This window comes from Serratia sp. JUb9 (assembly GCF_014298095.1).
GTDB lineage: Bacteria > Pseudomonadota > Gammaproteobacteria > Enterobacterales > Enterobacteriaceae > Serratia_B > Serratia_B rhizosphaerae.
Genome location: NZ_CP060416.1, coordinates 4,074,013 through 4,131,683, shown reverse-complemented (window position 1 = coordinate 4,131,683; position 57,671 = coordinate 4,074,013). Strand labels below are relative to the sequence as shown.

Here is a 57,671-nt window from a genome sequence, read left to right as displayed (position 1 = left end):
CGCCATCTTGTCGCGGAACGGGATCGGTACGCCCACCAGCATAAAGTCATAATCGCCGACGGGCAGCTGGCCGAGGGTTGGCGAATGGGTGACGACCAGCGGCGTGGCGTTGAGCATATTCAGCGTCGCCTGCGCCGCCGTCGGATTGGATTCGATATAGGCCAGCGTCTTACCGCTCAGCTCCGGCAGGCACGGCTGGCGCGTCATCAGATCTTCATTCAGGTCCAGCGTAATATGGAACCAGAAGGTGGAGCCGCGGTTAAGCTGGCTGTGGAAACAGATATCGCCGTTCATCTCTTTCACCAGCTTCTGGGTGATCACCAGCCCGAGGCCGGTGCCGCCGTGGCGGCGCGAGATGCTGGCGTCCGCCTGACGGAACGCCTGGAACAGCTGCGACTGCTGGCGTTCGGAGATGCCGATGCCGGTGTCGTGGATTTGCACCTCCAGCTCGACCTGATGTTCCAGCTGGTTGCGCAACTCCACCCGGATATCGATATTGCCGGTTTCGGTAAATTTGACCGCGTTGCCCAGCAGGTTGGTGATCACCTGCTGCAGGCGCAGCGAGTCACCGACCACCTGCTCCGGCACGTCGTTGTGGACGTCGAGCGTCAGCTCCAGCCCTTTTTCATGGGCGGAAGGCGCCAGCAGCACGATCACTTCGTCCAGCGTTTCGCGCAGCGCGAACGGAATATGCTCCAGCACCAGCTTGCCGGCTTCCAGCTTGGAGAAGTCCAGCACGTCGTTGATGATGGTCAGCAGGTTGTTCGCCGAACGCTCGATGGTTTGCAGGTAGTCGTTCTGGGTGGCGCTCAGTTCGGTTTTCAGCATCTGGCGGGTAAAGCCGATCACGCCATTCAGCGGGGTGCGCAGCTCGTGCGACATATTAGCCAGGAATTCGGATTTGATGCGCGCGGCTTCCTGCGCGCGCTTTTTGGCCAGATCCAGCTCGACGTTCTGGATCTCCATCTGCTCCAGCGTTTCACGCAGGTCGAAGGTTGCCTGATCGATATTCTGCTGCATCTCTTCGTGATAGGCGGTCAGCGACATCGCCATGGAGTTGATGCCGTTTTTCAGCATGTGCAGTTCGCCGAGCATAAAGCCTTCCACCCGGCTGTCGAGCTGGCCGCGGCGGATGCGGTCGACGGTGTTGACCATATTGCGGATCGGCCCGGTGACGTCGCGCATCAGCCGGTAGGCGAACAGGATGGCGATACACATACACAGCAGCAACAGCAGCGTGGAGACAAACACCTCTTTGTACTGCTGCAGGCGCACCGACTGCAGATCCAGCTCGATGGCCACATAGCCGAGGTTATTGTCGCCGTGCGCGCCGCTTTCGGCAGCCTCGTCGGGGTATTGGTTCTCCGACATGATCGGCGTGCGCAGAATCAGCGAGTCGCCGCGGCGCGTCAGCATCAGATCGGTGGGCAATGGCACACCTTTCGGGATCTGCAACTGGGCGAAATTATGGTGATAATTGGAAGTGACAAACAGGTTGTTCTGCGCGTCGAACACGGTGATGGAGCGCACGATATCGGAGTGGCGGCGGTGCAGCAGGCTGACCAATTGGCGCACCGACTCACGGCTGCGGAAGGTCATGCCGTATTCGCTGGCGACGGCGAGCGGTTCGATAATGCTGGCGCCGGCGTCCACCAGCTGCTCCTGCAGCTCATTATAACGGTGCACGACGAAGAAGGTACTGAGCAACAGGCCGATCAATAATGTAGGGGCCAGAATCAATATCATCATGCGCGCGCGCAGGCTGTATTTGGTCATGAGATTCCAATGTGGGAGAATTGCGCTAATCCTAGCTTAATGAACCAGCAACCGACAATTTTATGGCGCAATTCTACTCTCCCAAACGCCGCGTGACGACCCGGCAGCACACACAAATCTTCACCGTGACGGTGAGCGACCTCGATCCCTTCGGTCAGGGTGTGGCGCGCCACAACGGTAAAGCGGTGTTTATCCCGGACGTACTGCCGGGCGAACAGGCGGAAATTCAGCTGACGGAAGACAAGCGTCAGTTCGCCAAAGGCAAGCTGAAACGCCTGCTGAGCCGCAGCCCGCAGCGGGTGGAGCCGCGCTGTCCGCACTTTGGCGTCTGCGGCGGCTGTCAGCAGCAGCATGCGGATGAAAGCCTGCAGCAGCAGAGCAAGGCAGCGGCGCTGGAACGGATGATCGCCCGCGAAACCGGCGTCAGCGTGCCGCAGGAGGCGGTGATCGCCGGGCCGCAATACGGCTATCGCCGGCGCGCGCGTCTGGGGCTGATGTGGCAGCCGAAGCGGCAAACCCTGCTGATGGGCTTTCGTCAGGCTGGCTCCAGCGAGCTGGTGTCGGTGACTCAGTGCCCGGTGCTGGCGCCGGAGCTGGAGCGACTGCTGACGCCGCTGCGCGCCTGCCTGAGCGGGCTGCAGGCGGTGAAGCGCCTGGGGCATGCCGAACTGGTGCTGGCGGACAACGGGCCGCTGCTGGTGTTGCGGCACCTGGACGCGCTCAGGCCGGCCGACCGTGAGGCGCTGCTGACCTTCGCCCGGCAAAATGCCGTAACGATTTATTTGGCGTCGGACAGCGAACAACTGGAGAAACTGTGCGGTGATACGCCGTATTATCAGGTTGACGGGCTACGCTTAGACTTCAGTCCGCGCGACTTTATTCAGGTGAACGATGCGGTCAACCAGCAGATGGTGGCGCAGGCGCTGGAGTGGCTGGAGATTCAGCCCGACGATCGGGTGCTGGATCTGTTCTGCGGTATGGGCAATTTCACCCTGCCGCTGGCTCGGCGGGCGAAAGCGGTGGTCGGCATCGAAGGTGTTGCCACGCTGGTAGCGAATGGGCAATATAATGCACATAAGAATTTACTGAGTAATGCGTCGTTTTTTCATCAGAACCTGGAAGAAGACGTGGAGCGGCAGCCTTGGGCGCAACAGGGATTTGATAAGGTTATGTTGGATCCTGCCCGGGCGGGCGCGGCTGGAGTGATGTCACATATTGTAAAACTGGCGCCGGAGCGGGTGGTGTACGTTTCTTGTAACCCCACCACGCTGGCGCGCGACAGCAAAACGTTGCTGTCCGCCGGTTATCGTCTTGCGCGTGTGCGTATGCTGGATATGTTCCCGCACACGGGGCATCTTGAATCAATGGCGCTGTTTATCCGTCAGGAATAGCGGTTGCCTGTGGTCGCTGCAAAGTAGGGAGAAGGTATGGTTGCGGTAAGAAGTGCACATTTGAACACGGCGGGTGAATTCGCTCTCGACGAGTGGCTTGCCGGTCTTGGGCTACCCAACCCACAGTCCGTTGAACGGCTGGCCGATACCTGGCGCTATTGCGAGCAACAGACCAAAGACCATCCGGACGCGCCGAAACTGCTGGGGCGCGGTCTGGAGATGGTGGAAATTCTCTCGACCCTCAGCATGGACAACGACAGCATGCGCGCCGCGCTGCTGTTCCCGCTGGCCGACGCCGGTCTGGTGCAGGAAGAGACCCTGAACGAGGCGTTCGGCAACAATATCGTCGCGCTGGTACACGGCGTGCGCGATATGGATGCGATTCGCCAGCTGAAGGCGACCCACAACGACTCGATGGGCTCCGAGCAGGTCGATAACGTGCGCCGCATGCTGTTGGCGATGGTGGAAGATTTCCGCTGCGTGGTGATCAAACTGGCGGAACGTATTGCCCACCTGCGTGAAGTGAAAGACGCGCCGGAAGATGAACGGGTGCTGGCGGCCAAGGAGTGCTCCAATATCTATGCGCCGCTGGCCAACCGCCTGGGTATCGGCCAGCTGAAGTGGGAGCTGGAGGATTTCTGCTTCCGCTACCTGCATCCGGAAGAATACAAGCGCATCGCCAAGCTGCTGCATGAACGCCGTATCGACCGCGAACAGTTTATTGATGATTTTGTTGCTTCGCTGCGCAAGGCGATGGCGGACGAAGATATTCGGGTGGAAATCTACGGCCGTCCCAAGCATATCTACAGCATCTGGCGCAAAATGCAGAAAAAGGCGCTGGCGTTCGACGAGCTGTTCGACGTGCGTGCGGTGCGCATCGTGGCCGAACGGCTGCAGGACTGCTATGCGGCGCTTGGCATTGTGCATACCCATTTCCGTCATCTGCCGGACGAGTTCGACGACTATGTCGCCAACCCGAAACCCAACGGCTATCAGTCGATCCACACCGTGGTGCTCGGCCCGCGCGGCAAAACGGTCGAGATCCAGATCCGTACCCGGCAGATGCACGAGGACGCCGAGCTGGGCGTCGCCGCGCACTGGAAATACAAAGAGGGCGCCGGTGTTACGGTGCGTTCCGGTTACGAAGAGCGCATCGCCTGGCTGCGTAAGCTGATCGCCTGGCAGGAAGAGATGGCCGACTCCGGCGAAATGCTCGACGAAGTGCGCAGCCAGGTGTTCGACGACCGGGTGTATGTGTTTACGCCGAAGGGCGACGTGGTCGACCTGCCGGCCGGCTCAACGCCGCTGGACTTTGCCTACCACATCCACAGCGACGTCGGCCACCGCTGCATCGGCGCCAAGATCGGCGGGCGCATCGTGCCGTTCACCTATCAGCTGCAGATGGGCGACCAGATTGAAATTATCACTCAGAAGCAGCCGAACCCGAGCCGCGACTGGCTGAACCCGAACCTTGGCTACGTCACCACCAGCCGCGGACGTTCGAAGATTCATAACTGGTTCCGTAAGCAGGATCGCGATAAAAACATCCTGGCCGGCCGCCAGATGCTGGACAACGAACTGGAACACCTCGGCATCAGCCTGAAAGAGGCGGAAAAACTGCTGATCCCGCGCTACAACATGAACTCGCTGGACGAAGTGCTGGCGGCGATTGGCGGCGGGGATATTCGCCTCAATCAGATGGTGAACTTCCTGCAGAGCAAGTTCAATAAGCCGAGCGCCGAAGAGCAGGATCGCGAAGCGCTGCGCCAACTAGTGCAGCACAAGGCGCCGCCGGCGACCCGCAAGAAAGACGATGGCCGGGTGGTGGTGGAGGGCGTCGGCAATCTGATGCACCACATCGCCCGCTGCTGCCAGCCGATTCCGGGCGACGATATCGTCGGCTTTATCACTCAGGGGCGCGGTATCTCCATCCACCGCGCCGATTGCGACCAGCTGACCGAACTGCAATCCCACGCGCCGGAGCGCATCGTCGACGCCGTGTGGGGGGAAAGCTATTCCAGCGGTTATTCGCTGGTGGTGAGGGTGATGGCCAACGATCGCAGCGGCCTGCTGCGTGATATCACCACCATCCTCGCCAACGAAAAGGTGAACGTGCTGGGCGTCGCCAGCCGGAGCGATACCAAAAAGCAGATGGCCACCATCGATATGGATATCGAAATCTACAACCAGCAGGTGCTGGGCCGGGTGCTGGCGAAGCTGAACCAACTGCCGGATGTGATAGATGCCAAGCGTCTGCACGGCAGCTGAATCTCCGGCGTCTTTCACACCGCCTCGTTGTTGCCGCCTAGATGTGGCGCGAAATCCATTGGGGATTCAGGTGCCTGACGTTTGGATGCGGCGCAGCTGTTGAAATACAACGCAAAACTTATTGAGCCATCAAGGAGACGGACGCCATAATGAGCGTCCGTTCTTTTTCAGAGATTTTGCCATGACCCCATCTACTCCGCTGCAGCGTCTGCTCAATATCATGAAAACGCTGCGCGACCCGCAGGCGGGCTGCCCGTGGGACCGCAAGCAAACCTTCGCCACCATCGCGCCGTATACGCTGGAAGAAACCTATGAGGTGCTGGATGCCATTGAGCGCCAGGACTACGCCGACCTGCGCGATGAGCTGGGCGATCTGCTGTTTCAGGTGGTGTTCTACGCCCAGATGGGGCAGGAGCAGGGGCTGTTTGATTTTGACGAGGTGTGCACCGCCATCAGCGACAAGCTGGAGCGCCGCCACCCGCACATCTTCGGCGACGCTGACGCTGCGGACAACGCGACGATTGCGGCGCGCTGGGAGCAGCTGAAGGCCGGTGAGCGGGCGGAAAAGGCGCTGCACTCGGCGCTGGACGATATCCCCAACGCGCTGCCGGCGCTGATGAAGGCGCACAAAATCCAGAAGCGCTGCGCTGCGGTAGGCTTTGACTGGCATACGCTCGGCCCGGTGCTCGACAAGGTGCATGAAGAGATTGACGAAGTGATGCACGAAGCGCAGCAGGCGGTGGTGGACCAACAGAAGCTGGAAGAGGAAATCGGCGACCTGCTGTTCGCCACGGTGAATCTGTCGCGCCATCTGGGCCACAAGGCGGAAAACGCACTGCAGGCCGCCAACCGCAAGTTCGAGCGGCGCTTCCGTCAGGTGGAAAGCATCATCGCGCAGCAGGGGCTGACGATGGCGGAGGCGACGCTGGAGCAGATGGAAGAGGCCTGGCAGCAGGTTAAGCAGCAGGAAAACTAAATGCGTTTTGCGCTGTCTGATTTAGCGTAACGGCATCCGGCAGCTTGTTTGATCGATCACAATGTTCGCTCAGGCTGAAACGGTTAAGCTTATCGTCAGTTGCGGATACGGCGCAGCGGCGCCTGCTAAAAAAGCCAACAAACTGAAATGTAAGGCGTTTTAGTGGCCCTGACATGCGTTAATCGACGGTTTTTATCGCTAACTCTTTGTTTTAAAAGCCTACCCGGATGGCGGTAAACGGCAAAAACCTGAGGAACTCGCGGGGATGACAGAGATGATGGAGAGTAAAACGATCGTTTGTAGGTCAAGACAGGTTCGGGTATACTACTTTCCCGTCTTGGTTCTTCCATCGTCTTTAAACCTAAACTCTCAGGTTCAGCATGACAACTAATTATATTTTTGTGACCGGCGGGGTCGTATCCTCTCTGGGTAAAGGCATTGCCGCAGCCTCTCTGGCGGCTATTCTTGAAGCCCGTGGCCTCAACGTTACCATCATGAAACTGGACCCGTACATCAACGTGGATCCGGGCACCATGAGCCCGATTCAGCATGGGGAAGTTTTCGTCACCGAAGACGGCGCAGAAACCGATCTGGACTTGGGTCACTACGAGCGCTTCATCCGTACCAAAATGACGCGCCGCAACAACTTCACCACCGGCCGCATCTATTCCGACGTGCTGCGTAAAGAACGCCGCGGCGACTATCTGGGCGCGACCGTACAGGTTATTCCGCACATCACCAACGCGATCAAAGAGCGCATCATCGAAGGCGGCGAAGGCCACGACGTGGTGCTGGTGGAAATCGGCGGCACCGTCGGCGATATCGAATCACTGCCGTTCCTCGAAGCTATCCGCCAGATGGCGGTGGAAGTGGGTCGTGAGCACACGCTGTACATGCACCTGACGCTGGTGCCGTACATGGCCGCAGCCGGTGAAGTGAAAACCAAACCTACCCAGCATTCCGTTAAAGAACTGCTTTCCATCGGTATTCAGCCGGACGTGCTGATTTGCCGTTCCGATCGCGCCGTTCCGGCCAATGAGCGGGCAAAAATTGCGCTGTTCTGCAACGTGCCGGAAAAAGCGGTTATCTCCCTGAAAGACGTTGATTCTATTTATAAAATCCCAGGCCTATTGAAATCTCAGGGGCTTGATGATTATATTTGTAAACGATTCAGCCTCAACGCGCCGGAAGCCAACCTGGCCGAGTGGGAGCAGGTGATTTACGAAGAAGCCAATCCGGGCGGCGAAGTGACCATCGGTATGGTCGGCAAATATATCGAACTGCCGGATGCCTATAAATCCGTGATTGAGGCGCTCAAGCACGGCGGCCTGAAAAACCGCGTTACCGTGAACATCAAGCTGATTGATTCGCAGGACGTGGAGACGCGCGGCGTGGAAGTGCTGAAAGGGCTGGATGCTATCCTTATCCCTGGCGGCTTCGGCTACCGCGGCGTGGAAGGCAAAGTGATGACCGCACGCTATGCGCGCGAGAACAATATTCCTTATCTGGGCATTTGTCTGGGTATGCAGGTGGCGCTGATGGAGTTTGCCCGTCACGTTGCGGGTATGGAAAACGCCAACTCCACCGAATTTGAGCCAGACTGTAAGTACCCGGTCGTGGCGTTGATCACCGAGTGGCGCGACGAAGACGGCAACGTCGAAATGCGCAGCGAAGAGAGCGACCTGGGCGGCACCATGCGCGTCGGCGGCCAGCAGTGTCATCTGAGCGACGACAGCCTGGTGCGTCAGCTGTACGGCGAGCCGACCATCGTCGAGCGTCACCGTCACCGTTATGAAGTTAACAATATGCTGTTGAAGCAGATTGAAGCCGCCGGGCTGCGCGTAGCCGGCCGCTCTGCGGACAACAAGTTGGTTGAAATTATCGAGCTGCCGGACCATCCATGGTTCGTCGCTTGTCAGTTCCACCCGGAATTCACTTCGACGCCGCGTGATGGGCATCCGCTGTTCGCCGGTTTTGTGAAGGCGGCGGCTGACCAGCAGAAGCGTCAGGAGAAGTAACGTTTTAGCGACAACGCGCGGTGAGAACCGCGCGTTGTTTGTCTGGAGTTTTAGTTAACTTGTGACTTGAGGAAAACCTACTATGTCCAAAATCGTTAAAGTCATCGGCCGTGAAATCATCGACTCACGCGGTAACCCAACTGTAGAAGCCGAAGTTCACCTGGAAGGCGGTTTCGTTGGTCTGGCTGCTGCGCCGTCAGGTGCTTCTACCGGTTCCCGTGAAGCGCTGGAACTGCGTGACGGTGACAAGTCTCGTTTCCTGGGTAAAGGCGTACTGAAAGCCGTTGCCGCTGTAAACGGTCCAATCGCTGAAGCCGTGGTGGGCAAAGATGCCAAAGACCAGGCTAACATCGATAAGATCATGATCGAACTGGACGGCACCGAGAACAAATCCAAGTTCGGCGCCAACGCCATTCTGGCGGTTTCCCTGGCTGCTGCTAAAGCTGCCGCTGCCTCCAAAGGCATGCCGCTGTTCGAGCACATTGCTGAACTGAACGGTACCCCAGGCAAATTCTCCATGCCTCTGCCAATGATGAACATCATCAACGGCGGTGAGCACGCTGACAACAACGTCGACATTCAGGAATTCATGATTCAGCCGGTTGGCGCGAAGACCCTGAAAGAAGCGGTGCGCATGGGCTCTGAAGTGTTCCACCACCTGGCGAAAGTGCTGAAATCCAAAGGCATGAACACCGCTGTCGGCGACGAAGGCGGCTACGCGCCAAACCTGGGTTCCAACGCTGAAGCGCTGGCGGTTATCGCGGAAGCGGTAAAAGCAGCGGGCTACGAACTGGGCAAAGACATCACCCTGGCGATGGACTGCGCAGCGTCCGAATTCTACAAAGACGGCAAGTACGTGCTGGCCGGCGAAGGCAACAAAGCCTTCACCTCTGAAGAGTTCACCCACTTCCTGGAAGAGCTGACCAAACAGTACCCGATCGTTTCCATCGAAGATGGTCTGGACGAGTCTGACTGGGACGGCTTCGCTTACCAGACCAAAGTACTGGGCGACAAAATCCAGCTGGTTGGCGACGACCTGTTCGTCACCAACACCAAGATCCTGAAAGAAGGTATCGAAAAAGGCATCGCCAACTCTATCCTGATCAAGTTCAACCAGATCGGTTCTCTGACCGAAACCCTGGCGGCGATCAAGATGGCGAAAGATGCCGGCTACACCGCGGTTATCTCTCACCGTTCCGGTGAAACCGAAGACGCGACCATCGCTGACCTGGCGGTAGGTACTGCAGCAGGCCAGATCAAAACCGGTTCTATGAGCCGTTCTGACCGCGTTGCTAAGTACAACCAGCTGATTCGTATCGAAGAAGCGCTGGGCGAGCGTGCGCCGTTCAATGGTCTGAAAGAAGTTAAAGGCCAGTAATAATCGCGAATTGTCGCGAATAATAAAAACCCGCTGCGGCGGGTTTTTTTACGCCAGTCCGCAGAGAAATTATATGCCGGTTATTTATTAATATCTCATCATTTATTTTTTCTTTTCCGGTGATATTTATTGTTAATAACCATAGCGTTAATTATTTATTCTTTTTTTGCTGGCATTATAACCTTTCATCACTAGACTTATATTCCGTAAGGATATTCTTTATCACTTTCGCCGGCCTGGCGCCGGGTTGAATGGAGATATCATGCGGAAAAGAATCGTGATTGTCGGTGGCGGCACCGGCGGCACCATGCTGGCCAACATTCTGGCGCGCAAACTACATCGTGAAATTATTAATAATAAAGTTGAGTTATTAATGATTTCTCAAACGGCGGCGCATTATTTCAAACCGGCTTTTATGTATGTCGCGTTTAACGCATTTTTTAAACATGAATTAATGCGTGCGCAGCAAAGTCTGTTACGTCCGGAAATTAAATTTATTGTCGATAAAGCGGAGGGCGTTGATTTTCAGCAGCGCCGGTTATTTACCGCCAGCGGCAATAATTATGACTATGACTTTCTGGTCTTTGCCACCGGATGCCTGCCCTGGACGGAAAAAATTCCCGGGCTGGCCGAAGCCGGCGACCACTTTTATCAGTATCAGGCGGCACGCCGGCTGGCGGATAAGCTGGCGACGATTGAAAAAGGGCGCATCTTTATCACCGTCTCTTTCCCGCAGACGCCCAACGTTCCGCATCAGTGCGGCATCGCGCCGATTGAAACCACTCTGATGCTGGATGAGTACCTGCGCCAGCGCGGCGTGCGTAATCAGATAGAGATAATTTATACCTACCCGACCATTTCCCAACTGCTGCGTAACTGCCTGTTTTTACAGCGTCCTACCGGCGAAGCGCTGCCGGAAATTTTTGCCGCGCGCGGCATTAAGCACCAGCGCGGCTTTACCCTGAATCAGGTGGATGCCGGGCGGCGCATCGCCTATTCCGCCGAGGGAGATGAACAACCGTTCGACATCCTGATGGCGACACCGCCGATTCGCGCGGTGGAAATGGTGCGCAATACCGGCCTGAGCGATATCGATAACGGCGAAGGATGGCTGCCGACCGACCCGCAGACGCTTCAGGTTTACGACCAGCAGGGGGTGTATGTGATCGGCGATACGGTCGACCTGCCGATCAGCAAGGCGGGCGGCTCCTGCCACAATCAGGCGCCGGTGATCGCCGACAATATCGTGGCGGAGATGCAGCTGGGCCATCCGGTGCGCCATTACGACGGCAAGGTGCAGGCGGTGGCGCAGTTCGGCCTGAGCAGCGGTATGCCGCTGGTGTATGACTATCGTCATGACGTCGTGCCAACCCCGGCCACCAAACTGGGCGGTATGTTACGCAACGGCGTGAACCGCGGTCTGTACTGGGCTGCGGTGCGCGGTCTGATATAACGGAGTGGAGCATGGAAAACACGCAGACTGAGGCGCTGGCGGCGCTGATGGAAAAACTGTCCCCGCTGCTGGCGAGCGGCCGGCTGAATAACGTGGTCGACGCGCTCTCGCTTACCTCGGATTTGATCGACATGGCGGATAGCGCGCTGGTCGAGAAGCTGGCTGCAGTATTTGAAGACCTGACCAGCGCCGGCTGGGAAGGGGGGACGGCGCTGAAAATGGCCTATAGCGAACTGCAGCAGAATGAGCAGCCGGCGACCTTGCGCGGGCTGTATGTGCTGTTGCGTCAGCCGGAAACGCTGCTCGGGCTGATGTTGGTATTGCGCACTCTGAATATTATCGGCGGACGCATGCGCGCCGCGAGCCTACCGGCGGATGTCACACCGGAATAATCGTCACCATCCATATCAAGGAGTCACTATGTCGTCAGCAAGCAAGCAGGCTTTCGCCACGCGGGCCATCCACCATGGCTATGACCCGCAGCAGTATCATGGCGCACTGTGCCCGCCGGTGTTTATGAGCTCCACCTTTACTTTCCCGTCGGCGGAATACGGCGGCGCCTGTTTTGCCGGCACCGAACCCGGCTATTTCTACTCGCGCATCGCCAATCCGACGCTTAACCTGCTGGAACAGCGTATCGCCAATCTGGAGGGCGGCGAAGCGGCGGTGGCGTTTTCATCCGGCATGGGGGCGGTGACGGCCTGCTGCTGGACTCTGCTCGGGCCGGGCGATGAGCTGATTGTGGATGAAACGCTGTACGGCTGCACCTTCAGCTACTTCCATCACGGGCTGGAGCGTTTCGGCGTCAAGGTGACCCACGTCGATATGACGCAGCCAGAGGCGCTGGCGGCGGCGATCGGGCCGCGCACCCGGCTGGTGTATTGTGAAACGCCGGCCAACCCCAATATGCGGTTGGTGGACATTGCGGCGGTGGCGGCGATTACCCACCGGCATGCGGCGCTGCTGCTGGTGGATAATACCTACTGTACGCCTTATCTGCAGCGGCCGCTGGCGCTGGGGGCGGATATCGTCCTGCACTCGGCGACCAAGTACCTTGGCGGGCACGGCGATTTGCTGGCCGGGGTGGTGGTGACCCGCGCCGAGCTGGCGCAGGATATCCGCCTGATCGGCCTGAAGGATATGAACGGCGCGGTGCTGTCGGCGCAGGATGCGGCGCTGCTGCTGCGCGGGCTGAAAACCCTGCCGCTGCGGATGGAGCGCCACTGCGACACCGCGCAACGCCTCGCAGAAATGCTGGCGCGGCATCCGGCGGTCGAGCGGGTTTATTATCCGGGGCTGCCGGCCTTCCGGCAGTACCAACTGGCGCAGCGGCAGATGGCGCGCCCGGGCGGCATGATTGCCTTTGAGCTGAAGGGCGGCATGGCGGCGGGCATCCGTTTCCTCAATGCGCTGCAGCTGATTCTGCGGGCGGTCAGCCTGGGAGATTGTGAATCATTGGCGGAGCATCCGGCCAGTATGACGCATTCGGCCTATAGCGAAGAGGAGCGCCACCGTCACCATATCAGCGACGGGCTGATTCGGCTTTCCGCCGGGCTGGAAGACGCCGACGATCTGCTGGCGGATATTGAGCAGGCGCTGGCACAGGCGTAAATAACAAGGGGCGCCAGGCGCCCCGTAAGGTTATACATCGTGTGCCGACTGGCCGATGTTGAGACCGTTGCCTTTTTTGCGCACCCACAGCCAGTAGGCCAGCGTGAGCAGTGCCACCCAGGCCAGCCCGACATACAGCGCGATGCGGCTCTCCTCAAAGTAACCGAGCAGGCCGATGACAAACACCATAAACGCCGTCGCCAGCGCCGGTGCGACCGGCCACCACGGCACCGGGAAGCTCAGCGCGGCGGCTTCCTCTTTGCTTAAGGTGCGGCGCATGACGATCTGCGACAGCAGGATCATCAGCCACACCCAGACGGTGGCGAAGGTGGCGATGGAGGCGATGATCATAAAGATCTGTTTCGGGATCAGGTAGTTGAGCACCACGCCGACCAGCAGGGCGATCGCCATCACCAGCACCGTCATCCAGGGCACGCCGTTGCCGGTCAGTTTGGTGAAGCTCCTCGGCGCCTGGCCTTCCTGCGCCATGCCGTACATCATCCGTCCGGCGCCGAAGATATCGCTGTTGATGGCGGAAATAGCGGCGGTGATCACTACTACGTTCAGCAGGTTGGCGGCCGATTCAATGCCCAGGCTGCTGAAGATCTCGACAAACGGGCTGCCGTTCTGGCCGATGCTGTTCCACGGATAGATCGCCATCAGCACCATCAGCGTCAGCACGTAAAACAGCAGGATGCGCAGCGGGACGGCGTTAATCGCCTTCGGCAGCACCTTGGCGGGATCCTTCGCTTCACTGGCGGTGATGCCGATAATTTCAATGCCGCCGAAGGCGAACATCACCACCGCCAGCGAGGCCACCACGCCGCCGAAGCCGTTAGGCATAAAGCCTCCGTGCTGCCATAAATTGCTGAGGCCGGTGGCCTGCTGGGCCTGGCCGAAGCCAAACATCATCACCGCCGCGCCGCCGATAATCATGGCGACGATCGCCGCTACTTTGATCAGCGACAGCCAGAATTCCATTTCGCCGAATACTTTTACGCTGCACATATTCAGTGCGCCGATAAAGAGGATGATACTCAGCACCCAGACCCACTGGGCGACGTCCGGGAACCACAGCCCCATATAGATGCCGAAGGCGGTGACGTCGGCCAGCGCGACGATCACCATTTCAAAGGTATAGGTCCAGCCGGTGAGAAAACCGGCCAGCGGGCCGAGGTAACGGCTGGCGTAATGGCCGAACGAGCCGGAAACCGGCTGATGCACCGCCATCTCTCCCAGCGCGCGCATCACCATAAACACCGCCGCGCCGCCCACCAGATAGGCCAGCAGGACCGCCGGGCCGGCCAGCTGGATGGCGCCAGCGGAGCCATAAAACAGGCCGGTGCCGATCGCCGAACCCAATGCCATAAACCGAATATGTCGCGCGTTAAGTCCGCGTCTGAGTTGTGTTGTGTCGCTACGCATGTTGCTTCCCGTTGTTGTTGTTTTGCGAAACAGGTACATGCTGCCCGCGCCGGGTGAAACGTACCCGGCGGGGCAGAACAAACTGCGTGGTCAGTATGTGGTTATGCCAGACTTGGCAGCAGCGCCGCAGGCAGCAGCGCTGTCAGGTGACGGGCCGCCAACAGCTGGCTGGCCGCTTCAATATCAGGGGCGAAGAAACGATCCTGATCGTAATGGCTGACCTGCTCGCGCAGCAGACGGCGCGCCTGCTCCAGCCCTTCGCTGGTGTGCAGCCCTTCGCGCAGATCCAGACCCTGGCAGGCGGCCAACCATTCGACCGCCAGAATGCCGCGCACGTTGTCGGCCATTTCCCACAGGCGACGCCCGGCGGCCGGCGCCATGGAGACGTGGTCTTCCTGGTTGGCGGAGGTTGGGATACTGTCGACGCTGGCCGGGTGCGCCAGCGCTTTGTTCTCACTGGCCAGCGCCGCGGCGGTCACCTGCGCGATCATAAAGCCGGAGTTAACGCCGCCATTTTTCACCAGGAACGGCGGCAACTGCGACATATGCTTATCCATCAGCAGTGAGATGCGGCGTTCGGACAGCGAGCCGATTTCGGCGAACGCCAGCGCCAGATTATCCGCGGCCATCGCCACCGGTTCGGCGTGGAAGTTGCCGCCGGACAGCACGTCGCCCTGTTCGGCGAACACCAACGGGTTATCGGACACCGCGTTGGCTTCGACAGCCAGAATCTCGCTGGCCTGACGAATTTGCGTCAGGCAGGCGCCCATCACCTGCGGCTGACAGCGTAGCGAGTAGGGATCCTGCACTTTTTCACAGTTGCGGTGCGAGTCGGACACTTCGCTGCGTTCGCCCAGCAGGTGGCGATAGGCCGCCGCCGCGTCGATCTGGCCGCGCTGGCCGCGAACCTCGTGAATGCGCGGATCGAACGGGCTGCGCGAACCCAGCGCCGCCTCTACGCTCAGGCTGCCGCAGACCGTGGCGGCGGCGTAGAGATCTTCCGCCTCAAACAGGCCGCGCAGTGCGAAAGCGGTGGACACCTGGGTGCCGTTCAGCAGGGCCAGCCCCTCTTTGGCCGCCAACTGCAGCGGCTTCAGACCGGCTTTCGCCAGCGCGTCGCCGGCAGACAGCCACTCGCCCTGATGGCGCGCTTTGCCTTCCCCCAGCAGCAGCAGGCTCATGTGCGCCAGCGGCGCCAAATCGCCGGAGGCGCCTACCGAGCCTTTCAGCGGGATATGCGGATAGACCTCGGCGTTAACCAGCGCCATCAGCGCCTGCAGCACCTCCAGGCGGATGCCGGAGAAACCGCGCGACAGGCTGTTGATTTTCAGCACCATAATCAGGCGCACCAGGCTGTCGTCGGTCGGTGCGCCGACGCCGGCGGCGTGGGACAGCACGATGGAGCGCTGCAGATTTTCCAGATCGTCCCGGGCGATGCGGGTCGAGGCCAGCAGGCCAAAGCCGGTGTTGATGCCGTAGGTGGTGCGGTTCTCCTCGACGATGCGTTCAACGCAGGCGACGCTCTGCTCGATGGCGGCGTAAGCGTTGTCATCCAGGGTTAATTTGACCGGATGGTGATACACGTCGCGCAGTTCGGCGAGCGTCAGTTTACCAGGGCGGATAGTGAGAGTTTTCATGCTTTTTTCCCCTGAGTGGCGGCAACCATTGGCAGGTTCAGACCCTGCTCGCGGGCGCAGTCGATGGCAATATCGTAACCCGCATCGGCATGGCGCATCACGCCGGTCGCCGGATCGTTGTGCAGAACACGGGCAATACGTTCGGCGGCTTCGTCGCTGCCGTCGCAGACGATCACCATGCCGGAGTGTTGTGAGAAGCCCATGCCGACGCCGCCGCCGTGGTGCAGGGAAACCCAGGTGGCGCCGCTGGCGGTGTTCAGCAGGGCGTTGAGCAGCGGCCAGTCGGACACGGCGTCGGAACCGTCCTGCATCGCTTCGGTTTCACGGTTCGGGCTGGCGACCGAACCGGAGTCCAGGTGATCGCGGCCGATGACGATCGGCGCTGACAGTTCGCCGCGGCGTACCATTTCGTTAAACGCCAGGCCCAGCTTGGCGCGCTGGCCCAGGCCGACCCAGCAGATGCGCGCCGGCAGGCCCTGGAAGCTGATGCGCTCACGCGCCATATCCAGCCAGCGGTGCAGGTGTTCGTCGTCGGGGATCAGCTCCTTGACCATCGCATCGGTCTTGTAGATATCCTGCGGATCGCCGGACAGTGCGGCCCAGCGGAACGGCCCGATGCCGCGGCAGAACAGCGGACGAATGTAGGCCGGCACAAAGCCCGGGAAGTCGAAGGCGTTGTCGACGCCCATTTCTTTGGCCATCTGACGGATGTTGTTGCCGTAGTCAAAGGTCGGGATACCCATCTGCTGGAACGCCAGCATTGCCTTGACGTGTTCCGCCATCGAATTTTTGGCGGCCTTCACTACCACCGCCGGCTCGCGTTGGGCGCGTTCACGATACTCTTCCCAGCTCCAGCCCTGCGGCAGGTAACCGTTGAGCGGATCGTGGGCGCTGGTCTGGTCGGTGACCATATCCGGGCGTACGCCGCGTTTGACCAGTTCCGGCAGAACATCGGCGGCGTTGGCGCACAGCGCGACGGAGATCGCCTTGCCCTCGGCGGTATAGCGCTTGATGCGCGCCAGCGCGTCATCCAGATCGCTGGCCTGTTCGTCGACGTAGCGGGTCTTCAGGCGGAAATCGATGCGGCTCTGCTGGCATTCGATATTCAGCGAGCAGGCGCCGGCCAGCGTGGCCGCCAGCGGCTGTGCGCCGCCCATGCCGCCCAGGCCGGCGGTCAGCACCCAGCGGCCCTGCAGGTTGCCGTCGTAGTGCTGGCGGCCGGCTTCGACGAAGGTTTCGTAGGTGCCCTGCACGATGCCCTGGCTGCCGATATAAATCCAGCTGCCGGCGGTCATCTGGCCGTACATCGCCAGCCCTTTGGCGTCCAGTTCGTTAAAGTGTTCCCAGGTGGCCCAGTGCGGCACCAGGTTGGAGTTGGCGATCAGTACGCGCGGCGCGTTGCTGTGGGTTTTGAACACGCCGACCGGCTTACCGGACTGCACCAGCAGCGTTTCGTCTTCTTCCAGCATTTTCAGGGTTTCGACGATTTTGTCGTAGCAGTCCCAGTCGCGGGCGGCGCGGCCGATGCCGCCGTAAACCACCAGCTCATGCGGGTTTTCTGCAACTTCCGGATCGAGGTTGTTCATCAGCATGCGCAGCGGCGCTTCGGTCAGCCAGCTTTTTGCGTTTAATTGTGTGCCGCGAGGCGCGCGTACATCGACATTGCGAACTTTGTTATTTGCAGTCACAGCTCTTTCCTCAACTTGAAGTGTGGCAATTCAATCGGTGTGAATTGATGGCGTCGTTGCCTGCCCATCATGTCTGAATCGGGCGTCAGGTTTTATTAACATATACTTGTATGTACAAGCATATGCAATAGGGAATCAATTAACCGCTAAAATGGCATAAGTAAAAATTATTTTTGTTTTTAATCATGTGGTTATTGTTTTATTGGTTCGGTGCAGGGAAGAAAATAAGGCGAGGAATAGTGAGCTGACAGGCAAAAACGAATAAAAAATGCGTCATTTTTGAGCGTTAAATCACAATTAATTTACATAAGAATTACATGTCGGCGTGATAGATAAAAAAGCGTTATGGCGGGAGAGTCGGGCGCGGCCGGCCGCGCCCGTTGGCATCAAGGATTGGCCGTCTGCAGCGTCTTGCGGCGCGCCATTTTAACCAGCGTGGCGACGGCGGCAACGACCGCCGGCAGGCACAGGAACAGCAGAATGCTGTGCACTTCCCACTGCAGCGCCATCAGCTGTGCGCCAATCATCGTGCCGGCCACGCCGCCGAAACGGCCGATGCCCTGCATCCAGGCGATGCCGGTGGCGCGGCTGTGGGTCGGGTAAAAGGTGGCGGCCAGCGTTTGCAGCCCCGACTGTGCGCCGTTCATGGTAATACCCATCAGGAAAATCAAGCCGCCCAGCAGAACGATATGGCGATCTTCGGTGGCCATGCCGACGATCAACAGCGCGGTGACGATGAAGCCGGCGGCGACCACCTTATGCGCGTTCCAGCGGTCCATCATCCAGCCGGCCATCAGGATGCCGGCGGTGCCGCCAAAGGTGAACAGCGAGGTCAGCATGGCGGACTGCTCCAGCTGATAACCCAGGCCCTGCATCAGAATCGGCATCCAGCTCAGCAGCATGTAGTAGATCACCAGCCCCATGCAGTAGGTGACCCACAGCATCAGGGTACCGAGCAGATAGGGGCGGCTGAACAGCAGGCCGACGCTGCTTTTTGACGCCGCCAGCGGCGCTTCGTACAGATAAAAATGTTCGACGCCGTCGAGGTTTTTTCCGCTGAAGCGCTGGGTAATGCGTTTGATCTTTTGCATATCCTTGCCGCGGTTGACCAGGTATTTGACCGATTCCGGCAGCAGCAGAATCAGCAGCACCGTCAGCATCAGCGGTGCGATCGCGCCGAGCAGCAGCACGCTGTGCCAGCCGTAGCCCGGTATCAGCCAGGAGGAGATGGCGCCGCCGGCGGCGGCGCCCAGCGGAAAACCGCAGTACATGGTGTTGATCGCCAGTGAACGGCAGCGCTGCGGCGCATACTCGGAAATCAGCGTAATGGCGTTAGGCATGGCGGCGCCAAGGCCGAGACCGGTAAGAAAGCGCCATAGCGTCAGGCTGTCGAGCGAACCGGCGTAGGCGGTCGCCAGGCTGGATAAGCCGAAGAACAGGCAGGAAAACACCAGCACCCGCTTACGGCCGATGCGGTCGGAGAGCGGCCCGGCCACCAGCGCGCCCAGCGACAGCCCGAGCAGGGCGGCGCTCAGCACCGGCCCCAGATCCTGCTTGACGATCCCCCAGTCCTCGGCCAGCGCCGGCGCGATATAGCCCATGGCGGCGGTGTCGAAGCCGTCGATGGCCAGAACCAGAAAACCGAGAATAATCAGCGTCCAGTGGAACAGCGAGAACTTACTGTCGTCGATCGCCTGCTGGATGTTCAACTTGGTGGAATGAGCCATAGTCCCCTCGAAAAGTGCTTGTGATGGTTGTTGTATCGAACGCCGGAACGGATGCCCGACTTGTGCTTGCATGTATATACATCAGTGATGTGTGCGGGGATTAATGTCAAATACATTTATCTTATTTGTTGGCTAATTGTTATTTTTGCGACGCAGGATCGATTGTTGTGCGCCAGAGCGCGACATAGGCAGCGATGAGGTTATTTGGCCGCCGGGCGGGAATCTGAGATAATCGCGTTTTACCTGTCCAATATTGAGAGATGCATGCAGTACCCGATTAATGAGATGTTCCAGACTTTACAGGGCGAAGGTTATTTCACCGGCGTTCCGGCTATTTTTATCCGCCTGCAGGGGTGTCCGGTAGGATGCAGCTGGTGCGATACCAAACACACCTGGGAAAAGGATGCTCATCGGGAAGTGGACATGCAGCGCATTTTGGTGAAAACCGAGGAAAGCGACGCCTGGGGCAGCGCCAGCGCCGAACAGCTGCTGGCGGTAATACGCCAGCAGGGCTATAGCGCGCGCCATATCGTCATTACCGGCGGCGAACCGTGCATTTACGATTTAACCCCGCTGACCCGCCTGTTTGAAGAGCACGGCTACGGCTGCCAGATCGAAACCAGCGGCACCCACGAGGTGCAGTGCACGGCGGATACCTGGGTGACGGTTTCCCCGAAGGTGAATATGCGCGGCGGCATGAAAGTATTGGATCAGGCGCTAACGCGTGCGGATGAAATCAAACATCCGGTCGGGCGTCAGCGCGATATTGACGCGCTGGATGCGCTGTTGGAGACGCTGCACGATGAGAAACGGCGGGTGATCGCCCTGCAGCCGATCAGTCAGAAAGATGAAGCGACGAAGCTTTGTATCGCCACCTGCATCGAGCGCAACTGGCGCTTGTCGATGCAGACGCACAAGTATCTGAATATTGCTTAAGGCTGTCCGGCCGGCGGGCAAGATAGCGGGACGCGGCACTGCGCGCCCGTTATCGTTGCGCGCTTAACCTTTATAGACGCAGCCGGCGGTGCAGGTCTCTTTCACCATCACCGCGCTCAGTTCCGGCAGCAGCGGTTTCATCTGCTGCCAGATCCAGGCGGCGAGCACTTCACTGGTCGGATTTTCCAGCCCTGGAATATCGTTCAGATAATGGTGATCCAGCCGCTCCCAAACGGGTTTGAATGCGGCTTTCAGTTCGGCAAAGTCCATTACCCAGCCGGTGTGCGGATCCACCTCACCGGTTATCTCCAGACGCACCATAAACGAATGCCCGTGCAGACGGCCGCATTTATGGCCTTCAGGCACATGCGGCAGGCGGTGTGCGGCTTCAAATTGAAAATCTTTAAACAGCGTGGTTGCCATTGTTACGGCCTCATTGACTCAAAAACCGACGCATACTACCGGAAAGCGTGATTGCTTGCCATTTATACCGTTATGGTCTACATGATTGCGCACGCAATGCATCCTCTGCATTTTTTATTGACGCCTGCGGGGCCTTACCGGCCGGGCCGGTTAGCGGGTAAATGCGATTCATTCAAAAAACATCAAAAAAATCGCATTAAATTCAAAATGATAAAAATGAAACCTTAGCGCTTTAAGCGTTATGCCTTACCAGTAAAACAGCTTAGTCATTTTGGTTATTAATTATTGCTATCCCTTATTTATTCGTTGCTATTTGGCTCGGTAACCTTACAAACTCTCCTGATCTTTTCAGGAAATCAGACTGAACGAAAAGACAGCGAATGACACTGGCTAAGCATAGGAATTATGTCCGCAATGACGACTCAGGCTCCTCCAACATCTTTGCTCCCGCTGACGCCCGAACAGCTCTCTAACCTGCAGGCGGCGATTGGCGACTATTCGCCGACGCAGCTGGCGTGGCTGTCCGGTTACTTCTGGGGAATGGTTAACCAACAGCCCGGAGCCGTCGCCTTGCCGGCCGCGCCCGCTGCTGCTGCCGCGCCGAGCATTACCATTATTTCCGCCTCGCAGACCGGCAACGCCCGTCGCCTGGCGGAACAGCTGCGCGACGATCTGCTGGAGGCCAAGCTGAGCGTCAACCTGGCCAATGCCGGGGATTACAAATATAAGCAGATCGCTCAGGAACGCCTGCTGATCGTGGTGGCCTCCACCCAGGGCGAAGGCGAACCGGCGGAAGAGGCGGTGGCGCTGCATAAGTTCCTGCATTCCAAAAAAGCGCCGAAGCTGAATGAAACCGCCTTTGCGGTATTTGGCCTGGGCGATACGTCCTATGAGAATTTCTGCCAGTCCGGCAAGGATTTCGACGCCAAACTGGCGGAACTGGGCGCCGAGCGTCTGGTTGAACGTATTGATGCCGACGTTGAGTATCAGGACGTGGCGGCCGCCTGGCGCAAGCAGGTGGTGACGGTGCTGAAAGATCGCGCGCCGACGGAAAGCGCCGCACCGGGCGTGCTGGCCGGCGGTGCGGTAGACCTGCTCGACAGCAGTCCGTACAGCAAAGAGCAGCCGCTGACGGCGCAGCTGGCGGTGAACCAAAAGGTGACCGGCCGTCATTCCGATAAAGACGTGCGCCACATTGAGATCGACCTGGGCGACTCCGGGCTGCGCTATCAGCCTGGCGATGCGCTGGGCGTCTGGTTCGATAACGATCCGGCGCTGGTCGATGAACTGGTGCAACTGCTGTGGCTGAAAGGCGATGAAGCGGTCGAGGTGGACGGTAAAACGCTGCCGCTGAGCGACGCATTGCGCAGCCACTATGAGCTGACGCAGAACACTACGCCAATCGTAGAGAAATACGCCGCGCTGGCGCGTGATGAAAAGCTGCTGGCGCTGGTGGCCGACAAAGCCGCGCTGCAGCAGTATGCGCACAATACGCCGATCGTCGATATGGTGCGTCAGGCGCCGGTTGAACTCAGCGCCGAACAGCTGCTTGGCCTGTTGCGTCCGCTGACGCCGCGCCTGTACTCCATTGCCTCTTCGCAGGCGGAAACGGAAAACGAAGTGCATGTCACGGTCGGCGTGGTGCGCTATGACATCGACGGCCGCGCGCGCGCCGGCGGCGCATCGAGCTTCCTGGCCGATCGCCTGGAGGAAGACGGTGATGTGCGGGTGTTTATCGAACACAACGACAACTTCCGCCTGCCGGCCAACCCGGACACGCCGGTGATCATGATCGGCCCCGGCACCGGCATCGCGCCGTTCCGCGCCTTTATGCAGCAGCGCGACGCCGACGGCGCCGGCGGCAAGAACTGGCTGTTCTTCGGCAACCCGCACTTTACCGAAGACTTCCTCTATCAGGTGGAGTGGCAGCGCTACGTGAAAGACGGCCTGCTGACCCGCATCGATCTGGCCTGGTCGCGTGATCAGCAGCACAAGGTGTATGTACAGGACAAACTGCGCGAACAGGGCGCGGAAGTGTGGCGCTGGATCCAGCAAGGCGCGCACATTTACGTCTGCGGCGATGCCAATCGCATGGCGAAAGACGTGGAAAATACATTACTGGAACTGGTCGCCGAGCACGGTGGGATGGATACCGAGCAGGCCGACGAATTTTTAAGTGAGCTGCGCTTTGAGCGCCGTTATCAGCGAGATGTTTACTGATGAGTGATAAACACCCCGGCCCTCTGGTTGTAGAAGGCAAACTGGCCGATGCCGAGCGTATGAAGCGTGAGAGTAACTTCCTGCGCGGCACCATCGCCGAAGATCTGAATGACGGTCTGACCGGCGGCTTTAACGGCGACAACTTCCTGCTGATCCGTTTCCACGGCATGTATCAGCAGGACGATCGCGATATCCGCGCCGAACGCGCCGAGCAGAAACTGGAGCCGCGCCATGCGATGATGCTGCGCTGCCGTCTGCCCGGCGGCATTATCAGCCCGCAGCAGTGGCTGGGCATTGATAAGTTTGCCGAGGAGAGCACGCTGTACGGCAGCATTCGCCTGACCAACCGTCAGACTTTCCAGTTTCACGGCATTCTGAAAGGTAACGTGAAGCCGGTGCACCAGCTGCTGAACAAGCTGGGACTGGACGCACTGGCGACCGCCAACGACGTTAACCGTAACGTGTTGTGCACCTCGAACCCGGTGGAGTCCGAGCTGCATCAGGAAGCCTACGAGTGGGCGAAAAAAATCTCCGAGCATCTGCTGCCGCGCACCCGCGCCTATGCGGAAGTGTGGCTGGATAAAGAGAAGGTGGCGACCACCGACGAAGAACCGATCCTCGGCCCGACCTATCTGCCGCGCAAGTTCAAAACCACGGTGGTGATCCCGCCGCAGAACGACGTCGATCTGCACGCCAACGACATGAACTTTGTCGCCATTGCGGAAAACGGTAAGCTGGTGGGCTTTAACCTGCTGGTGGGCGGCGGCCTGTCGATTGAACACGGCAACAAGAAAACCTACGCGCGTAACGCCAGCGAATTCGGCTACATTCCGCTGGAGCATACGCTGGCGGTGGCCGAGGCGGTGGTAACCACCCAGCGTGACTGGGGCAACCGTACCGATCGTAAAAACGCCAAAACCAAATATACGCTGGAGCGTGTCGGCGTCGACACCTTCCGCGCCGAAGTGGAAAAACGCGCCGGCATCACCTTCGAGCCGATTCGTCCTTATGAGTTTACCGGCCGCGGCGACCGCATCGGCTGGGTGAAAGGGGTCGATAACCACTGGCACCTGACGCTGTTTATCGAGAACGGCCGTCTGCTGGACTATCCGGGCCGTCCGCTGAAAAGCGGCGTGGCGGAAATTGCCAGAGTGCATCAGGGCGACTTCCGCCTGACCGCCAACCAGAACCTGATCGTCGCCGGCGTGCCGGAAAGCGAGAAGGCCAATATTGAAGCCATCGCCCGCGCACACGGTCTGATCGATGACGGCGTCAGCGAGCAGCGTAAAAACTCGATGGCTTGCGTGTCGTACCCGACCTGCCCGCTGGCGATGGCGGAGGCCGAGCGCTTCTTGCCGCAGTTTGTCACCAAGGTTGAAGGCATCATGCATCAGCACGGGGTGGGCGATGAGCACGTGGTGCTGCGCGTGACCGGCTGCCCGAACGGCTGCGGCCGCGCGCTGCTGGCGGAGATCGGCCTGGTGGGTAAAGCGGTCGGCCGTTATAACCTGCATCTGGGCGGCAACCGCGAAGGGACGCGTATCCCGCGCATGTATCGCGAGAATATCAATGAAGAGCAGATCCTGCAGGAGATCGACCAACTGGTCGGCCGCTGGGCGCAAGAGCGCAACGCGGGCGAAGGGTTCGGCGACTTCACCATCCGCGCCGGCATTATCCGTCCGGTGGTGGATCCGGCGCAGGATTTCTGGGACTAACCGAGGAGGCTGACAACATGGCTGAATTCGATCTGGCGGCGCTGAATGCGCTGCCGAAATCCGGGCAGGCGCTGGCGCTGGCTGAGGTCAACGGCAAACTGGAGCGGCTTTCTGCGCAACAGCGCGTGGAGTGGGCGCTGGAACAGCTGCCGGGCGCGTTTGTGCTCTCTTCCAGCTTCGGGATTCAGGCCGCGGTTTGTCTGCATCTGGTGACGCGTATCCAGCCGGATATTCCGGTGATCCTGACCGATACCGGCTATCTGTTCCCGGAAACCTATCAGTTTGTCGATCAGCTGACCGACAAACTGAACCTGAACCTGCAGGTGTTCCGCGCCGAGCACTCGCCGGCCTGGCAGGAAGCGCGCTACGGCAAACTGTGGGAGCAGGGCGTCGAAGGGATTGAGCGCTATAACCAGCTCAATAAGGTTGAGCCGATGAACCGCGCGCTGGAAACGCTGGGCGCCAACACCTGGTTCGCCGGCCTGCGCCGCGAGCAGTCCGGCAGCCGCGCCAACCTGCCGGTTCTGGCGGTACAGCGCGGCGTCTTTAAGGTGCTGCCGATCATTGACTGGGACAACCGTCAGATTTATCAGTATCTGACGGATCACGGGCTGAGCTATCACCCGCTGCGGGAGCAGGGCTACCTGTCGGTGGGGGATACCCACACCACGCGCAAGTGGGAGCCGGGCATGAATGAAGAAGAGACGCGCTTCTTCGGCCTGAAACGTGAATGCGGGCTGCATGAGTAATCCGGATGCGCTGAGTGCGCAGACGGAATAACGAAGAAGGGATGGCGCCGGCCATCCCTTTTTTTTATGGTTTTTTCGCTTTTGGCGCCGGGTGCGCCTGCGCCAGCTCTTTTAACAGCGGCAGCAGCACCTGAACGCTATCCCGGCTGCGCTTATCAATCCGTCCCGGCAGGTAGCGGTCCAGATATTGTACGTTGTCGTACTGCGGCCGGTGCCAGGAGACGCCCTGCGGGAAGTGCGGGCTGACCGCACGCTGCTGATAGCCGTCTTTTTTGCCCAGCGCCCAGTTGGTGGCCTCGACCGCCATGACCGGGATACGCGCGTCGTCAAATACCTGCTGATCGGAGCAGCAGCCGGTGCCTTTCGGATAGTGGTCGCTGCCGGGGTTGAGCGAGGCGGCGATGCCGTAGCGGTGGGCGATATCCAGCGCCCGATCGCGGCTCTGTTTGGCGACCTTCGGCGGCGTGTTGCGGCCGGCGTGGAAATAGAGTTTGTCGCCGGTGATCAGGCTGTCGAGATTAATCACCAGCAGCGTGTTCGCCCGCTCTTCCGCACTCATGCGCTGCAGATAATTTTTCGCGCCCAGCGAGCCAAGCTCCTCGCCGCTGGTGGCGATAAAGCGCAGGCTGTAGCGGGTGGGGATATCCTTCATCCGCTGCGCCAACTCCAGCATCACGCCGACGCCGGAGGCGTTATCGTCGACCCCTTGCAGCGTCAGGCCGCCCAGGTTGTTGTCGACGTCGGCATCGCTGCGCGGCGTATAGGTATCGAAATGCGCCATGATGACGATCTGCTGCGGCCGATCGCCGCTTTTGGCGGCGATCACGGAATTGACGCGAATATTGCGCCAGTTCTCGCTGCCGTTTTTGTTGGTATAGAGATAGCGGCTGTTAATACTGCGAATATTGCTCTGATAACCCATCTGGGTGAATTGCTGTTTCAGGTAGTCAGCGGTCAGCTGCTCAGCCGGGCTGCCGGCCATACGCCCCGGAAAGTAGGTGGCGATATACCGCATTTTTTCGGCGGCGAATTTGCCTATTGGCGCATCCTGGCCGGGATGCGTCGCGGCTGAGGCGCAAAAAACGCTGCTGAATGCCGCGGCCAACAGGCCGGCTTTCAGACACTGGCGGGAAAACATAGCGGAAAATCCTTCTCGTAGGCGCTCAATGACGCCGATTATTTTTTCGGCCTTAGTATGAAACGCAATGGTGGATTAGACAATTTCATCCGCTCTTAATTTATGGAGGTAAAAGCTGAACGTCGTCGCTGGAAGGCGATTGCGAGGCGTATGGCAAATTAGCGGAATCGCTATTTAACCGTCTGAAAAATGTGGCTACTATCCGGCGAGATGATTTTTCTCGGCAGGGAGAGCGCATGATGCTGGATAAACTGGAAAACCGTCTGGGTGTCGTTGAGCAAAAGATTGAGCGCATGGATCAGCGAGTTGAACGGCTGGAGCAGCGCATTGAGGGGATGGATCTGCGCATTGAAGGGATGGGGCAGCGCATTGAGGGAGTGGAAAAGCGCGTCGAACGGGTGGAGGTGGACGTTAACCAGGTCAAACTGGATTTGGCCGCGCTGAACATGCGTTCGCTGGAATTTGTCACCAAGGGCGATCTGCATAAGGAGGTGGCCCTGCTGCACCGGGAAATTGGTTTGGTGAATAAAGAGGTTGTCAGCCAAACCAAATGGATGGTCAGCTGTATATTCGGCGTTGCCGCACTGTGCATGACCGCCGCCAAGCTGTGGTTCTGAGCGGTTTCGCCATCTGTTAAACGGCGTTATGTGCCTGTCTGTTCAGGCATGATGGCGGCGTAACCCAGCGCTGCGCCGCGCCGACGCTGCGGCCTATATTCCATAAATGCACATCTCATTCCTTTTCGTCATTTCAGGGGCTAAATCGCAGCCCGTATAGTCACACTATCTTTCCGTTATATGAAAAGGCTGTTGTGGACTATCTACCAATATTTGCCGATCTGAAACAACGTCCGGTACTGGTCGTTGGCGGCGGTGAAGTTGCTGCGCGTAAAGTTGAACTGCTTGCGCGCGCCGGGGCTGAAATACGGATAGTTGCGCAGTCGCTCTCACCGGAACTTGAACAGCATCGCCAGTCTGGACGCATCAACTGGCTGGGGCAGGCGTTTGCGCCGCACCAGTTGGATGAGGTGTTTCTGGTGATCGCCGCAACCGACGACGCCGCGTTGAACGCCCAGGTTTATGCCGAGGCGGATAAGCGCCGCTTGCTGGCCAACGTGGTGGACGATCAGCCGCGTTGCTCATTTATCTTTCCGTCGATTGTTGACCGTTCACCGCTGATGGTGGCGGTGTCATCCGGCGGCAAGGCGCCGGTGCTGGCGCGGATGCTGCGTGAAAAGCTGGAAGCGCTGCTGCCGGCCAGCCTTGGCACCATGGCGCAACTGGCTGGCGGTTTTCGCGCTCGGGTAAAACAGCAGCTGAGTTCGATCGGCGCACGCCGCCGTTTCTGGGAAAAATCTCTTAACGGCCGCTTTGCCACGCTGGCGGCCAATGAGCAGCCGCAGCAGGCGCAGCAACAGCTGGAACAAGACCTGGCCGCGTTTGCCGCCGGCGATGAGGCAGCGCAGGGCGAGATTGCGCTGGTCGGCGCCGGGCCGGGCGATGTTGGTCTGCTGACCTTACGCGGCCTGCAGGTGATGCAGCAGGCCGACGTGGTGCTGTACGACCACCTGGTGAGCGACGAGATTCTCGATCTGGTGCGTCGTGACGCGGAACGCATCTGCGTAGGCAAACGCGCCGGCGCGCATCTGGTGATCCAGGAAGAGACCAACCGCCTGCTGGTGGAACTGGCGCAGCAGGGCAAGCGCGTGGTGCGCCTGAAGGGCGGCGACCCGTTTATCTTTGGCCGCGGTGGCGAAGAGCTGCAGGTTGCGGCGGCGGCGGGGATTCCGTTCCAGGTGGTGCCGGGAGTCACGGCGGCGGCCGGTGCGACGGCCTATGCCGGCATCCCGCTGACCCACCGTGACCATGCGCAGAGCGTGACCTTTATCACCGGCCACTGCCGTCCCGACGGCGACGGGCTGGACTGGGCCGACCTGGCGCGTGCGCGCCAGACGCTGGCGATTTACATGGGCACCATGAAGGCGGCGGATATCAGCCAGCGCCTGATCGCCCATGGCCGCGAGGCGCAGACCCCGGTGGCGGTGATCAGCCGTGGCACGCGTGCCGACCAGCAGGTGCTGACCGGTACGCTGCAGCAGTTGGAACAATTAGCCCGACAGGCGCCGTTGCCAGCGCTGTTGGTGATTGGCGAAGTGGTGGAACTGCACCATCAAATCGCCTGGTTTGGGCATCAACCTCAGACGGACGGGGCCGCGCGTCCCGCCGTAGTGAATTTGGCTTAAAGGATCTGTTATGGACGAAAAACGACTCACTCACTTGCGGCAATTGGAGGCGGAGAGTATCCATATCATCCGTGAAGTTGCCGCTGAATTCAGCAACCCGGTGATGCTGTACTCCATCGGTAAAGACTCTTCGGTGATGCTGCATCTGGCGCGCAAGGCCTTCTATCCGGGCACCCTGCCGTTCCCGCTGCTGCATGTGGATACCGGCTGGAAATTCCAGGAGATGTATCAGTTCCGCGACCGCACGGCGAAAGAGTACGGTTTTGAGCTGCTGGTGCATAAAAACCCGGAAGGGGTGGCGATGGGGATTAACCCGTTCGAGCACGGCAGCGCCAAGCATACCGATATCATGAAAACCGAAGGCCTGAAGCAGGCGCTGAACAAGTACGGTTTTGACGCTGCCTTTGGCGGCGCGCGGCGCGATGAGGAAAAATCCCGCGCCAAAGAGCGTATTTACTCATTCCGCGACCGTTTCCACCGCTGGGATCCGAAGAACCAGCGTCCGGAGCTGTGGCACAACTACAACGGCCAGATTAACAAAGGGGAAAGCATCCGCGTATTCCCGCTGTCGAACTGGACCGAGCTGGACATCTGGCAGTACATCTTCCTGGAAAACATCGACATCGTGCCGCTGTATCTGGCGAAGCCGCGTCCGGTGCTGGAGCGTGACGGCATGCTGATGATGGTGGATGACGACCGTATCGATCTGCAGCCGGGCGAAGTGATCAGCCAGCGTATGGTGCGCTTCCGCACGCTGGGCTGCTGGCCGCTGACCGGCGCGGTGGAGTCCTCGGCGGAAACGCTGCCGGAAATCATCGAGGAGATGCTGGTCTCCACCACCAGCGAGCGTCAGGGCCGTATGATTGACCGCGATCAGTCCGGCTCGATGGAGCTGAAAAAGCGTCAAGGGTATTTCTAAGGAGCCGCCGGATGAATAACGTAATTGCACAACAAATCGCCGAGCAGGGCGGGGTGGAAGCCTATTTACACGCGCAGCAGCATAAGAGCCTGCTGCGTTTTCTGACCTGCGGCAGCGTCGATGACGGCAAAAGCACCCTGATTGGCCGCCTGCTGCACGATACCCGTCAGATTTATGAAGATCAGCTGTCTACGCTGCACACCGACAGCAAACGTCTGGGCACGCAGGGCGAAAAGCTCGACCTGGCGCTGCTGGTGGACGGCCTGCAGGCAGAACGCGAGCAGGGCATCACCATCGACGTGGCCTATCGCTACTTCTCCACCGAGAAGCGCAAATTTATCATCGCCGATACGCCGGGGCATGAGCAGTACACCCGTAATATGGCCACCGGCGCATCGACCTGCGATCTGGCGATTCTGCTGATTGATGCGCGTAAAGGCGTGCTGGACCAGACGCGCCGCCACAGCTTTATCGCCACGCTGCTTGGCATTCGTCACCTGGTGGTGGCGGTCAACAAAATGGATCTGGTGGATTACAGCGAGCAGGTGTTTGAGCAGTTCAAACAGGACTACCTGACCTTTGCCCAACAGCTGCCAAACGATCTCGATATCAAGTTTGTGCCGCTGTCGGCGCTGGACGGCGATAACGTTGCCGGCCAGAGCGCCAACATGCCATGGTACAGCGGCCCGACGCTGCTGGAAGTGTTGGAAAGTGTGGAGGTGATTGGCCGTTCGGAAGCCCAGCCGCTGCGTTTCCCGGTGCAGTACGTTAACCGCCCGAACCTGGATTTCCGCGGCTATGCCGGCACGTTGTCCGCCGGCAAGGCGCGCGTCGGGCAGCGGGTAAAAGTGCTGCCTTCCGGCGTGGAGTCCAGCATTGCGCGCATCGTCACCTTTGACGGCGACCTGCAGGAAGCGGTGCCGGGCGAGGCGGTGACGCTGGTGCTGCAGGATGAAGTGGATATCAGCCGTGGCGATCTGCTGGTGGCGGCCGATGATGACCTGCAGGCGGCGCAAAGCGCGCTGGTGGATGTGGTCTGGATGGCGGAACAGCCGCTGCAGCCGGGGCAGAGCTATGATATCAAGGTGGCCGGCAAGAAAACCCGCGCCCGGGTGGAGGCGATTCGCCATCAGGTAGAAATCAACTCGCTGGCGCAGTATCAGACCGACAGCCTGCCGCTGAACGGCATCGGCCTGGTGGCGCTGACCTTTGACGAACCGCTGGTGCTCGACAGCTACCAGAGCAACCCGGATACCGGCGGCATGATTATTATCGACCGTCTGAGCAACGTCACCGTCGGCGCTGGCCTGATCCGTGAGGCGCAGCAGGCAACCACGGCCGCCGCCGGCGAGTTCAGCGCGTTTGAGCTGGAGCTGAATGCGCTGGTGCGCAAGCACTTCCCGCACTGGGGCGCGCGCGACCTGCTCGGAGGCCGGTAAGCGTGGCCGAGCGTGAACAGCGGCCGACCGGGCCGGACGATGAAAACGTGGTGTGGCATCCGCATGCGGTAACGCGTGCGGACCGCGAAACGCGCAATGGCCATCGCGGCGTGGTGCTGTGGTTTACCGGGCTGTCCGGCTCGGGAAAATCCACCGTGGCCGGCGCGCTGGAGCAGGCGCTGCACGCGATGGGCGTGCGCACCTATCTGCTTGACGGCGATAACGTGCGCCACGGGCTATGCCGCGATCTGGGCTTTTCGGATGATGACCGTCGCGAGAACATTCGCCGGGTCGGCGAAGTGGCGAAGCTGATGGTGGATGCCGGCCTGGTGGTGCTGACCGCGTTTATTTCTCCGCACCGTGCTGAACGGCAAATGGTGCGTGACATGCTGGACGACGGCCAGTTTGTCGAGGTGTTTGTCGACACGCCGCTGGCCATCTGTGAAGCGCGCGATCCGAAGGGCTTATACAAAAAAGCCCGCGCCGGCGAGCTGCGCAATTTCACCGGCATCGACGCGGTTTATCAGGCGCCGGAGGCGGCAGATATCCACCTGAATGGCGAACAATTGGTAACAAATTTGGTTGCGCAATTGTTAGACGTGCTGCGTGGTCAGGCTATTATCAAACCCTGAGTTCCCAAAAAGCGTGTGGCGGTTATCTGCCATGCGCTTTTTACTCTGACACGCCGCAGAGCGTGCTGAGAGCGATGAATAACCAGGGATTACTATGCAAAATGTCTCGCCCGTCGTGATTGATTCAACATCAGAGAAAGAAGAACCTTCTTACTCGTTTCTCGGTGGCGTCAGCGGTTTCGTTTTCTATTGGCTGGCGTTTACGCTGCCGTTCTTGGTCTATGGCTCCAACACGCTGTTTTTCCTGCTGTATACCTGGCCTTTCTTCCTGGCTTTAATGCCGGTGTCGGTCCTGATCGGCATCACGCTCAGTATGCTGCTGCGCGGGCGTCTGATTTTGACGCTGCTGCTGACCGGCGTCGTGGTGCTTTGTCTGTTCTGGCTGGTGTTCAGTCTGTTGAGCGGTTGGTAACCAGCCGGGCGCGTAAGCGCGCGCCGACTGATTGCAAAGCCGTGCCGAAGGTTACAAAACTTTGCTTAAAAACGCCTGAGTACGCGGATTGGCCGGCTGGCCGAAAATCTGCTGCGGCGTCCCTTCCTCCTGAATGACGCCCTGATCGATAAACAGCACCCGATCCGCCACCTCGCGGGCAAACGCCATTTCGTGCGTCACTACCACCATGGTCATGCCTTCATGGGCCAGTGCCTTGATCACCGCCAGCACTTCGCCGACCAGCTCCGGGTCGAGCGCGGAGGTCGGCTCGTCGAACAGCATGACTTTCGGCTCCATGGCCAGCGCACGGGCAATCGCTACCCGCTGCTGCTGGCCGCCGGACAGGCTGCCGGGATAGGCGTCGATTTTATCCAGCAGACCGACCTTGCGCAGTAACGTTTCGGCCTGCCGCGTGGCGTCGGCGCGGGAGAGTTGTTTCACGTCCATCGGCGCCATAATAATATTTTCCAGCACGGTCATATGCGGGAACAGGTTAAAGCGTTGGAATACCATGCCGACGCTGGCGCGCATTTTATTGAGATCGGTCTTCCGATCGTGAATCGCGAAGCCGTTAACCTCGATTTCGCCGCCGGACAGGCTTTCCAGCGCGTTTAGGCAGCGCAGGAAGGTGCTTTTGCCGGAGCCGGACGGGCCGATGACGCACACCACTTCGTTGGCGGCAATCTGGCAGTCAATGCCGCGCAGCACATGGGTGGCGCCAAACTGTTTTTGCAGATTATGTACGCGAATCACTTTTCCCGAACCTCTTTTCCATATGCTGCACCATCAGCGACAGCAAGAAAGTGATGACCCAATAGACCAGCGAGATGGTCAGATAGGGTTCCCAGTAGGTGGCGTAGGCGCCGGATACGGTGCGCGCCGCGTAGGCCAGATCGGCCAGGCCGATGGCAGAGGCCAGCGAGGAATCCTTCACGATGGCGATGGCGTTATTGCCCAGCGGCGGCAGCATGCGGCGAAACGCCTGCGGCAAAATGACTTTGCGCATGGTCTTGCCGTAGCTCATGCCGAGCGAGCGCGAGGCCTCCATTTGCCCACGGTCGATAGACTGGATCCCGGCGCGGAAAATTTCGGACACATAGGCGCCGGCGTTAAGCGTAATCGCTACCACGCAGGACAGGAAAGCGCCGTAATCGGCGCGCAGTTCGCGGGCGAAATCGCTGCTCATAATGCCGCCGGCGATCAGCAGGCCGTCGCGCGGGTTGATAAACAGCGGCACTAGGGCGAAGTGCACCACCATGATCTGCACGAACAGCGGCGTGCCGCGGAAGGCGCTGATATAGATGCGCACCGGCCATTGAACGCCGTAGTGCAAAATAGGTTTCCAGACGCCGTGCGGCGCCTGCGCCAGCCGGCCTAAACCGAGTATCAGGCCCCAGGTGGTGCCCAGCAGGACGCAGATAATGGTGCATTTGATGGTCATCCAGGTGCCTTCCATAAACAGCGGGGCGTACTCCTGGATGATCTCCCAGCGGAAGTTCACGGTAAGTTCCTTATTGGCAGTTGCAGGGCCGGACGTATCCGGCCCGTATCGGCGCGTGGATTATTGGGCCGGCAGCGTGGGGACGTTGTTGTCAAACCAGGTCTGGTAGATTTTGGCGTAGGTGCCGTCGGCGATGATTTTCTTCAGGCCGGCGTTGATCTTGTCGCGCAGTTCATCGTTGCCTTTGGCGACGGCGATGCCGAAATACTGCCGTTCAAACTTGGCGTCGGACACCAGCTTGAACTGCTTTTCCGGATGCGTCTTGATATAGAACTTGGCGACGCCGACGTCGCCGACTGCCGCGCCGATGCCGTCTTCATACAGCTCTTGCAGCATCAGCGGCGTATTGTCGAAGCGTTTGATGGCGGTGCTGTTTTTCCCCAGCACGTCGGATACCACGATATCGCCGGTGCTGGAGTTGACTACGCCGACCTTCAGCGCCTTCAGCGCGGCGATGGCGTCGACCGTCGAATCCTTCGGCACCACGATCGCCTGCTCCGCCGGGAAGTACGGCGCGGAGAATTCCACCATCTGCTTGCGTTTATCGGTAATGGTAATGCCGGAGATAATGATGTCACGATCGCCGGAGTTCAGCGTGGCGAAGATGCCTTCCCACGGCGTATTGACCAGCTTGATCTTGAAGCCCTCGGCATCGGCGACGGCTTTAATAATATCAATATCAAAGCCTTCCAGCTGTTTATTGCTGTTTTCGAACTCGAACGGACGGTAGGTGCCGCCGGAGCCGACCACATAGGTCGTCTCAGCAGCGGCGGAAAAGCTGGCGGTCAGGCAGGCTGCTATCAGCAGCAGGTGTTTTAACATGGCGAGTCCCCGGAAGTTATGGTTGTCTTTGTTGGTGTTTATTCATATTTGATGCATAAAAATAATAACGCGTGGGTAAAATTACAACTAAGCCGGTAGGTTTTGTTGTTTTACGGTGTTAAATATTCATTTTCCTCCGTCGGCTGGTTGAAACCTTGGCGGCGTTGCCGGTAAGCCAGTGTTATTCGCTGTATAAAATATGAACCATGAGCGCTCGGTCATTGGGCGTTCGTCTGGTTTTTTCCGGCTGTGAGGGTTTTTTTGCCGCTTTCAACGCGTTTTTAGGTTATAAACGCACATAAGTTCTCATCCGTATTCTTAAACTGGCGGCGAATTGCCGCTCTCAGTGTGGAGTCCAACGAAAAGTTGTGGGATGATTAGGCAGTTTTTCAGGGGGCGGGGATGGGAAAACTTACGCTACTATTGTTGGCATTGCTTGGTTGGTTGCAGTATTCGCTGTGGCTGGGCAAGAATGGGGTTCACGATTACGTGCGGGTCAATGACGATGTTGCAGTCCAGCAGGGCAGCAACGCCAAGTTGAAGGCGCGTAACGATCAACTGTTCGCCGAAATCGACGATCTTAACGGTGGTCAGGAAGCGATTGAAGAGCGCGCGCGTAACGAGCTGGGCATGATCAAGCCCGGAGAAACTTTCTATCGTCTGGTTCCTGACCAATCCAGACGCGGCGTGACGCCTTCCTCGCAAAACAACGTAAAATAAACATGAATCACTCCGCAGGCTCCTTGCCGCAGGTGGTTGCCGTACTGCCGGCGGCAGGCATCGGCAGCCGTATGCAAACAGATTGCCCAAAGCAGTACCTCACCATCGGCAACCAAACTATCCTTGAACATGCGATCCACGCTTTGCTGCGTCATCCGCGTGTCCGTCAGGCGATCGTCGCCATCGGCCCGGACGATGGCCACTTTGCCCGTTTACCGATTGCCCGCGATCCGCGGGTGGTGGTGACGGTCGGCGGCCAGCAGCGCGCCGATTCGGTGATGGCCGGCCTGCAGCTGGCGGGCGACGCCGAATGGGTGCTGGTGCACGACGCCGCGCGTCCGTGTCTGCATGCTGACGATCTTGAGCGTCTGCTGGCGATTACCGAACACAGTAAAGTGGGTGGCATTCTTGCCGCGCCGGTGCGCGACACCATGAAACGTGCGGAAAGCGGGGTTGCGGCCATCGCCCATACGGTGGAGCGCCAGGACTTATGGCACGCGCTGACGCCGCAGCTCTTCCCGCAGGCGCTGTTGAAACAGTGCCTGCAGCGGGCGATGGATGAAGGGGCGAACGTTACCGATGAAGCCTCGGCGCTGGAGCATTGCGGCTACCATCCGCTGCTGGTGGCGGGACGCGCCGATAATATTAAAGTGACGCGGCCGGAAGATTTACGGCTGGCGGCGTTTTATTTAACCCAGTTGAACCAATAGGAGCAGGCTCGATGCGAATCGGTCACGGTTTTGATGTACATAAATTCGGCGGCGAAGGCCCGCTGGTGATCGGTGGCGTCCGCATTCCTTACGAACAAGGTTTGCTGGCCCATTCCGACGGTGATGTGGCGCTGCACGCCGCTACCGACGCGCTGCTGGGCGCCGCTGCGCTGGGCGATATCGGCAAGCTGTTCCCGGATACCGACCCGACCTTTAAAGGCGCCGACAGCCGCGAACTGCTGCGTGAGGCCTGGCGCCGTATCCGCGCCAAAGGCTACCGTCTGGGCAACCTGGACGTCACGATTATCGCTCAGGCGCCGAAAATGGCGCCGCATATTCCGCAGATGCGCGTTTTTCTGGCGGAAGATCTGCAGTGTCATATGGATGATGTCAACGTTAAGGCGACCACTACGGAAAAATTGGGTTTCACCGGCCGTGGCGAAGGGATTGCCTGCGAAGCGGTTGCCTTGTTAATCAAGGAGTAAGCCGATGGATATGGCAAACCTGACCTGGTTGCACGGTCAGCCGTCGTCCAGCGGCGTACTGAAGGCCAACCCGGAAGATTTCGTGGTGGTGGAAGACCTGGGCTTTACGCCGGACGGTGAGGGCGAGCATCTGCTGGTCAATATCCGCAAAAACGGCTGCAATACGCAGTTTGTCGCCGACTATCTGGCGCGTTTTGCCGGCGTTCACGGACGCGCGGTCAGCTATGCCGGCCTGAAAGACCGCCACGCGGTGACCGAGCAGTGGTTCTGCCTGCACCTGCCGGGCAAGGAAACGCCCGATCTCGCCCGTTTTGAGCTGGAAGGCTGCGAAGTGCTCGCCGCCGCTCGTCATCGCCGTAAACTGCGCATTGGCACGCTGAAAGGCAACGGTTTTACGCTGGTGCTGCGCCATATCAGCGATCGTGACGACGTAGAGCGTCGTCTGCAGGCGATTGCCGCAGACGGCGTGCCGAACTATTTCGGCAGCCAGCGCTTTGGCCACGGCGGTAATAATCTGACGATGGCGCGCCGCTGGGCCAATGACGAGATCCGCGTTAAAGAACGCAACAAGCGCAGCTTTTACCTTTCCGCCAGCCGCAGCGCCCTGTTTAATCTGGTGACGTCGACGCGGCTGGCCAATCAGCAGCAGCGCAGCGTGCTGGAAGGTGATGCGTTGCAACTGAGCGGACGCGGCAGCTGGTTTGTCGCCAAGGCGGATGAGCTGGAGAATGTGCAGCAGCGTGTGAATGACGGTGAACTGCTGATTACCGCGCCGCTGCCGGGAGATGGCGAGCCCGGCACCGCCGGCGCCGCGCTGGATTTTGAACAACAGTGCTTGGCGCAGCAGCCACAATTGCTTAGTCTCTTAAAGCGTGAGCGCGTAGACCCTGCCAGACGCGCTTTGCTGTTGCAGCCGCAGAATATGCAATGGAACTGGTGGGATGATGTCACCGTTGAACTGCGTTTTTGGCTGCCGGCCGGCAGTTTCGCCACCAGCGTAGTTCGCGAGATTATGCAGCAGGATAACCGTGATGCGGATATTACTGAGTAACGATGACGGCGTCAGCGCGCCGGGCATTCAGGTGCTGGCCGCGGCGTTGCGTGAGTTTGCCGAAGTGATGGTTGTCGCCCCCGATCGAAATCGCAGCGGCGCGTCCAATGCGTTGACGCTGGAAGCGCCTCTGCGTACCCAAACGTTGCCCAACGGCGATATCGCCGTATTGCAGGGCACTCCGACTGACTGCGTGTATCTGGGCGTGAACGCCCTGATGCGTCCGGCGCCGGATATTGTGGTTTCCGGCATTAACGCCGGCCCTAACCTGGGCGACGATGTGATCTATTCCGGCACCGTGGCGGCAGCAATGGAAGGGCGGCATTTAGGCCTGCCGGCGTTGGCGGTGTCGCTGAATGGCCACCGGCATTATGACACCGCAGCAGCCGTAACCTGCCGTCTGTTGCGTGCGTTGCTGCGTGAACCGCTGCGCACCGGAAAGATTCTCAACGTCAACGTGCCGGACGTGCCGCTGGCAGAAATCAAAGGGGTTCGCGTGACCCGCTGCGGCAGCCGCCATCCGGCGGAGCAGGTGTTTTGTCAGCAGGATCCGCGCGGTCGGGATCTCTACTGGATTGGGCCGCCGGGCGATAAATTTGATGCCGGGCCGGATACGGATTTTGCTGCCGTTGAGCAGGGCTATGTTGCGGTAACGCCGTTACAGGTGGATTTAACCGCGTATGCCGCCCAGGATGTGGTAAAAACATGGTTAACCAAAGCCGAGGTCAGCGGGGAATGGTGAGTAAGTCAATGCAAACATTGCTGGCTCAGCTGCGTCAGCAGGGGATCCAGGACGAACGACTGTTGCAGGCCATGGCGGCCGTGCCGCGTGAGCGCTTTGTCGATGAAGCGCTCCAGCATAAAGCCTATGAAAATACCGCGTTGCCGATAGGGTCGGGGCAGACTATCTCCCAGCCGTATACGGTGGCGCGTATGACCGAACTGCTGAACCTGACGCCGACGTCGCGCGTGCTGGAAATCGGCACCGGTTCCGGTTACCAGACGGCTATCCTGGCGCATCTGGTCCAGCATGTGTGCTCCGTTGAGCGCATCAAAGGGTTGCAGTGGCAGGCCAAGCGCCGCCTGAAGCAGCTCGATCTGCATAATGTTTCCACCCGCCACGGCGACGGCTGGCAAGGCTGGGCCTCGCGCGGGCCGTTTGACGCCATTATCGTCACGGCTGCGCCGCCGGAAATCCCGCAGGAGCTGATGGCACAGCTGGACGAGGGCGGCATTATGGTGCTGCCGGTGGGAGAACAGTCACAAATACTCAAGCGTATTCAACGTCGCGGTGGCGAATTTGTTATTGATGCGGTGGAGGCGGTGCGTTTTGTCCCGTTGGTAAAAGGCGAGCTGGCCTAACCGGCTGTCTGTTTTATCGGCTAAACGCAAAATCTGTTGCACTTTCATACGTCAGGAGCGGTTTTTAACGTTCCAATAAGACTAATTTCCAATACAATTGCCTTTCTGCGGCGTTATCTGATAGCGCGGACGCGTTGAGGCCGCTACATTGACAACGAATTTTTGGCTCTCTGACGGGAGATGGCCTGGTATTCAGGCATCGGTCAGGGGAACCTCTTCAGGTAGAAACTGAGAAAAGACTTAAAGCTCAGCTACGCTGTATAGGATATTTTTTGGCTATAGATGCTGTAATGGGGGAAGCATGAGCACGGGAAGCCCAATGATTACTTTTCGCCGGGTTGCGGTGTGTACGATGATCGGTGTGTGGTTGGCGGGTTGTACGAACAGCGGTTCGTCTTCTGCTCCTATCAGCAGCGTCAACGGCGGTGGCGGTAGCCCGATGACGGCTGGCAGCGTTGCAGCTCCGTCTGCGCAGGCCACGCCGCAAGAGCGTATCGTTTATAATCGCAGTTATGACTCAATTCAAAAGGGCAGCTACAACGGCAGCACCTATACGGTAAAGCGCGGCGACACGCTGTTCTATATCGCCTGGATCACCGGCAATGATTTCCGTGATCTGGCGCAGCGCAACAATATCCCTGAACCCTATAGCCTGAATGTTGGCCAAACCATTCAACTTGGTAATGGTTCTGCCAATGCCGGCGGCGGCGTAGTAGCGGCCACGGACGCTACCGGTGGCGGTATTCCTAAACCACCATCCAGCAGTCAGATCCAAACGGCAACGGTTGATTCTCAACCAACTAACGCGTATTCTGACAATTCGGGTAAACAGAATGTAGGTAAGATGTTACCTGCAGCAGGAGCCGCCGCGGCGGGAAGCGCCACTGCTCCTGTTACCGCGCCAGTTGCTACGCCTCCGGCGAGCAGCGCCGCCAGTAATAATTCGCCGGTCAGTACCTGGCGTTGGCCGACTGACGGTAAGGTTATTGATAACTTTTCCTCATCAGACGGTGGGAATAAAGGGGTCGATATCGCTGGCACTCGTGGGCAAGCCATTTTTGCGACCGCTGATGGTCGCGTTGTGTACGCCGGCAATGCTTTACGAGGTTACGGTAATCTAATCATCATCAAACATAATGATGATTACCTGAGCGCCTACGCTCATAACGACACAATGCTGGTCCGGGAACAACAAGAAGTGAAGGCGGGTCAAAAAATAGCCACCATGGGTAGCACCGGAACCAGTTCAGTACGTTTGCATTTTGAAATTCGTTACAAGGGGAAATCCGTAAACCCGCTGCGTTATCTTCCGCAGCGATAGATTGGGCAGAATATGCTGATATTCTGCTCGCGGTATCACGGGTAGGAGCAGCTTATGAGCCACAATACGCTGAAAGTTAACGAGTTACAGACTGATGCAGATTTCGACGAGAATGGAGTTGAGGCGGAATCATTTGATGAAAAAGCGCTGGCAGAAACCGAGGCCAGCGAGAATGATTTAGCTGAAGAAGAGCTGCTGTCCCAAGGGGTAACCCAGCGTGTGTTAGACGCAACGCAGCTCTATCTCGGAGAAATTGGCTATTCGCCTCTGCTGACCGCAGAGGAGGAAGTTTATTTTGCGCGGCGGGCGCTACGTGGTGACGTGCCGTCCCGCCGTCGTATGATCGAAAGTAACCTGCGTCTGGTGGTGAAAATCGCCCGTCGCTACAGCAACCGCGGCCTGGCGCTGCTGGATCTGATTGAAGAAGGTAACTTGGGTCTGATCCGCGCGGTTGAAAAGTTCGACCCGGAACGCGGTTTCCGCTTCTCCACCTATGCCACCTGGTGGATCCGGCAGACCATTGAGCGGGCGATCATGAACCAAACCCGTACCATTCGCTTGCCCATCCATATCGTTAAAGAACTTAACGTCTACCTGCGCACCGCGCGCGAGCTTTCACATAAACTGGATCATGAGCCGAGTGCTGAAGAGATTGCCGAGCAGCTCGACAGACCTGTGGATGATGTGAGCCGCATGCTGCGTCTGAACGAGCGCATTACTTCGGTTGATACACCGCTGGGTGGGGACTCGGAGAAGGCGCTGCTGGATATTCTGGCTGATGAAAAGGACAACGGACCGGAAGACACCACGCAAGACGATGATATGAAGCAGAGTATCGTCAAATGGCTGTTCGAACTGAACGCCAAACAGCGTGAAGTGTTGGCACGGCGTTTCGGCCTGTTGGGCTATGAAGCGGCGACGTTGGAAGACGTTGGCCGTGAGATTGGCCTGACGCGTGAGCGCGTTCGTCAGATTCAGGTGGAAGGGTTGCGTCGCCTGCGTGAAATCCTGCAGACGCAGGGACTGAGCATTGAGGCGCTGTTCCGCGAGTAGCGTCGGTTGCCTGATGAATGAAATAAAAACGGTGAGCCTGCGCTCACCGTTTTTTTATGGCTACAAAAGCGGATTAGACCAGGCTTTTCAGGCGATAAATCCATTCCAGCGCCTGACGCGGGCTCAGCGAATCCGGATCCAGCGTTTCCAGCGCTTCAACCGCCGGCGAAGTTTCTTCAGTCAGCAGCGTCATCTGGGTGGCGTCTACCGTACCGACGGCGGTGTGGTTGGAGAGTGTTTCCAGCTCGCGCAATTTCTGCCGTGCGCGTTTGATAACGTCGCGCGGCACGCCGGCCAGCGCGGCTACCGCCAGCCCGTAACTCTTGCTGGCGGCACCGTCCTGTACGCTGTGCATAAAGGCGATGGTGTCACCGTGCTCCAGCGCATCCAGGTGCACGTTGACGACGCCTTCCATTTTCTCCGGCAGGGTAGTCAGCTCGAAGTAGTGGGTGGCGAACAGCGTCATCGCCTTGATGCGGTTAGCCAGGTTTTCGGCACAGGCCCAGGCCAGCGACAGGCCGTCGTAGGTTGAGGTGCCGCGGCCGATTTCATCCATCAACACCAAGCTGTGCTCGGTGGCATTGTGCAGAATATTGGCGGTTTCGGTCATCTCCACCATAAAGGTGGAGCGGCCGGAGGCCAGATCGTCCGCCGCGCCGACGCGGGTAAAGATACGGTCGACCGGGCCGATGCTGGCTTTGGCGGCCGGCACGTAGCTGCCGATATGCGCCATCAGCACGATCAGCGCCGTTTGCCGCATATAGGTACTTTTACCGCCCATGTTAGGGCCGGTAATGATCAACATGCGACGTTGCGGCGACAGCGCAACCGGGTTGGCAATAAACGGCTCGCTCAACACCTGTTCCACTACCGGGTGGCGGCCTTCGGTAATGCGAATGCCTGGCTGATCGCTCATGGTCGGGCAGGCATAGTTGAGCGTTTCCGCCCGCTCCGCGAGGTTGCCGAGCACGTCGAGCTCAGCCAGCGCGCTGGCGCTTTGCTGCAGTTCGCCCAGATGCGGCAGCAGCAGGTCGAACAGTTCGTCATACAGCGCCTTTTCAATGGCCAGCGCCTTGCCTTTGGAGGTGAGAACCTTGTCCTCATACTCCTTCAGTTCGGGAATGATATAACGTTCGGCGTTTTTCAGCGTTTGGCGGCGCACGTAATGAATCGGCACCAGATGGCTTTGGGCGCGGCTGACCTGAATATAGTAGCCATGTACGCCGTTGAAGCCGACCTTCAGCGTATCCAGGCCCAGCTTTTCACGCTCGCGGACTTCCAGACGATCGAGGTAGTCGCTGGCGCCGTCTGCCAGCGCGCGCCACTCGTCCAGCTCGTCATTATAGCCGGTGGCGATGACGCCGCCGTCGCGCACCAGCACCGGCGGCGCTTCAACCACGGCGCGCTCCAGCAGGTCCTGCAGCTCATCGAACTGGCCGACCTGTGCCAGCAGTTGCTGCACGTGCGACGCCTCAACGTCCTGCAGCAGCGCGCGAATCTCCGGCAGTTGCTGGAAGGCGTGGCGCATGCGCGCCAGATCGCGCGGGCGCGCGGTCCGCAGCGCCAGACGCGCCAGAATACGCTCCAAATCGCCCACCTGACGCAGCGGAGGCTGCAGATCGGCAGTCAGATCCTGTAATGCGCCAATTGCCTGTTGACGGTTGTTCAGCACTTTGACGTCGCGGGTCGGCATATGCAGCCAGCGCTTCAGCATCCGGCTGCCCATCGGCGTGACGGTGCGATCGAGGATCGCCGCCAGCGTATTTTCGCTGCCGCCGGACAGGCTTTGGGTGATCTCCAGATTACGCCGGGTGGCGGCATCCATAATGATGCCGTCCTGCTGGCGCTCCATGGTGATGCCGCGGATGTGCGGCAGCGCGGTACGCTGGGTGTCTTTGACGTACTGCAGCAGACAGCCGGCGGCGCGCAGCGCCTGCTGCGACTGTTCTACGCCGAAGCCGGTCAGATCGCGGGTGCCGAACTGCAGGTTCAACTGCTGACGCGCGGTGTCCAGCTCAAACTCCCACAGCGGGCGACGGCGCAGGCCATGGCGCTGTTCGATCAGCGCCATTTGCTCGAAGCTTTCCGGGTACAGCAGCTCGGCCGGGTTGGTGCGCTGCAGTTCGGCCGCCATGGTTTCCACATCTTCCGGCTCGGCGACGCGGAAACGGCCGGAGCTGATGTCCAGCGTTGCGTAGCCGAAGCCGCGCGCGTCCTGCCAGATGGCGGCCAGCAGGTTGTCCTGCCGCTCCTGTAGCAGCGCTTCGTCGCTGACGGTGCCGGGCGTGACGATGCGCACTACTTTACGTTCCACCGGGCCTTTGCTGGCGGCGGGATCGCCAACCTGCTCACAGATGGCGACGGATTCGCCCAACTGCACCAGCTTGGCTAAATAGTTTTCTACCGCATGGTGCGGCACGCCGGCCATCGGGATCGGTTCGCCCGCCGAGGCGCCGCGTTTGGTCAGGGAGATATCCAGCAGCTGCGAGGCGCGCTTGGCATCGTCATAAAACAGCTCGTAGAAGTCACCCATCCGATAAAACAGCAGAATTTCAGGATGCTGCGCCTTTAAGCGCAGATACTGCTGCATCATCGGCGTGTGTTCGACGTATTCTTTTTTTTCCATAATTTTCACTGCGTTATGTTCTGATTATGCGTCATGAGCATGATGCTTACCGTAGCCACGTTGATGCGTCCTGCAAAAAGGCCAAATGCCGGCTGCTCTGTTAGAGTGAAGATGTTAACAGGTGATACCTCAGTTTCAAACGCATCTGCAAGCGCCGGCGTTTTTTTCCTTAACTTCTGCTAAATTGTTCGCATTACTGGTTGGCGGTAGCGAAAAGACGGCGGTATTTCACTGATTATTTAACGCGGATATTCCTGTTTGTGCATCACCGTCTATGATTTACCATAACCAAAATTTTTTTAGCCTGGCTGTATGGATACCTGATGCGTCAATTTGCCCCTCTCATTCCTCTGGTTGTTTTGCTTTCCGCCTGCAGCAGCAAGCCGGAAAATACCACCCAGCCGCCGCAGAGCCGCACGGTGCAAGGCGGTTTCCTGCTGGAGGCCGATCACGTTAATCCGATGCTGTCCGGCGATTATGCCTATAACGCGGCGGCCCAGCGCTTTATCGACAAAATGGTGCGCGAGCACGGCTTTGATCGCCAACAGCTGCACGATGTTTTCGCGCAGACCAAACGCCTGGACTGGGTAATTCGTCTGATGGACCGTCAGGCGCCAAGGCCGACCGGCCAGCCGCCTTCCGGGCCGAATGGGGCCTGGCTGCGGTATCGTAATAAGTTTATTACGTCGGACAATATTCCCAACGGCGTGGCCTTCTGGAATCAGTATGCCGACGCGCTGGAGCGCGCTCACCGGGTATATGGCGTACCGCCGGAAATCATCGTCGGCATCATCGGGGTGGAAACACGTTGGGGGCGGGTGATGGGGAAAACGCGCATTATCGATGCGCTGGCGACGCTGTCCTTTGATTATCCCCGCCGTGCGACGTATTTTACCGGCGAGCTGGAAACTTTCCTGCTGATGGCGCGTAAAGAGCAGCGCGACCCGCTGGAGCTGCGCGGTTCTTATGCCGGCGCAATGGGATACGGCCAGTTTATGCCGTCCTCCTTTAAGGATTATGCGGTCGACTTTAACGGCGACGGACACATTAACCTGTGGGACCCTGAGGACGCGATCGGCAGCGTGGCGAACTATTTCCGCGCGCACGGCTGGCAGCGCGATGCGCCGGTAGCGGTGCCGGCCAGCGGCCAGGCCCCATATATGGAGCACGGCTTCAAGACCCGCTATACGGTCGGCGCCCTGCAGGCCGCGGGGCTGACGCCGCAGGGCGGGCTGGGCCATGACCAGGAGGTGAGTCTGCTGCGTCTGGATATGGGCAGCGACTATCAGTATTGGTTCGGTTTGCCTAACTTTTACACCATCACCCGCTATAACCACAGCACGCACTATGCGATGGCGGTATGGCAGTTGGGTGAGGCGGTCGGGCGCGAGCGGCACGGCGGCAGCGTATTCTGAACAGCAAAAAGGGCCGGTGACGGCCCTTTTTCTTTGTTCTACAGCATGGTGTAGGCTTTTTTCAGCCCGGTGTCCTCATCTGGGTCCGCTCCTTGGGCGGGCGTTTCTGCCGTTTCCTCATCCGTCGCTTCCGTATTCTCTGCGGCGGGTTCCGGTTCGACCGGATCCGGTGCGGCTTCCGGCGGCGGCATGGTGTCATGAATCGTTTGTTCATCGAAGGTCGGGTTCAACGCCGGCGACAGCGGCGAACTGACCAGGCTGTCCGGCATCGGAATGTGCGGCAGCGGCGCATCGTCGACAAACTGCGATTCATCCTCTTTCACCGTGCGGCTAAAGCCGACAATCAGCACGCCGCACAGGGCGAAAAATACATACAGAATATTGCCGCCCAGCGGCTGGATCAGCATGCCGACCGTCAGCGGCCCGATGCTGGCGCCCACGCCGAAGGCCATCAGCAGACAGGCCGCCAGTGACACACGGCGCTCCGGCTCGACCAGGTCGTTGGCCAGCGCCACCGCCAGCGGATACAGCGTAAACTGCAGCATGCTGACGACAAAACCGATAGCCAGCAGCAGCGGGAAAGTGATGTGCGGCAAAATCGCCAGCGGCAGCGCCGCTAACACCAGCAGAATAGCGTTAAGGCGCATCAGCAGCGTACGGTTGTAACGATCGGACAGCCAGCTCAAGGGGAACTGCGCCACCAGGCCGGCGAAAATCGCCAGCGCCATAAACAGGCCGGTATGTTGGGTACTTAAATTCTGCTGGCTGGTATACACCGGTGCCAGGCCGTAGAACGAGCCTACCACCATGCCGATAACCAACGTATTGGTCAGCACGCTGGGGATGTTGCGAATAAAGTAGAGCAGCTCCAGCGGCGCCGGCGACATATGGCGGACATTGGTGCGGGTGGTAAGGGCGATGGGCACCAGGCAGAGCGCGAAGCACAGGGCGATAATCAGCAGGGTGGTGATGCCCAGATCGGTTTGCAGCATCAGCACCACCTGGCCCAGAGACAGGCCCAGATAGGTGGCGGCCATATAGAAGCCGAAAACCACGCCGCGCTGATTGGATTCGGCCTGATCGTTAAGCCAGCTTTCCAGCACCATAAACTGGCACATCATGCACAGGCCGATAATCATCCGCAGCACCACCCAAATCGGGATGAATTCGGTCAAACCGTGCCCCAGCACCGCGGCGGTAATAATGCCCGCACAGGAGACGTAGGCGCGGATATGCCCGACGCGCGCAATCAAAAAATGACCGACCTTGCCGCCGATCACCAGCCCGATATAGTTGGCGGCGGTGATGGCACCGATCAGGCCGCCGGTGACGTGAATCGAGGTCAGGCGCAAAGAGATATAAGTGGTCAGCAGCCCGGAGCCAAGCAGCATCAGCAGCGTTGTGGTATATAACGGAAAGAATACGCCAAACGTTTTTTTCACTCGCTCATCCTATCGTCATCGGCGCTGATTATTGCCCGGCCACCAGCATCCTTGTTGTGTGCGCTATTGCGTTCCGCCCGTTACCTGGGCGCATTCTCTGATACTAGCAGTTTGCTCTGCGGCTTCAAACCTTGCCGGTTTTGCGCGTCGCTGCGCAATTCATTGAGCCCGCCCTCGCCGGCGCTTGATAAATGCTACTATCGGACGCATATAGCGATGATTCATTGAGGAGGCGTTATGAGCGAAGAGAGCCTGCATAAACTTAGCGTGGCCGTCGGCGAAAAATTAAAGGCAGGCGGACGCTGGATCACGGCGGCGGAGTCCTGCACCGGCGGCGGCATTGCCAAGGCGATTACCGATATCGCCGGCAGCTCCGCCTATTTCGACCGCGGTTTCGTGACCTACAGCAACCGGGCGAAGCACCAACTGCTGGGCGTATCCGAGGGGACGCTGCAGGTGCATGGCGCGGTCAGCGAAGCGGTAGTGCGTGAGATGGCGCAGGGCGCGCTGCATGCGGCGGACGCCGATATCGCGCTGTCGGTCAGCGGCATCGCCGGGCCGGATGGCGGCAGCGCGGCGAAACCGGTCGGCACCGTATGGTTTGGCTTTGCCGAGCGTTCGGGGCGGGTGTTGGCGTGCGAAAGGCATTTCAGCGGCGATCGTGACGCCGTCCGGCTGCAGGCGACGGTTTTCGCGCTGCAAACCGTGCTCGATGAATTTTTGTAAAATTAGGCTTGATACTGTATGACTGTACAGTATAATTAGTGACATTTCCTGCACAACATACATTCAGTGGCAGTGTGGGGTAAAACCGACATTGCGTAACGAAGGAGCAAAAATGGCTATTGATGAGAACAAGCAAAAGGCGTTAGCTGCGGCACTGGGCCAGATTGAAAAACAATTCGGCAAAGGCTCCATCATGCGTCTGGGTGAAGACCGTTCCATGGACGTGGAAACGATCTCTACCGGCTCACTGTCACTTGATATCGCACTGGGCGCTGGCGGCCTGCCGATGGGCCGTATCGTAGAAATCTACGGGCCGGAATCTTCTGGTAAAACCACCCTGACGCTGCAGGTTATCGCCGCCGCGCAACGTGAAGGCAAAACCTGCGCCTTTATCGATGCCGAACACGCGCTGGATCCGGTGTATGCGAAAAAGCTGGGCGTAGATATTGATAATCTGCTGTGTTCTCAGCCAGACACCGGCGAGCAGGCGCTGGAAATCTGTGACGCGCTGACCCGCTCCGGCGCGGTTGACGTGATCATCGTCGACTCCGTTGCGGCGCTGACGCCAAAAGCGGAAATCGAAGGTGAAATCGGTGATTCGCACATGGGCCTGGCGGCGCGTATGATGAGCCAGGCGATGCGTAAGCTGGCCGGTAACCTGAAAAACGCCAACACGCTGCTGATCTTCATCAACCAGATCCGTATGAAAATTGGTGTGATGTTCGGCAACCCGGAAACCACCACTGGCGGTAACGCGCTGAAGTTCTATGCCTCTGTTCGTCTGGATATCCGCCGTATCGGCGCGATTAAAGAGGGCGATGAAGTGGTTGGCAGCGAAACCCGCGTCAAAGTGGTGAAGAACAAGGTTGCCGCGCCGTTCAAACAGGCCGAGTTCCAGATCATGTACGGCGAAGGCATCAACAGCCGTGGTGAATTGATTGACCTGGGCGTGAAGCACAAGATGATTGAAAAAGCTGGCGCCTGGTACAGCTACAACGGTGATAAAATCGGCCAGGGTAAGGCGAATGCCTGTAACTTCCTGAAGGAAAACCCGGCGATCGCTGCCGAGTTGGACAAGAAATTGCGCGATCTGCTGCTACACAGCAGCACCGTTGAAGCTGATGAAGGCTTTGATGGCGAAGCCGAAACCAGCGAAGAGTTTTAATCGCGACAGAGGCGATACGTTCTGATTCTGACGTATCGCCGCACGCCAAGGTTGTAATCCTATGAACGAACGGGTTTCCCAAAAGCCTGGAAACACGCAGAATGACCTGCTAAGCCGCGCGATGCGCATACTGTCACAACGCGATCATAGTGAAGATGAACTGCGCCGCAAGCTGACGGCGCAGCCGTTTTTCTCCCGTGCTAAATTCTCCGACAAAGCCTCTTCCCCATCTTGCGATGAACCCATTGACCCAGCCGTTGTCGAACAAGTCATTGATTATTGCTATCAGCATAATTGGTTGGACGATCGGCGTTTTGCGACGCGTTATATCGGCAGCCGCAGCCGTAAAGGCTACGGTGCCCAGCGTATTCGTTCCGAGCTGATGCAAAAGGGTGTAGATAAAGAGGTGGTGCAGACGGCGTTGGCCGAATGTGACATCGACTGGTGTGAACAGGCCAAAGAGGTTGCGCAGCGTAAGTTTGGCGACCCGTTGCCGAAAGAGTGGAAAGACAAAGCCAAAGTGCAGCGTTATCTGCTTTATCGCGGCTTTTTTCAGGAAGAAATTCAGTCGATTTACCGTGATTTTGCGTAATCATCGCACACGGGGTTTTACTTCCCTCTGAAGAAAATTTATCTTATCCCCACTTTGTTCGTGAGCAGGCTGCCATCGTAAGGATGACGCGCGCCCTGTTCACGTATCGTTATTCTAGTCTTTCCGGGAAAAATATGAGCAAGAGCACCGCTGAGATCCGTCAAGCGTTTCTCGATTTCTTTCATAGTAAAGGTCATCAGGTCGTAGCAAGCAGCTCCCTGGTGCCTAACAATGATCCGACGTTGCTGTTTACCAACGCCGGTATGAACCAATTCAAAGATGTTTTCCTGGGGCTGGACAAACGCGCCTATACCCGCGCGACCACCTCTCAGCGCTGCGTTCGCGCGGGTGGTAAGCATAATGACCTGGAAAACGTCGGTTACACCGCTCGTCACCACACCTTCTTCGAAATGCTGGGCAATTTCAGCTTCGGTGATTACTTCAAACGTGATGCTATCGCCTATGCCTGGGAGCTGCTGACCGGTGAAAACTGGTTTAACCTGCCGAAAGAAAAGCTGTGGGTGACCGTCTACGAAACCGATGATGAAGCGTTTGATATCTGGCAGAACGAAATCGGTATTCCTGCCGAACGCATCATTCGCATCGGCGACAACAAGGGGGCGCCATTTGCTTCCGATAACTTCTGGCAGATGGGCGACACCGGCCCGTGCGGTCCGTGCACCGAAATTTTCTACGATCACGGCGATCATATCTGGGGTGGCCCTCCGGGGAGTCCGGAAGAGGATGGTGACCGTTATATCGAGATCTGGAATATCGTCTTCATGCAGTTCAACCGGCAGGTTGACGGCACAATGTTGCCGTTGCCTAAACCGTCGGTGGATACCGGCATGGGGCTGGAGCGCATTACCGCGGTACTGCAACACGTTAATTCCAACTACGAAATCGACCTGTTCCGCACCTTGATCGCTGCGGTCGCCAAAGTGACCGGCGCGACCGATCTGGATAACAAATCTCTGCGCGTTATCGCCGACCATATTCGTTCTTGCGCTTTCCTGGTTTCCGATGGCGTTATCCCGTCTAACGAAAACCGTGGCTATGTACTGCGCCGCATTATTCGTCGCGCGGTACGTCACGGCAATATGCTGGGGGCGAAAGAGACCTTCTTCTATAAACTGGTTGCACCGTTAATCGAGGTGATGGGGCCGGCAGCCGAAGAGCTGAAGAGCCAGCAGGCGATGGTCGAGCAGGTGCTGAAAACAGAAGAAGAGCAGTTTGCCCGTACGCTGGAGCGTGGTCTGGCGCTGCTGGACGATGAGCTGTCCAAGTTGCAGGGCGATACGTTGGATGGCGAAACGGCTTTCCGTCTGTATGACACCTACGGCTTCCCGGTTGACCTGACCGCTGACGTTTGCCGCGAGCGCGGTCTGAAAGTTGATGAGGCCGGTTTTGACGAGGCGATGGAAGCGCAGCGCCGCCGTGCTCGTGAATCCAGCGGTTTTGGTGCGGATTACAACAGCATGATTCGCGTTGATGGTGCCAGCGAGTTCTGCGGCTATGACCATGATAAGCAGCAGGCCAAGGTTACCGCGCTGTTCCGTGATGGCCAGCCCGTTGATGCTATCGCTGCCGGTGAAGAAGCCGTGGTGGTGCTGGACAGTACGCCGTTTTATGGTGAGTCTGGCGGCCAGGTTGGCGATAAAGGCGTGTTGAAAGCTTCGGCGGCGGAATTTGTCGTCGGCGATACGCAAAAATATGGTCAGGCGCTCGGCCATCAGGGCAAATTGGTACAAGGTTCGCTGAAGGTCGGCGACAGCGTTGCCGCCGAGATTGACCAGGCGCGTCGTAACCGCATTCGCCTGAACCACTCTGCCACTCACCTGCTGCACGCGGCGTTACGCCAGGTGCTGGGCGAACACGTAGCGCAGAAAGGCTCACTGGTTAACGATAAGTATCTGCGTTTCGACTTCTCTCATTTTGAAGCGATAAAACCTGAACAGCTGCGTGCGGTGGAAGATTTGGTCAACCAGCAGATTCGTCGTAATCTGCCGGTGCAGACCGAGGTGATGGCGCTGGATGATGCAAAAGAGAAGGGCGCCATGGCGCTGTTTGGTGAGAAGTACGACGACCATGTGCGCGTACTGACCATGGGCGACTTCTCTACCGAGCTTTGCGGCGGTACGCATGCGGCCCGCACCGGCGATATCGGCCTGTTCCGTATTCAGAGCGAGTCTGGTACGGCTGCGGGGATTCGTCGTATTGAAGCGGTAACCGGCGAAGGTGCAATTGCTTCACTGCATCAGCAGAGTGATTTACTGCAGGAGGTTGCCCACCTGGTGAAAGGTGATAGCAACAACCTGACGGACAAAGTGCGTGCGGTGCTCGATCGCTCTCGCGTGCTGGAAAAAGAGCTGCAACAGCTTAAAGACCAGCAGGCGGCGTCGGAAAGCGCTTCACTGTCCAGCAAAGCGCAATTGGTCAACGGTGTGAAACTGCTGGTTAGCCAGTTGGATAACGTCGAACCGAAAATGCTGCGAACCATGGTTGACGATCTGAAAAATCAACTGGGTTCTGCAATCATCGTTCTGGCTACGGTTGCTGACGGTAAAGTCAGCCTGATTGCTGGCGTGACCAAAGATCTGACCGACCGGGTAAAAGCCGGCGAGCTGATTGGCAGCGTCGCCCAGCAGGTAGGTGGCAAGGGCGGTGGTCGTCCGGATATGGCGCAAGCGGGGGGAAGCGACGTCAACGCCTTGCCTGCGGCATTAGGCAGCGTAGAAGCCTGGGTGGCTTCGAAACTGTGAATATAAATAAATAGCCTCGCTGAACGCCATAACTCATTGTTGATTATGGCGTTTTTTCAGCGTGCTAAAACAATGTGGTTATAATAACGGGAACAAAGTTTTTCAGGTCGGCTAAACTTATCATTAACTGGGGTGATACCAAGTCTACTTACATTTACTGTGGGTTTTATGGCTTACTTTTTCACCACATATGATGGATAATGGCGGGGAAACTGAGAGACCCGACTCTTTTAATCTTTCAAGGAGCAAAGAATGTTAATTCTGACTCGTCGAGTTGGTGAAACCCTCATGATTGGCGATGAGGTTACGGTCACAGTGCTAGGGGTAAAAGGCAACCAGGTTCGTATTGGTGTGAATGCTCCGAAAGAAGTGTCCGTACACCGGGAAGAAATCTATCAACGTATCCAGGCAGAGAAGTCTCAGCAGACGACTTACTGATTTCAATCGTAGCGTCTCGTTGCCTAACGGGACGCTTCTGCCTTTTTTCTCCTTTCCGACGCCGTTTTTCTTCCCCTCGCTGATAATTTTTTCTCTGAGCGCTATTCAGGTTGTTGCACGGATATCGCCGTTTGTCTGTTGATAAAACACCCTTTTTGCCGTGTAATTGCCCATATTGCCTGCGAAGTGTGCAAACAAAAATAAGTTGGGAAAAATTGTTTGACTTATAAGTCGGGGAAAGTAATATGTGCGCCACGCAGTGCTGATGAGCTTCTCTAAAGCGAGTTAGGCACAATTCGAAAGAAGCGTGTTGGTGAGGTGGCCGAGAGGCTGAAGGCGCTCCCCTGCTAAGGGAGTATGCGGTCAAAAGCTGCATCCGGGGTTCGAATCCCCGCCTCACCGCCATTTGCATCCGTAGCTCAGCTGGATAGAGTACTCGGCTACGAACCGAGCGGTCGGAGGTTCGAATCCTCCCGGATGCACCATATTTAGACATGTGTTTGAACGTCGTAATTCAGACCTGTGTCACGCCATAGAGCAGTATGGTAGGGTGAGTAACAAAATACCATACGGTATCAAAAAGAATTACTGTGCATCCGTAGCTCAGCTGGATAGAGTACTCGGCTACGAACCGAGCGGTCGGAGGTTCGAATCCTCCCGGATGCACCATTCTTCAAGTCTTTCCTGATTGTCTTGTCAGGCAAGCAAAAATAGACAATGCATCCGTAGCTCAGCTGGATAGAGTACTCGGCTACGAACCGAGCGGTCGGAGGTTCGAATCCTCCCGGATGCACCATCTAAGAGAAACCCGCTTCGGCGGGTTTTTCGCTTTCTGCAAACCGCTCCCGTTCTGAAACCCTTACCCACAACGCGGCATTTTCCGACATCACGCGATCGGCGACAATTTCTCTGCTTTGCGATAAAGTAGTTTTCTTTCCTCAATGATCATGGAGTAACGATGTACGATCGCTACCAAGGTCTGATCTTTGACATGGACGGCACGATTCTGGATACCGAACCCACACACCGGCAAGCGTGGCGTGACGTGCTGGGGCGCTATGGCATGACATTTGACGAGTCTGCCGTGGTGGCGCTGAACGGTTCGCCGTCCTGGCGCATCGCCGAGGCGATTCTTGCCGCTCAGCAGGCCGATCTCGATCCTCATCAGCTTGCCGCGGAGAAAACTCGTGCGGTAGAAGCGATGTTGCTCGATAGCGTGCGTCCGTTGCCGTTGGTTGAGGTGGTGAAGTCTTATCACGGGCGCCGCCCAATGGCGGTGGGCACCGGCAGTGAACACCGTATGGCGGAGAGACTGCTGCGTCATCTGGGGCTGTATCAGTGCTTTGACGCGATTGTCGGTGCCGATGACGTCCAGCGTCACAAGCCGGAGCCGGACACCTTCCTGCGCTGTGCGGAGTTGATCGGCGTAGCGCCGGAACAGTGCGTAGTGTTTGAAGACGCCGACTTCGGCATTCAGGCGGCACGCAGCGCCAATATGGCGGTGGTAGACGTCCGTACGTTGTGAGTAGTACGCTAACGCTATTTTCATTATTCGGCAGCAGTTTTCTCAGTGCGACGCTGCTGCCGGGAAATTCAGAAATTCTTTTGGTCGCCTTGCTGACTAAAAGCCGTGTTGCACCGGAATGGCTGGTGCTGGCGGCTGCTTTGGGCAATACGCTTGGCGGACTGACGAATGTGATTATCGGGCGCCTGTTACCGGCGTTGAAGCCGCAACGCGGGCTGGAAATGGCACTGCGCTGGTTACAACGCTTTGGCCCGGCTGCGCTGTTGCTCAGTTGGTTGCCGGTAGTGGGTGATTTGTTGTGCGTGTTGGCAGGCTGGCTGCGCATGCCATGGGGATCTGTTGTGCTGTTTCTGGCGATCGGAAAGGCGCTGCGTTACGTCATTTTGACTATGATAACGCTACAGGGGATTTCCTGGTGGCACTAACGAAGTTAAACATAACCCCGGAAGGTTTCAGATTGATGGCGGACTGCGCATGCGTTGCCGCAACTGAAATTAGCGGGAATGAATACAATATTCTTCGGGCGTGGTTTTAGTATGCTTACGAGTAATCGTTTTTTGGAGCGGGAGGTCAATTTGATCCCGGACGTATCACAGGCGCTTTCTTGGTTGGAAGCCCACCCTCAGGCATTAAAAGGCATCCGCCGCGGTATTGAGCGTGAAACGCTACGCGTGACGGCGGATGGCAAGCTGGCGACAACCGGACATCCGGAACATCTGGGGGCGGCATTAACGCACCATTGGATTACCACGGACTTTGCCGAAGCGCTGTTAGAGTTTATTACGCCGGTTGATGACAATATCGATCACCTGCTGACGTTTTTACGCGACATCCACCGCTATGTGGCGCGCAATATTGGCGAAGAGCGTATGTGGCCGCTGAGTATGCCGTGTTTTATCGGCGCTGAGCAGGATATTGAACTGGCGCAGTTCGGTTCATCAAATATCGGCCGGATGAAAACGCTGTACCGCGAAGGGCTGAAGAATCGCTATGGCGCCTTGATGCAGACCATCTCCGGCGTTCACTATAACTTCTCGCTGCCGATGGAGTTCTGGCAGGCCTGGGCGGGGGTTGAGGATGCGGAAAGTGGCAAAGAGCAAATCTCCGCCGGTTATTTCCGTCTGATCCGCAACTATTACCGGTTCGGCTGGGTGATCCCTTATCTGTTTGGTGCATCGCCGGCTATTTGCTCCTCGTTCCTGAAAGGGCGGGAAACCTCGCTGCCGTTTGAAAGCAACGGACGCGGCATGCTGTATCTGCCGTATGCAACCTCGCTGCGTCTGAGCGACCTGGGTTATACCAACAAGTCGCAAAGCAATCTGGGTATTACCTTCAATGACCTGCACAGCTATGTCCAGGGGTTGAAAAAGGCGATTGCGACGCCGTCGGAAGAGTTTGCTCAGTTAGGCGTGAAACAAGGCGACCATTATCTGCAGCTGAACACCAATGTGCTGCAGATTGAAAATGAGCTGTATGCGCCGATTCGTCCCAAGCGCGTGACCCGCAGCGGCGAAACGCCGTCCGATGCCTTGCTGCGCGGCGGTATTGAATATATTGAAGTGCGTTCGCTGGATATTAACCCATTCTCGCCGATTGGCGTTGATGCGGTACAGGCACGTTTCCTTGACCTGTTCCTGATCTGGTGCACCCTGGCGGATGCGCCGGAAATGAGCAGCGATGAACTGCTGTGTACGCGTAAAAACTGGAACCGGGTGATTCTGGAAGGCCGTAAACCGGGGCAAACCATCGGCATCGGTTGTAACGATACGCGTAAGCCGCTGGTGCAGGTGGGGAAAGCATTGTTTGCCGATCTGCGGCGCGTGGCGGAAGTGCTGGACAGCGAAGCCGGCGACCGGGCGTACCAGCAGGTGTGCGATCAACTGGTTGCCGCTTTTGACGATCCGGAGCAGACGTTCTCCGCCCGTATTTTAAAGGCGATGCTGGAAGACGGAACCGGTAAGGTGGGTCTTGAACTGGCGGAACATTATCGCCAGATGCTGCAGTCTGAACCGCTGGAAATTCTTAGCGACGAGCTGTTTACACAAGAATCACGTGAGTCATGGCAGCGACAGCGCGACGTAGAAGCGGCGGATACGCTAAGCTTTGAACAGTTCCTGAAGGCAAACGGCGGGGGCTGAAAAAGAAAAAGGCCACATCAATGTGGCCAAATATGCATCTCTGATGACAGGGATGATGATAACAAATGCGCGTCTTTCATATACTGAGACCCGCAGGGTGGGAAAAGGTTTCCTTGGATCGCTAAAAAAAATCCTAAATAATTTTTCTTTTACGAGGAGGTGACAACATGCCACTGCTGGATAGCTTTACCGTAGACCACACTCGCATGGCAGCCCCGGCTGTCCGCGTTGCGAAAACCATGAAAACTCCTCATGGCGATACCATCACCGTGTTTGACCTGCGTTTTTGCATCCCAAACAAAGAAGTGATGCCTGAGCGCGGTATCCATACGCTGGAGCACCTGTTCGCGGGCTTTATGCGTAATCACCTGAATGGCCAGGGCGTAGAGATCATTGATATCTCGCCGATGGGCTGTCGCACCGGCTTTTATATGAGCCTGATCGGCGTGCCGGACGAGCAACGCGTTGCCGACGCCTGGAAAGCGGCGATGGCGGACGTGCTGAAGGTGACCGACCAGCGTAAAATCCCTGAGCTGAATGAATTCCAGTGCGGGACTTACGAGATGCACTCGCTGCAGGAAGCGCAGGATATCGCCAAGCATATTCTGGATCGCGACGTGGTAGTGAACCGCAATGACGAACTGGCGCTGCCGGCAGATAAATTGCAGGAACTGCACATCTGATAGGACGCTGGCCGCAGGTAATAAAAAAGACGCGATTATCGCGTCTTTTTTATGGATGGCAGACAGAGGGCGCTAGCTATTTTGCACGCTCTCCTCCAGCGGCTTGATCGGCGTGACGCGCACCTGTTTAATCATGTTGTCCTGCACGTCCAGAATGTCAAAATCATAGTGGCCAATGCGGATGCGGGTGCCGCTTTCCGGAATCTCTTCCAGCTCTTCAAGCAGCAGTCCGTTGATGGTGCGCGCTTCAATGGCCGGCAGGTTCCAGTTGAAGGCCTTGTTCAGCTCCCGCACGTTGGCGGTGCCGTCGATCAGTACGGAACCGTCGCTTTGCGGCGTGACTTCCTCTGCCAGCGTCGGGGACATGGAGGTGGTAAAGTCGCCGACGATCTCTTCCAGGATATCCTCCACCGTGACCAGCCCCTGAATATCACCGTATTCATCAACGACGATGCCCACTTTCTCTTTATTCCGCTGGAATTTGACCAGCTGTACGTTCAGCGGCGTACCTTCCGGTACGTAGTAGATTTCGTCGGCGGCGCGCAGCAGATTTTCTTTATTAAACTCGTTCTTTTCCGTCATCAGGCGGTAGGCTTCACGCACGCGCAGCATGCCGATGGCGTCGTCCAGCGAATCGCGGTACAGCACGATGCGGCCGTGCGGCGAGTGCGTCAGCTGGCGCATGATGGACTTCCAGTCGTCATTGACGTCAATGCCCATGATCTCATTGCGCGGCACCATGATGTCTTCCACCGTGACCTTCTCCAGATCGAGCACCGAAATCAGCATATCCTGGTAGCGGCGTGAAATCTGCGAGTGGGATTCGTTCACAATGGTACGCAGCTCTTCTTTACTGACCGCGTCGCTGATTTGCTGGTTCATGCGGATGCCGAACAGCCGCAGCACCATGCTGGTAATGCCGTTAAGCACCCAGACCAGC

Annotated in this window: 49 protein-coding genes and 4 tRNA genes (2 of these 53 only partly in view); 40 read left to right on the top strand and 13 right to left on the bottom strand. The window is 58.2% G+C overall.

From position 1 onward, the window contains the following. Nucleotides 1-1,776: the 5' portion of a two-component sensor histidine kinase BarA gene (gene barA / locus HF675_RS19570; protein WP_105229802.1), read on the bottom strand. The gene continues 954 nt to the left of window position 1, outside the view; only the first 1,776 of its 2,730 coding nucleotides appear in the window; its start codon is at nucleotides 1,774-1,776; its stop codon lies beyond the left edge, outside the window. Nucleotides 1,777-1,838: 62 nt separating this feature from the next. Between barA and rlmD the strand changes: the two genes are divergently transcribed. The 8 genes from rlmD to HF675_RS19530 all read left to right on the top strand — a co-directional run bounded on the left by rlmD (nucleotide 1,839) and on the right by HF675_RS19530 (nucleotide 12,871). Further along, complete coding sequence (gene rlmD, locus HF675_RS19565; RefSeq protein WP_187043615.1) at nucleotides 1,839-3,167, top strand: 23S rRNA (uracil(1939)-C(5))-methyltransferase RlmD; 1,329 nt, start codon at nucleotides 1,839-1,841, stop codon at nucleotides 3,165-3,167. Nucleotides 3,168-3,203: 36 nt separating this feature from the next. Next, nucleotides 3,204-5,435 (top strand): GTP diphosphokinase, encoded by a 2,232-nt coding sequence (relA, locus tag HF675_RS19560; protein WP_160028317.1) that lies wholly within the window; start codon nucleotides 3,204-3,206, stop codon nucleotides 5,433-5,435. Between the two features lie 181 nt (nucleotides 5,436-5,616). Next, a complete protein-coding gene (gene mazG, locus HF675_RS19555) occupies nucleotides 5,617-6,411 on the top strand; it encodes a nucleoside triphosphate pyrophosphohydrolase (protein WP_105229805.1) in 795 nt (264 codons plus the stop codon). A 380-nt stretch (nucleotides 6,412-6,791) separates the two neighbouring features. Then, nucleotides 6,792-8,429: a glutamine hydrolyzing CTP synthase gene (pyrG, locus tag HF675_RS19550; protein ID WP_105229806.1), complete on the top strand. Its 1,638-nt coding sequence runs from the start codon at nucleotides 6,792-6,794 to the stop codon at nucleotides 8,427-8,429. A gap of 82 nt (nucleotides 8,430-8,511) precedes the next feature. Then, a complete protein-coding gene (gene eno / locus HF675_RS19545; RefSeq protein WP_105229807.1) occupies nucleotides 8,512-9,807 on the top strand; it encodes a phosphopyruvate hydratase in 1,296 nt (431 codons plus the stop codon). Between the two features lie 262 nt (nucleotides 9,808-10,069). Then, entirely contained in the window at nucleotides 10,070-11,260 is a 1,191-nt protein-coding gene (locus HF675_RS19540) for an NAD(P)/FAD-dependent oxidoreductase (protein WP_187043614.1), read from the top strand. 11 nt (nucleotides 11,261-11,271) lie between these two features. Further along, the gene (locus HF675_RS19535; protein WP_187043613.1) at nucleotides 11,272-11,652 is read left to right on the top strand and encodes a hypothetical protein; all 381 of its coding nucleotides are present in this window, start codon (nucleotides 11,272-11,274) and stop codon (nucleotides 11,650-11,652) included. Between the two features lie 28 nt (nucleotides 11,653-11,680). Beyond that, complete coding sequence (locus HF675_RS19530; protein ID WP_187043612.1) at nucleotides 11,681-12,871, top strand: methionine gamma-lyase; 1,191 nt, start codon at nucleotides 11,681-11,683, stop codon at nucleotides 12,869-12,871. Between the two features lie 30 nt (nucleotides 12,872-12,901). On the opposite strand, the gene HF675_RS19525 is transcribed toward HF675_RS19530, so the two are convergent. The 4 genes from HF675_RS19525 to HF675_RS19510 form a co-directional block, all read right to left on the bottom strand. Further along, complete coding sequence (locus HF675_RS19525; protein ID WP_187043611.1) at nucleotides 12,902-14,296, bottom strand: amino acid permease; 1,395 nt, start codon at nucleotides 14,294-14,296, stop codon at nucleotides 12,902-12,904. Between the two features lie 101 nt (nucleotides 14,297-14,397). Next, nucleotides 14,398-15,933: a histidine ammonia-lyase gene (gene hutH, locus HF675_RS19520; RefSeq protein ID WP_105229812.1), complete on the bottom strand. Its 1,536-nt coding sequence runs from the start codon at nucleotides 15,931-15,933 to the stop codon at nucleotides 14,398-14,400. Beyond that, nucleotides 15,930-17,621 (bottom strand): urocanate hydratase, encoded by a 1,692-nt coding sequence (gene hutU / locus HF675_RS19515; RefSeq protein ID WP_187043610.1) that lies wholly within the window; start codon nucleotides 17,619-17,621, stop codon nucleotides 15,930-15,932. Before hutU ends, hutH begins: the two co-directional genes overlap by 4 nt. A gap of 386 nt (nucleotides 17,622-18,007) precedes the next feature. Further along, nucleotides 18,008-19,348 carry an aromatic acid/H+ symport family MFS transporter gene (locus HF675_RS19510; protein ID WP_105229814.1) on the bottom strand — a complete coding sequence of 447 codons (1,341 nt, stop codon included), beginning with the start codon at nucleotides 19,346-19,348 and terminating at the stop codon, nucleotides 18,008-18,010. Between the two features lie 264 nt (nucleotides 19,349-19,612). On the opposite strand from HF675_RS19510, the gene queE reads away from it, so the two are divergent. Continuing rightward, on the top strand, nucleotides 19,613-20,284 hold the full coding sequence (gene queE / locus HF675_RS19505) for a 7-carboxy-7-deazaguanine synthase QueE (RefSeq protein WP_105229815.1): 672 nt from the start codon (nucleotides 19,613-19,615) through the stop codon (nucleotides 20,282-20,284). A 63-nt stretch (nucleotides 20,285-20,347) separates the two neighbouring features. Here queE and queD read toward each other — a convergent pair whose 3' ends face one another. Next, nucleotides 20,348-20,707 carry a 6-carboxytetrahydropterin synthase QueD gene (queD, locus tag HF675_RS19500; RefSeq protein ID WP_105229816.1) on the bottom strand — a complete coding sequence of 120 codons (360 nt, stop codon included), beginning with the start codon at nucleotides 20,705-20,707 and terminating at the stop codon, nucleotides 20,348-20,350. Between the two features lie 414 nt (nucleotides 20,708-21,121). Between queD and cysJ the strand changes: the two genes are divergently transcribed. From cysJ to HF675_RS19485, 3 genes are read left to right on the top strand one after another with little or no spacing between them, the layout of a single operon-like run. Beyond that, entirely contained in the window at nucleotides 21,122-22,927 is a 1,806-nt protein-coding gene (gene cysJ / locus HF675_RS19495) for an NADPH-dependent assimilatory sulfite reductase flavoprotein subunit (RefSeq protein WP_187043609.1), read from the top strand. Continuing rightward, a complete protein-coding gene (cysI, locus tag HF675_RS19490; protein ID WP_105229818.1) occupies nucleotides 22,927-24,642 on the top strand; it encodes an assimilatory sulfite reductase (NADPH) hemoprotein subunit in 1,716 nt (571 codons plus the stop codon). The genes cysJ and cysI overlap by 1 nt, the downstream gene beginning before the upstream one ends. A gap of 17 nt (nucleotides 24,643-24,659) precedes the next feature. Further along, nucleotides 24,660-25,391 (top strand): phosphoadenylyl-sulfate reductase, encoded by a 732-nt coding sequence (locus tag HF675_RS19485; RefSeq protein WP_105229819.1) that lies wholly within the window; start codon nucleotides 24,660-24,662, stop codon nucleotides 25,389-25,391. 64 nt (nucleotides 25,392-25,455) lie between these two features. On the opposite strand, the gene HF675_RS19480 is transcribed toward HF675_RS19485, so the two are convergent. After that, nucleotides 25,456-26,529 (bottom strand): aminopeptidase, encoded by a 1,074-nt coding sequence (locus tag HF675_RS19480; protein ID WP_105229820.1) that lies wholly within the window; start codon nucleotides 26,527-26,529, stop codon nucleotides 25,456-25,458. A gap of 236 nt (nucleotides 26,530-26,765) precedes the next feature. Between HF675_RS19480 and HF675_RS19475 the strand changes: the two genes are divergently transcribed. The 6 genes from HF675_RS19475 (at nucleotide 26,766) to HF675_RS19450 (ending at nucleotide 32,173) form a co-directional block, all read left to right on the top strand. Further along, a complete protein-coding gene (locus tag HF675_RS19475; protein ID WP_105229821.1) occupies nucleotides 26,766-27,146 on the top strand; it encodes a hypothetical protein in 381 nt (126 codons plus the stop codon). 194 nt (nucleotides 27,147-27,340) lie between these two features. Beyond that, a complete protein-coding gene (gene cysG / locus HF675_RS19470) occupies nucleotides 27,341-28,771 on the top strand; it encodes a siroheme synthase CysG (RefSeq protein WP_105229822.1) in 1,431 nt (476 codons plus the stop codon). Nucleotides 28,772-28,781: 10 nt separating this feature from the next. After that, entirely contained in the window at nucleotides 28,782-29,690 is a 909-nt protein-coding gene (gene cysD / locus HF675_RS19465; protein WP_105229823.1) for a sulfate adenylyltransferase subunit CysD, read from the top strand. Between the two features lie 11 nt (nucleotides 29,691-29,701). After that, nucleotides 29,702-31,129, top strand: a complete 1,428-nt coding sequence (gene cysN / locus HF675_RS19460; RefSeq protein ID WP_105229824.1) for a sulfate adenylyltransferase subunit CysN — start codon at nucleotides 29,702-29,704, stop codon at nucleotides 31,127-31,129. Nucleotides 31,130-31,131: 2 nt separating this feature from the next. Then, nucleotides 31,132-31,761 carry an adenylyl-sulfate kinase gene (gene cysC / locus HF675_RS19455; RefSeq protein WP_105229825.1) on the top strand — a complete coding sequence of 210 codons (630 nt, stop codon included), beginning with the start codon at nucleotides 31,132-31,134 and terminating at the stop codon, nucleotides 31,759-31,761. Between the two features lie 94 nt (nucleotides 31,762-31,855). Next, complete coding sequence (locus tag HF675_RS19450) at nucleotides 31,856-32,173, top strand: DUF3561 family protein (protein WP_105229826.1); 318 nt, start codon at nucleotides 31,856-31,858, stop codon at nucleotides 32,171-32,173. Between the two features lie 51 nt (nucleotides 32,174-32,224). Here the strand turns inward: HF675_RS19450 and HF675_RS19445 are convergent, their stop codons facing one another. The 3 genes from HF675_RS19445 to HF675_RS19435 form a co-directional block, all read right to left on the bottom strand. After that, nucleotides 32,225-32,947, bottom strand: a complete 723-nt coding sequence (locus tag HF675_RS19445; protein ID WP_111737705.1) for an amino acid ABC transporter ATP-binding protein — start codon at nucleotides 32,945-32,947, stop codon at nucleotides 32,225-32,227. Further along, nucleotides 32,931-33,650, bottom strand: coding sequence for an amino acid ABC transporter permease (locus HF675_RS19440; RefSeq protein WP_187044772.1), 720 nt, complete (start codon nucleotides 33,648-33,650; stop codon nucleotides 32,931-32,933). The genes HF675_RS19445 and HF675_RS19440 overlap by 17 nt, the downstream gene beginning before the upstream one ends. Nucleotides 33,651-33,755: 105 nt before the next feature. Continuing rightward, nucleotides 33,756-34,517, bottom strand: a complete 762-nt coding sequence (locus HF675_RS19435) for a basic amino acid ABC transporter substrate-binding protein (RefSeq protein ID WP_105229828.1) — start codon at nucleotides 34,515-34,517, stop codon at nucleotides 33,756-33,758. A 402-nt stretch (nucleotides 34,518-34,919) separates the two neighbouring features. Here HF675_RS19435 and ftsB point away from each other — a divergent pair, with 402 nt between their 5' ends. The 8 genes from ftsB to rpoS all read left to right on the top strand — a co-directional run bounded on the left by ftsB (nucleotide 34,920) and on the right by rpoS (nucleotide 41,219). Continuing rightward, a complete protein-coding gene (gene ftsB, locus HF675_RS19430; protein ID WP_105229829.1) occupies nucleotides 34,920-35,237 on the top strand; it encodes a cell division protein FtsB in 318 nt (105 codons plus the stop codon). A gap of 2 nt (nucleotides 35,238-35,239) precedes the next feature. Then, the gene (gene ispD, locus HF675_RS19425) at nucleotides 35,240-35,947 is read left to right on the top strand and encodes a 2-C-methyl-D-erythritol 4-phosphate cytidylyltransferase (RefSeq protein WP_105229830.1); all 708 of its coding nucleotides are present in this window, start codon (nucleotides 35,240-35,242) and stop codon (nucleotides 35,945-35,947) included. Between the two features lie 11 nt (nucleotides 35,948-35,958). Continuing rightward, nucleotides 35,959-36,432: a 2-C-methyl-D-erythritol 2,4-cyclodiphosphate synthase gene (gene ispF, locus HF675_RS19420; RefSeq protein WP_105229831.1), complete on the top strand. Its 474-nt coding sequence runs from the start codon at nucleotides 35,959-35,961 to the stop codon at nucleotides 36,430-36,432. A 4-nt stretch (nucleotides 36,433-36,436) separates the two neighbouring features. After that, nucleotides 36,437-37,483 (top strand): tRNA pseudouridine(13) synthase TruD, encoded by a 1,047-nt coding sequence (gene truD / locus HF675_RS19415; protein ID WP_105229832.1) that lies wholly within the window; start codon nucleotides 36,437-36,439, stop codon nucleotides 37,481-37,483. Continuing rightward, nucleotides 37,464-38,225 carry a 5'/3'-nucleotidase SurE gene (gene surE, locus HF675_RS19410; protein WP_105229833.1) on the top strand — a complete coding sequence of 254 codons (762 nt, stop codon included), beginning with the start codon at nucleotides 37,464-37,466 and terminating at the stop codon, nucleotides 38,223-38,225. The genes truD and surE overlap by 20 nt, the downstream gene beginning before the upstream one ends. Beyond that, entirely contained in the window at nucleotides 38,219-38,845 is a 627-nt protein-coding gene (locus HF675_RS19405; RefSeq protein ID WP_105229834.1) for a protein-L-isoaspartate(D-aspartate) O-methyltransferase, read from the top strand. The genes surE and HF675_RS19405 overlap by 7 nt, the downstream gene beginning before the upstream one ends. Before the next feature lie 319 nt (nucleotides 38,846-39,164). Continuing rightward, the gene (nlpD, locus tag HF675_RS19400; RefSeq protein WP_187043608.1) at nucleotides 39,165-40,166 is read left to right on the top strand and encodes a murein hydrolase activator NlpD; all 1,002 of its coding nucleotides are present in this window, start codon (nucleotides 39,165-39,167) and stop codon (nucleotides 40,164-40,166) included. Nucleotides 40,167-40,220: 54 nt separating this feature from the next. Beyond that, the gene (gene rpoS, locus HF675_RS19395; protein WP_105229836.1) at nucleotides 40,221-41,219 is read left to right on the top strand and encodes an RNA polymerase sigma factor RpoS; all 999 of its coding nucleotides are present in this window, start codon (nucleotides 40,221-40,223) and stop codon (nucleotides 41,217-41,219) included. A gap of 73 nt (nucleotides 41,220-41,292) precedes the next feature. Here rpoS and mutS read toward each other — a convergent pair whose 3' ends face one another. Beyond that, the gene (mutS, locus tag HF675_RS19390) at nucleotides 41,293-43,845 is read right to left on the bottom strand and encodes a DNA mismatch repair protein MutS (protein ID WP_111737704.1); all 2,553 of its coding nucleotides are present in this window, start codon (nucleotides 43,843-43,845) and stop codon (nucleotides 41,293-41,295) included. Between the two features lie 323 nt (nucleotides 43,846-44,168). On the opposite strand from mutS, the gene mltB reads away from it, so the two are divergent. After that, nucleotides 44,169-45,260: a lytic murein transglycosylase B gene (gene mltB / locus HF675_RS19385; protein ID WP_187043607.1), complete on the top strand. Its 1,092-nt coding sequence runs from the start codon at nucleotides 44,169-44,171 to the stop codon at nucleotides 45,258-45,260. 38 nt (nucleotides 45,261-45,298) lie between these two features. Here mltB and HF675_RS19380 read toward each other — a convergent pair whose 3' ends face one another. Further along, a complete protein-coding gene (locus tag HF675_RS19380) occupies nucleotides 45,299-46,702 on the bottom strand; it encodes an MFS transporter (protein ID WP_187043606.1) in 1,404 nt (467 codons plus the stop codon). Nucleotides 46,703-46,939: 237 nt separating this feature from the next. Here HF675_RS19380 and pncC point away from each other — a divergent pair, with 237 nt between their 5' ends. The 13 genes from pncC (at nucleotide 46,940) to luxS (ending at nucleotide 56,731) form a co-directional block, all read left to right on the top strand. Next, entirely contained in the window at nucleotides 46,940-47,428 is a 489-nt protein-coding gene (gene pncC, locus HF675_RS19375; protein WP_187043605.1) for a nicotinamide-nucleotide amidase, read from the top strand. A 112-nt stretch (nucleotides 47,429-47,540) separates the two neighbouring features. Beyond that, on the top strand, nucleotides 47,541-48,593 hold the full coding sequence (gene recA, locus HF675_RS19370) for a recombinase RecA (protein ID WP_111737702.1): 1,053 nt from the start codon (nucleotides 47,541-47,543) through the stop codon (nucleotides 48,591-48,593). Between the two features lie 61 nt (nucleotides 48,594-48,654). Further along, nucleotides 48,655-49,185, top strand: coding sequence for a recombination regulator RecX (recX, locus tag HF675_RS19365; protein ID WP_187043604.1), 531 nt, complete (start codon nucleotides 48,655-48,657; stop codon nucleotides 49,183-49,185). 134 nt (nucleotides 49,186-49,319) lie between these two features. Beyond that, on the top strand, nucleotides 49,320-51,947 hold the full coding sequence (gene alaS, locus HF675_RS19360; RefSeq protein WP_105229843.1) for an alanine--tRNA ligase: 2,628 nt from the start codon (nucleotides 49,320-49,322) through the stop codon (nucleotides 51,945-51,947). A gap of 252 nt (nucleotides 51,948-52,199) precedes the next feature. Continuing rightward, nucleotides 52,200-52,385 (top strand): carbon storage regulator CsrA, encoded by a 186-nt coding sequence (gene csrA / locus HF675_RS19355; protein ID WP_004091602.1) that lies wholly within the window; start codon nucleotides 52,200-52,202, stop codon nucleotides 52,383-52,385. Between the two features lie 312 nt (nucleotides 52,386-52,697). After that, nucleotides 52,698-52,790, top strand: a tRNA-Ser gene (locus HF675_RS19350). A gap of 3 nt (nucleotides 52,791-52,793) precedes the next feature. Next, nucleotides 52,794-52,870 (top strand) — tRNA-Arg (locus HF675_RS19345). 107 nt (nucleotides 52,871-52,977) lie between these two features. Then, nucleotides 52,978-53,054: transfer RNA gene (locus tag HF675_RS19340), tRNA-Arg, on the top strand. 50 nt (nucleotides 53,055-53,104) lie between these two features. Next, nucleotides 53,105-53,181 (top strand) — tRNA-Arg (locus HF675_RS19335). Nucleotides 53,182-53,343: 162 nt separating this feature from the next. Continuing rightward, the gene (yqaB, locus tag HF675_RS19330; RefSeq protein WP_187043603.1) at nucleotides 53,344-53,910 is read left to right on the top strand and encodes a fructose-1-phosphate/6-phosphogluconate phosphatase; all 567 of its coding nucleotides are present in this window, start codon (nucleotides 53,344-53,346) and stop codon (nucleotides 53,908-53,910) included. Then, nucleotides 53,907-54,335 (top strand): YqaA family protein, encoded by a 429-nt coding sequence (locus HF675_RS19325; protein ID WP_187043602.1) that lies wholly within the window; start codon nucleotides 53,907-53,909, stop codon nucleotides 54,333-54,335. The genes yqaB and HF675_RS19325 overlap by 4 nt, the downstream gene beginning before the upstream one ends. A 111-nt stretch (nucleotides 54,336-54,446) precedes the next feature. After that, on the top strand, nucleotides 54,447-56,048 hold the full coding sequence (gene gshA, locus HF675_RS19320) for a glutamate--cysteine ligase (RefSeq protein WP_187043601.1): 1,602 nt from the start codon (nucleotides 54,447-54,449) through the stop codon (nucleotides 56,046-56,048). Nucleotides 56,049-56,215: 167 nt separating this feature from the next. Continuing rightward, complete coding sequence (gene luxS / locus HF675_RS19315) at nucleotides 56,216-56,731, top strand: S-ribosylhomocysteine lyase (protein WP_105229847.1); 516 nt, start codon at nucleotides 56,216-56,218, stop codon at nucleotides 56,729-56,731. 72 nt (nucleotides 56,732-56,803) lie between these two features. Here the strand turns inward: luxS and HF675_RS19310 are convergent, their stop codons facing one another. Then, nucleotides 56,804-57,671, bottom strand: the 3' portion of a protein-coding gene (locus HF675_RS19310) for an HlyC/CorC family transporter (protein ID WP_145961159.1). It continues 422 nt past the right edge of the window; 868 of the gene's 1,290 nt are visible here — the last part of the coding sequence; the start codon falls outside the window, past its right edge — the gene reads right to left on this strand; the stop codon is at nucleotides 56,804-56,806.

Bases quoted from the DNA above. Each gene is read 5' to 3' on its own strand.
- rlmD (WP_187043615.1), top strand. From the start codon at position 1,839: ATGGCGCAATTCTACTCTCCCAAACGCCGCGTGACGACCCGGCAGCAC.
- relA (WP_160028317.1), top strand. From the start codon at position 3,204: ATGGTTGCGGTAAGAAGTGCACATTTGAACACGGCGGGTGAATTCGCT.
- mazG (WP_105229805.1), top strand. From the start codon at position 5,617: ATGACCCCATCTACTCCGCTGCAGCGTCTGCTCAATATCATGAAAACG.
- pyrG (WP_105229806.1), top strand. From the start codon at position 6,792: ATGACAACTAATTATATTTTTGTGACCGGCGGGGTCGTATCCTCTCTG.
- eno (WP_105229807.1), top strand. From the start codon at position 8,512: ATGTCCAAAATCGTTAAAGTCATCGGCCGTGAAATCATCGACTCACGC.
- HF675_RS19540 (WP_187043614.1), top strand. From the start codon at position 10,070: ATGCGGAAAAGAATCGTGATTGTCGGTGGCGGCACCGGCGGCACCATG.
- HF675_RS19535 (WP_187043613.1), top strand. From the start codon at position 11,272: ATGGAAAACACGCAGACTGAGGCGCTGGCGGCGCTGATGGAAAAACTG.
- HF675_RS19530 (WP_187043612.1), top strand. From the start codon at position 11,681: ATGTCGTCAGCAAGCAAGCAGGCTTTCGCCACGCGGGCCATCCACCAT.
- HF675_RS19525 (WP_187043611.1), bottom strand. From the start codon at position 14,296: ATGCGTAGCGACACAACACAACTCAGACGCGGACTTAACGCGCGACAT.
- hutH (WP_105229812.1), bottom strand. From the start codon at position 15,933: ATGAAAACTCTCACTATCCGCCCTGGTAAACTGACGCTCGCCGAACTG.
- HF675_RS19510 (WP_105229814.1), bottom strand. From the start codon at position 19,348: ATGGCTCATTCCACCAAGTTGAACATCCAGCAGGCGATCGACGACAGT.
- queE (WP_105229815.1), top strand. From the start codon at position 19,613: ATGCAGTACCCGATTAATGAGATGTTCCAGACTTTACAGGGCGAAGGT.
- queD (WP_105229816.1), bottom strand. From the start codon at position 20,707: ATGGCAACCACGCTGTTTAAAGATTTTCAATTTGAAGCCGCACACCGC.
- cysJ (WP_187043609.1), top strand. From the start codon at position 21,122: ATGACGACTCAGGCTCCTCCAACATCTTTGCTCCCGCTGACGCCCGAA.
- cysI (WP_105229818.1), top strand. From the start codon at position 22,927: ATGAGTGATAAACACCCCGGCCCTCTGGTTGTAGAAGGCAAACTGGCC.
- HF675_RS19485 (WP_105229819.1), top strand. From the start codon at position 24,660: ATGGCTGAATTCGATCTGGCGGCGCTGAATGCGCTGCCGAAATCCGGG.
- HF675_RS19480 (WP_105229820.1), bottom strand. From the start codon at position 26,529: ATGTTTTCCCGCCAGTGTCTGAAAGCCGGCCTGTTGGCCGCGGCATTC.
- HF675_RS19475 (WP_105229821.1), top strand. From the start codon at position 26,766: ATGATGCTGGATAAACTGGAAAACCGTCTGGGTGTCGTTGAGCAAAAG.
- cysD (WP_105229823.1), top strand. From the start codon at position 28,782: ATGGACGAAAAACGACTCACTCACTTGCGGCAATTGGAGGCGGAGAGT.
- cysN (WP_105229824.1), top strand. From the start codon at position 29,702: ATGAATAACGTAATTGCACAACAAATCGCCGAGCAGGGCGGGGTGGAA.
- HF675_RS19450 (WP_105229826.1), top strand. From the start codon at position 31,856: ATGCAAAATGTCTCGCCCGTCGTGATTGATTCAACATCAGAGAAAGAA.
- HF675_RS19440 (WP_187044772.1), bottom strand. From the start codon at position 33,650: ATGGAAGGCACCTGGATGACCATCAAATGCACCATTATCTGCGTCCTG.
- HF675_RS19435 (WP_105229828.1), bottom strand. From the start codon at position 34,517: ATGTTAAAACACCTGCTGCTGATAGCAGCCTGCCTGACCGCCAGCTTT.
- ftsB (WP_105229829.1), top strand. From the start codon at position 34,920: ATGGGAAAACTTACGCTACTATTGTTGGCATTGCTTGGTTGGTTGCAG.
- ispD (WP_105229830.1), top strand. From the start codon at position 35,240: ATGAATCACTCCGCAGGCTCCTTGCCGCAGGTGGTTGCCGTACTGCCG.
- ispF (WP_105229831.1), top strand. From the start codon at position 35,959: ATGCGAATCGGTCACGGTTTTGATGTACATAAATTCGGCGGCGAAGGC.
- truD (WP_105229832.1), top strand. From the start codon at position 36,437: ATGGATATGGCAAACCTGACCTGGTTGCACGGTCAGCCGTCGTCCAGC.
- surE (WP_105229833.1), top strand. From the start codon at position 37,464: ATGCGGATATTACTGAGTAACGATGACGGCGTCAGCGCGCCGGGCATT.
- HF675_RS19405 (WP_105229834.1), top strand. From the start codon at position 38,219: ATGGTGAGTAAGTCAATGCAAACATTGCTGGCTCAGCTGCGTCAGCAG.
- nlpD (WP_187043608.1), top strand. From the start codon at position 39,165: ATGATTACTTTTCGCCGGGTTGCGGTGTGTACGATGATCGGTGTGTGG.
- rpoS (WP_105229836.1), top strand. From the start codon at position 40,221: ATGAGCCACAATACGCTGAAAGTTAACGAGTTACAGACTGATGCAGAT.
- mutS (WP_111737704.1), bottom strand. From the start codon at position 43,845: ATGGAAAAAAAAGAATACGTCGAACACACGCCGATGATGCAGCAGTAT.
- mltB (WP_187043607.1), top strand. From the start codon at position 44,169: ATGCGTCAATTTGCCCCTCTCATTCCTCTGGTTGTTTTGCTTTCCGCC.
- pncC (WP_187043605.1), top strand. From the start codon at position 46,940: ATGAGCGAAGAGAGCCTGCATAAACTTAGCGTGGCCGTCGGCGAAAAA.
- recA (WP_111737702.1), top strand. From the start codon at position 47,541: ATGGCTATTGATGAGAACAAGCAAAAGGCGTTAGCTGCGGCACTGGGC.
- recX (WP_187043604.1), top strand. From the start codon at position 48,655: ATGAACGAACGGGTTTCCCAAAAGCCTGGAAACACGCAGAATGACCTG.
- alaS (WP_105229843.1), top strand. From the start codon at position 49,320: ATGAGCAAGAGCACCGCTGAGATCCGTCAAGCGTTTCTCGATTTCTTT.
- csrA (WP_004091602.1), top strand. From the start codon at position 52,200: ATGTTAATTCTGACTCGTCGAGTTGGTGAAACCCTCATGATTGGCGAT.
- yqaB (WP_187043603.1), top strand. From the start codon at position 53,344: ATGTACGATCGCTACCAAGGTCTGATCTTTGACATGGACGGCACGATT.
- gshA (WP_187043601.1), top strand. From the start codon at position 54,447: ATGCTTACGAGTAATCGTTTTTTGGAGCGGGAGGTCAATTTGATCCCG.
- luxS (WP_105229847.1), top strand. From the start codon at position 56,216: ATGCCACTGCTGGATAGCTTTACCGTAGACCACACTCGCATGGCAGCC.